This window comes from Massilia sp. W12 (assembly GCF_037300705.1).
Taxonomy (GTDB): domain Bacteria; phylum Pseudomonadota; class Gammaproteobacteria; order Burkholderiales; family Burkholderiaceae_D; genus JACPVY01.
The window spans coordinates 173,015-230,685 of the sequence record NZ_CP147776.1; the positions used below are offsets into that span (position 1 = coordinate 173,015).

Here is a 57,671-nt window from a genome sequence, read left to right on the forward strand (position 1 = left end):
TAAAAATCCGCAGATTCCAAACGCGCAGCAGACCACGGTGGCCAAAGATGCGCAGATTCTGGCCAAGGCAGAGCAAAGCGGCGTCGGCGGCCGCATCATCGCCTGGAGCGATGGCAGCACCAACTTCCAGGGGATGGCGGACGCTTCCGGGGTGGCCCAGGGCGGCCTGGTGGAAACATCCGGCAAACAGCATTTATTCATTGGCGCCGGCAAGGTGCGCGCCACTGGCGCCAAGGCTGGCGTATGGCTGCTCGATCCCTCGGATATCACAGTGCGCCATGGCAGCACAAATTCTTTGTCCGGCGGGGTGTTCGATCCATCCGCTCCCAGCACCATTGGCGATACCGAAATCAATGCGGTGCTTGATGGCGGCACCGATGTGGTGTTGCAAACATCCAGCGGTACGGGCGGGACAGGCATTATCAAAATTGAAGGCTCGGCCAGTGAAAATGGTGCGGTAAGCATCAAAAACAGCAGCAGCGGCAAACGTTCGCTGAGTTTGATCACCAGCGGCGATATCTCGCTTGATTATGGCGCCAGCATTCTGGGGACGGACGCCAATGCGCTGGATGTGAATTTCAACACCAGCGGCAAAATCACCCTGGCCGGTCAGATGAATTTGGCCAATGGCAAGCTCACTCTGAGCAATGACGCCAGCCTCAGCGGCTTGATAAAAAACAGCACGCTCTCAAGCAGCAAGCTGATCACCGGCAGCAATGGCACATTGCAGGATGTGACCTTGGATGGCAGTGCCGAATTGGGCGGTTCCCTGTTTGTCGCCGGCAATTTGAATTTTGCCGATCAGGCCGCGATCAAGCAAAGCGGCTATTTGTATTTCACCGATGGCGCGACGCAAACTTTAGACAGCAGCGGCAACGCCAGTTTGACCCTGAGTGGCGGTACGCTGGTCGGCGGCTATCAAGTCAGCGGTCAAACCATCAAGCTCGGCAGCGGTTTGCTGTTGCAGGGACATGGCTCGGTATCTGAATCAAATGGCGCGGCGCTTGAAAATCATGGCAGCATCATTGCCAATGACAGCGGACAGGCGCTGTTTATCAATCTGAGCAAGATAGATAATCAGGGCGGCTTGATGAAGGCCAATACCGGCGGCCTGATGACCTTGACCACCGCCAATTGGAGTAACAGCGGCACGCTGTTGGTGAATTCCGCATCAACCATGAATCTGAATTTGCAGACCAGCACCAGCACGCTGGGCGGCATTACAAATAATGGCGGCACGCTGAATTGGAGCGGCGTGTTGGATAACAGCGCAAACACCTTGGAATTGGGCACGGGCGGGGTATTTGGCGCAGGCGGCTTGAGCAATCTGGAAGGCACAATCAAAGGCGGCGAAATCAAATCCGGCGATGGCAGCAAGCTGCACAGCGGCAGCGGCGGCTATCTGGATGATGTGACCATCGTCGGCACGCTGCCGATCTCCGGCAGCATCAATGTGAAAAACGGGCTGACTCTGGCGGACGGCGCTTTGCTTAACGTCGGCGCGGCAACGCTGAGTATGTATGGCAGCGGCAGTTTTTCCATCAGCACACCCGGGCAGGGGGAAATCCGCTTGGGCGGCGGCAGTTTCGCGCTGGGCGCATCCGCCACCGGCCAGAGCGTGACGCTGGAAAACGGAATCAGCCTGACCGGCTATGGCACAAGCTATGACAATGCGCCTTCCACCCTGTTGAATAAAGGCTTGATCAGCGCCAATCACAGCGGCCAGAATCTGACCCTCTTTAATAAGAATCTGCACAATTATGGCGGTACGCTGCAAGCCGCTGGCGGGGCTTTGACCTTGCAGACCGGGACATACGCCAGCACTGGCGGCAAATTTGATGTCAGCAGCGGGCAAATGATTCTGCACACGCCGCTGACCACCTCGGATTTGAATGGCGCGTTCAGCCGCAGCGGCGGCAAAGTGGTGCTGGCCGGCACATTGGACAACAGCAGCGATACCTTGGATATCAGCAGCAGCGGGCCGTTTGGAACGGGCGGGCTGGATGAATTGAGCGGCACAATTCAGGGCGGTACGGTGAGCAGCGGCAGCGGCCATTCGCTGCAATCCAGCGGCGCTATGGATGGCGTCACCCTGGCCGGCGAATTGAGTATGAGCGGCACGCTGAGCATTAAAAACAGCTTGCAATTGGCGAATGGCGCGAAACTCAATCTGGGCGCCGGCAGTTTGTATTTTGTCAGCAGCGGGACGCAGCAATTGAGCAGCAGCGGCAACGCTGAAGTGGTGTTGGGCGGCGGCACGATTTTGGCGGGGTATGGCGTCACTGCCCAGCAATTGCAAATCGACCCTGGCGTCACCTTGTCCGGCCATGGCGTATTGGGGAATAGCGATAAGGCCGACATCCTGCATTCCGGCACAATCAACGCCAATGTCAGCGGCGAAACCTTGCTGATCAATCCGCACAGCTTCGCCAACAGCGGCACGTTGGAAGTAAATGACGGCACGCTGACCCTGCAAAGCACGAACTGGTCAAATTTCGGTACGCTGAAATTGGCATCCGGGCAATTGAATCTGAATTTGCACACCACTACCGCCGATCTGGGTTCGCTGACCCGCAGCGGCGGCACGGTGGTGCTGGGCGGTAAGCTGGATAATAGTGGTGCGACGCTGGACACCAGCGCCAGCGGCCCCTTCGGCGCGGGTGGTTTGAATCACATCAACGGCGATATCAGCGGCGGTACGATCAGCGGCGATGGCAAGAATACGGTGCAAATCAGCGGCGCCACTTTTGATGGCGTGACCCTGGCCGGCACATTGAATGTGAGCGGCAGTTTTGGCGTGAAAAACGACTTGCAGATGGATGATGGCGCACGGCTTGAGCTGGGTTCCGCCACCATCGGCTTTCTCAGCGGCGGCGCGCAGTTATTAGGCGGCTCCGGCAATGGCGAAATCGTGCTGGGCGGCGGTTCCCTGATAGCCGGTTATGGCGTGAGCGGGCAAACCTTGCAGATTGGCCCCAACACCAAAATCAGCGGCCATGGCTATATCACGCAAAGCAATGCTGCCACGGTGGAAAATTACGGTCACATCAGCGCGGACGTCAGCACGCATAATCTCGTGCTCAATCCGGACACCTTGATCAATAACGGCAAAATCAGTGCGGCAGGCGGCAATTTGCATTTGCAGGCTGGCAGCGTGAGCAATAGCGGCACGTTAGACGCCAGCGACGGCAAATTGCAACTGAGTTATAACACCACCACCGCAGCTTTGGGGACGATTGCGCACAGTGGCGGCGTGATCCACTTTGACGGCGAGTTGAATAACAGCGGCGCAGAGCTGGATATTGGCGGCGGCGGCAATTTTGGCGCGCTCGGACTGGATTCTTTCAGCGGCCTGATCAGCGGCGGTACGCTCAAATCCGGCGATGGCAAAGCCATGCCGAGTCAGGGCGGGCAATTGGATGGCGTCAATATTGCCGGCAAGTTCACCCTGGGCGGCAATTTGCTGGTGAAAAATCTGAGCTTGGAAAGCGGCAGCGTGCTGGAGCTTGGCAGCCATGCCTTACTCTTTAATGGCAGCGGCTTGCAAACCCTGGGCAGCAATGGCAGCGCAGAAGTCACGCTGGATGGCGGCTATTTGCAAGCCGGTCATGGCGTCAACGGGCAAACTTTGGCTATCAGCAGCGGGGTGCGCGTGTATGGTCATGGCGACGTCACGGAGAATTTCTCCGCCACCTTGCAAAATCAGGGGGTGATCGAAGCCAATGCGAGTGGCAAGCAACTCAGTATCAGCGTCACTAAGCTGGAAAACAGCGGTACACTCAAAGCCGATGGCGGCGCCTTGCTGATTAATCAAACCCAATGGACAAACAGCGGCACTCTGGAACTCAACAGCGGCGCCATGCATCTCGATATTGACACCACGACCGCCGGACTTGGTGCGATTACGCATACGGACGGCAAGTTGGTATATGTCGGCACACTGGATAATTCCGGCGCCACGCTGGATATCGGCGCGCATGGGCACTTTGGCGCCAAAGGCTTGACTCAGCTTGATGGCAAGATCAAAAACGGCAATGTGCAGAGCAGCGGCGGCATCGCGCTGAGCGGCTCGAATGGCCGTTTGGATGGGGTGCAGCTGACGGGCGATGTGAAATTGGACGGATATTTGCTCATCGATAATGGTTTGTCCCTGGCCGATGGCGTGAATCTGGAATTAAATGGCGCATCGCTGTATATCAATGGCGGCGGGACGCAAACCATCAGCAGCAGCGGCAATGCGCAAGTGCATTTGCAAGGCGGGATTGTCTATGCTGGCGGCGATCAAAGCGGCCAGACTTTGCAAATCGGCGCTGGCGTGACATTGCGCGGACAAGGATCGATTTTGCAAAGCCAGGCCGCCACCTTGCAAAACAAGGGCGAGATCCTGGCGGATGACAATATGCTGACGATCAGCGGGCTTGCGCTGGATAACCAGGGCACGCTGAAAGCCAATGGCGGCACATTGTTTTTGCAACCATCTGCATGGAGTAATGCGGGCCTGCTGCAAATCAGCAGCGGCGAAGCGCAATTGCATGTTGACGCCAAAACGGCTGACTTGGGCAATGTCAGCAATAGCGGCGGTGTGGTGAGTTTTTACGGCAAACTGGATAACAGCAGCGACACATTGAGCGTTGGCCTGAGCGGCAAAATCACGACGCTGTATGGCGAAGTCAAAGGCGGCGCCATTGAGGCGGCTGACAGCAGCGTGTTTGACCTGCAAGGCGCAACCCTGGATGGCGTCACCATCACCGGCGAGTTGCACAGCAGCGGCTCAGCCATTATCAAAAATAACCTCACCCTGGCCGATCAGGCGCATTGGAAGCTGGGCGACAGTTTTTTAAATTTCCATGGCAGCGGGACACAGCACATCGCCAGCGCCGGCAACGCCACCCTGAGCGGCGGCAAAGATTTGCAAAACAGCGGCACGAATGCGCATGTGGTGGCGGGTTATGGCAGCGCCGGCCAGACCCTGGCGATTGGCAAGGGCATTACTTTGCGCGGCGGCTGGTATCTGGAACACAGCAACAACGCCAGCATTCTGAACGCCGGCGTGTTGCACAATGAAGGCGCAAGCTCTTACCTGCAGGCCAGCGATGTGCAAAACAGCGGCACGATCAAGGTCAGCAACGGCGTCTTGTATTTGAATGGCATGAGCGCAAACGCCGGCGCCGTGGAAATCGGCGATGGCGCCACGCTGCATGCAGCGGCCGCGAATATCAGCAATACCGGGTTGATACGGGGCAGCGGCGAGCTGTATCTGGGCAGCGGCACATTGAGCAATGCCGGCCAGATTCAACCAGGTGACGCAAGCAATGCCGGCACGCTCAAAATCGATGGGCATTTCACCCAGAATGCCGGCGGCGCCCTGAAAATCCGGGTCATATCGGACGCCAATCAATACGACAAACTGAGCGTGGCCGGCGATCTGACGCTGGATGGGACTCTGGAGCTGGAGACGCTCGGCGGATATGTCCCGGCCAAAGGCGATGCATATCAATTCCTGAGCTATCAAAGCAAACTCAATGGCGATTTTGCCACGCTCGCGGCGCCCGATTTCAGCGGCGCCACACTGGATAAGGCCACAGCCGGCCAGATCTGGTTCAAGATGCCGCCCGCCAGCCTGATCAATATCTGGACTTTTGACGGCGACGGCAATTGGAGCGATAGCAGTAAATGGAGCTTGGGTCATGTCCCGGCCAGTGATGAAACCGTGCAATTGCCGGATTACAGCAGCCAGTACACCGTGACTCTGGATAATGGCGTGAATAACGTTAAGAGCCTGGTCCTGCTTGGCAATGACAAGCTGGCGATTAATGGCGGCAGCCTGACCCTGAATCAGAATTCATCAGCAAATCTGGGCGGCTGGCTGGGCCTGGGCGGCGGTTTATTGAGCAGTCTGGGCGATCTGGATTTAAGCTTTTTGAATCTGAGCAATGGCGCACTGGATATCGCCAGCGGCAAACTGCTGACGGTGGCGCACTACAGCCAGAGCGGCGGCACGCTGTCCGGCCCTGGCATGGTCAAAGTGACAGACAGCTGGCTGCGCAGCAGCGGCGTGCTGAATAGTCTGGGCGGCCTTTCCATCACGCAGCAAAGCGGCGCACTGACGCCGGGCAGCATCAGCGGCAATATGCCGCTGCACTTGCAAACCATGGCCGGCGATATTCAAATCAGCTCACCGATCAGTATTAATGGCGCGCGCGTCAAATTGCAAGCCGGCGGCGGTGCGATTACCGGCGCAGCGCAAATCAGCGCGCCGGAATTGGTGCTGCAAGCCGCTCATGGCATTGGCGACCCGGATAATCTGATGAATCTGGCAGTCGATAAATTGCAAGCTGCCGGCGGCGAGAACGGCGGCATTTTCATCAAAAACGCCGGCAATTTGAAGATAGTTGATATGGAAAGCCGGGGCTTGGCGATCCAGGCCGATGGCGCCAGCGGCCCGAATTGGGATAGTAAGAGTCTGGTGCTGGATGTCAGCGGATTTGATGTGCAGATTGACGGCAAGGTGATGGGTAAAGATCAGATGCTGCTGAAAGCCGCCAATCTGGATTTTGCCAATCATGCCAATGCGGTATTGCATACCAGCAATGGCGACATCAAAATTGCCGCCGGCAAGCTGAATCTGCCTGCCGCCGCCACCATCAGCCAGGGCGCTGGCGTGAACATGCAATTGCAGTTGGATCATCTCGATCTGCAAGGCACGATAGACAGCGGGACACAGTCTTGGCTGACCATCGCGCCGCTCTCGTCGAATCAAAGCATGCTGATTTCAAATACGCATGACAATGGCAAGTTGAGTTTGCTGCCGGCGGATTTCAGCCACATTCAGAGCAAACGCCTCGATTTGGGCGACATTGACCACGCCCTGCATGTTGACGCCAGCGTGAGTCTGCCGAATAGCAGTTTGTTTTTGTACGGCAGCCATTTAAGTTTGGGGCCGTCCGGCGCCTTACCGTATGCAGATGTGCGGATGGAAGGCGGCAAGATTGATTTATCCCAAGCGACAGCTGCCAGCATCGGGCAGAGCGGCGGCAAGGTTCTCATGACCGCCGATCAAATTGAGGCGAATGGCTTCAAAGCGATTGTCAGCGGCCAGAGCATTGTCGGCTTTAAGAGCTATAACAAAGCGACGCAAATCGTTTCCAGCATCAGCAATAACGGTGAATTGGAATTGCTGAACGCCGATTTGGCCGCCTTGCAAACCGATGTATTGGCGTTAGACGCCTATAACAAACCGTTGAATTTCAATGCGGCGCTGGATTTGCGCAGCAGTGCAGGCAAATTGACCTTGTATGGAAGCTGTTTTGGCAAAACGCATTGCGGTGAAATCACCCAGATGAGCAATGCGCCGATCATGGTGGACGAACTGTATTTGCAGGGCAATACCGGACTGAATTTGCCGGCGCCAAACCTGATTGGCAAAGTGTCCGGCACGGTCAGCCCGGGCGGCTCGAATTTCGATCCTGTTCCAGCCACGCATTTCATCCGCAACGCGCAAAATCTTGAGCTGTTGAACCTGAACATGCAGCAGCCGTTCGGGCTTGAGTTGAGCAATGGCGGCAAACTCAATCTCAGCGGCACATTGGCCATGAACCAGCAGCCGCTGTCGCTGGTGGCGGATGAGATGAGTTTCGCGGGACAAGTCACCAACGCCGCCATGATTCAACTGGCGCCCGACAGTGCGCGCCCGCTCACGCTGGGCAGCAGCGTCTGCGTGCAAGCGCCTTGTCTGGCCTTGGATCAGCTTGACCATCTGCACACTGAAAAACTGATGCTGGGTAAAACCGGCCATTTGCCCAGCGCGCTGGCCTTGAGTTCCAATACCGATACCGTCTTGCTGCCTTCCGAGTTGCAATATTTATGGCTGCGCAGCAGCGGAGCGGTGACGCAAAGCGCCAAATTGAATGTCACCTATCTGGCGCTGCAGGCGGATGGCGCGGTGAATCTGCCGCTGGATAATGCGGTGTCCCATGTGGCGGCGGCAGGCGCCGGCGATTTGAGCCTGAAATCGATTAGCGGATTGGCTCTTGGCAGCGCGCCGGCGCATGCGGATATGAGCGCCTTGAGCGGCATTGTGCGCAACGGCGATATTTATTTGCACAGCGGCGGCAGCCTGGATGTCAGCAGCCCATTGCAGGCGCTGGGCGGCCACCAGCTGCGCTTGCAAGCGGGCGGCGCGATCAGCAATGGTTCGGCCAATTTGCAAGCGGCGAGTCTGGATCTTGAGGCGAACGGTGGCATTCAATTATTAAGCAATGTCAATGCGGTCAAAGCTGTGAACAGCGGCAGCGGCGATATCGTCTTGAACAATACCGGCGTGCTGAGCGTGGGCGATGTCACGCAAAACAGCAGCGCTAACATTCAGATTGATAATATCGGCGCGCTGACGGTGAATGGCAAGGTGAGCAGCACGACCGGCAACATCAGCCTGGTGGCGCATTCGCCGCTGACGGTGAACGGCAGCGTGATTTCCAGCAACGGCGGTGCGCTGCTGCTGGAAGCCGGCAAGAGCAATAGCATCAGCGATGTGCTGCAAATCAACAGCGGGGCGTCGGTCAGTTCCAGCGGTGCGGTGAATTTGCTGGCGGGCGATGCGATTGTGGTGCAGTCTGGCGCCAGCCTCAGTCCGCAGGCGGTCTTGAATTCGTATCAAAACGGCGGCCCGCCCAGCGTCAACGATTGCATGGCCACGCCGCAGCGTATCGGTTGCAGCGCAATTCTGCCGGATATCAACACTTGCACCGCCAATCCGGCCACCCTGGGTTGCAGCGTTGTGTTGCCATCGCTTAACAGCTGTATTGTCAATCCGAATGCCGCCGGCTGCAGCGTGGTCTTGCCCAGCATGCAAACCTGCCAGACCAACCCCAGTGCGCCGGGCTGCAGCGTGGTGCTGCCGAATCTGGACACTTGCCAGGCCACGCCGAGCGCGCCGGGTTGCAATGTGGTGTTGCCAAATCTGGCCACTTGTATGGCCAATCCAGCCGCAGCGGGCTGCTCGGTGGTGTTGCCGAATCTGGCGACTTGCCAGGCGGCCCCCGCCACCCCTGGCTGCAGCGTGATTTTGCCTTCGCTGGCAAGCTGTATCGCCAATCCGGCCACCGCCGGTTGCAGCGCCGTATTGCCGACGATGGCGGCCTGCCTGAGCGCGCCGGCAACGCCGGGTTGCAGCGTGGTGCTGCCGAATATCGATACCTGTCAGGCCAATCCAAGCGCGCCCGGTTGCAATGTGGTGTTGCCGAATCTGGACAGCTGTATCGCCAATCCTGCCGCGCCTGGTTGTAATGTGGTGCTGCCGAATCTGGCCAGTTGCATGGCGAACCCGGCAACCCCGGGATGCTCAGTGATTCTGCCCAACTTGACCAGCTGCATCGCCAACCCTGCCACCGCCGGCTGCAGTGTGGTGCTGCCGAATCTGGCGGCCTGTATCGCCACGCCCAGCTTGCCGGGGTGCAGCGCGGTTCTGCCGGACATGCAAAATTGCATGGCCAATCCGGCAGCGCCGGGTTGCAATGTGGTGTTGCCGTCTTTGGCGGCATGTATAGCAAGTCCGAGCGCGCCGGGCTGCAGCGCTGTGCTGCCGGGTCTGGAAGCCTGTCTGGCCAATCCGGCCACGCCGGGATGCAGCGTGCAGCTGCCCAGCCTGGCCAGCTGCATCAGCAATCCGGCGACAATGGGCTGTTCTGCCGTATTGCCGACCTTGTCGGCTTGCATCAGCAATCCTGCCACGCCGGGTTGCAATGTGATTCTGCCCAGCCTGGCCAGTTGCGCCGCCAATCCGGCCACCCCTGGCTGCAGCGCAGTGTTGCCGGCGCTGACGGCGTGCATGAGCAATCCGGCGCTGCCGGGCTGCTCGGTGGTGCTGCCGAATTTGTCAGCATGCATCAGCAATCCGGCCACGCCGGGCTGCAGCAGCGTGTTGCCAAGCCTGGCGACGTGCATTGTTTCGCCCGGCGCCGCCGGTTGCAGCGCAGTCTTGCCGAGTTTGGCCGAATGCAGCGCCAATCCAAGCTTGCCTGGTTGCAGCGCAGTCGTGCCGCAAATTGATCAGTGTCTGAGCAATCCGGCTTCTTGTGTCAGCGGCGGCGGCACGGGTGGAACAAATAATTCCAGCAGCGCGGAAGAGTTGCGCGATGCCTTGAACAACACAGTGAATCTGACCAGCCAGCAAAGCAAGCCGGCCACCACGGTATTGGCCAGCAATCTGAGCAAGCCTGAAATCAGCAATCCAAGCAGCAATAACGGCAGCGCCGCCGCCAATAACAGCGGCAGCAACAACAGCGGCGCAGCAGGCGGCCGCACGCCGCCGGCCAATGACAGCGCCAGCAAGCCAGGCGATGGCAAGGCTGCAGAGAATAAGAGCGGTGAGCAGCCGGCTGATAACAAGCCCGCCGACGCCAAGAGCGGCGACAGCAAGAGCAGCGACAGCAAAGATGAAGGCAGCAAGAAAGAAGAAAGCAGCAAAGAAAACAAGAAGGAAGAAAACAAAGAAGTGAAAAAAGAAGAACCGGCGCGCAAGCTGTATTGCAATTGATGATGTTTTTTGCTTCAGGCCTGCCGGCAGCTCTGCGGCCGGCTTGAGTTGCGCGTGGGCAAAACAAAATGGCCAAGCGGCAAGCGCCATCGCGGGTGTTTCGCAGTCAGCTTGGCAACCTTGACGCGTGAGCGCCGGTTTCATTTTGTTCTTGGCCGGGGGGAGCGCCGTTTTGCAGTCCGCTGTCCGGCTTGATTGCCATTCAGCCTATCGCATACCCCATGCCGGGGATAGCATTGGACTGCCAGCGCAGTCTTCTCATGCGGGATGTGCAAACGTGCAAAGACGCCTTGCAAATCCTCCCATTCTTGCGAACAGCCGGGTGCGGCGCATCAAATTTCTCATATCCGCATAGCTGTTCACATATTGAAACGCTGCGCTATCCAGTCTAAAAAAACACGCGTTTTGGCGCTCATCAAACGCCGTCCGGGAAATACCGCCCACACATCCACCTTCGGCATAGACCATTCCGGTAGAATGCGTTGCAAGGGTTGGCCGCGCAATTGCGCCGCCATGAAATCTGAACCAAAGGCAATGCCAAGTCCTGCAATGGCTAAGCGCATTAAGATTTCCGGTGAGTTCGCCAGCACCTTGGGCTTGATTGCACTTTCCCAGACTTCGGCGCCCTTTTGTAAGCGCAGCAGCGGCGTTTCATCGCTGCGTATCGGTATGCAAAGCATGTCATATTGCGGCAGTTGGGAAGGATGCAGAATCGGGCCGTGGCGCGCAATCCATTCGGGCGCGGCGTACAAGCCGGGTTCCAAGGTCGCCAGACGCCGCGCCGCCAGGCTGGCTTCATCGCGCAACTCGCCCATGCGCAAGGCCAAATCAAAATTTTCCGCAATTAAATCCACCCGGCGCGGCGATAAATCCAGTTCCAATACGATGTGCGGATAGCGTTGCACAAAATCCGCCAACATCGGCGCCATCACCAGATTGGCGAAATCACCCGGCATCGAAATACGCAATTTGCCGGATGGCTCCGCCTGGCGGTGTTGCGCCAGCGCCGCCACCGCCTCGGTCTGCTCCAATACCACACGGGCATGCTCCAGCACCGCATGACCGGTTTCGGTCAAGGTCAGATGGCGCGTAGTGCGCTGCAGCAGCCGCTCACCGACCGCGCCTTCCAGCTGCGTAATGCGGCGCGACAAGGTGGATTTGGGCAGGCCGACCCGCTGCGCCGCCGCACTGAAGCTGCCGGCCTCCACCACACGGGCAAACAAGAGCAAATCATTGGCTTGCATTCTGGTCTCCAGATTGTTCCATTAATGAAACAATGATACTCATTTTGATGGCTTCTGCGAGAAATTTGGAACGATTATAGTGATGCATCGACGCACATTTCAAGGGAAAGCGATCATGAATATTCTGCAAATCAACTCCAGCGCGCGCAGCCAGGGTTCCGAATCCACCCGCTGGGCCAATGCGCTCAGCGCGCGCTTGCTGCAACAATATCCGCACGCCACGCTGGAGTTGCGTGATTTGGCGCAAGACCCGCACCCGATTCTGGATGAGGCCGCGTTGCAAGCCATTTTCACCCCGCCAGCGCAACGCAGCCCGGAGCAAGCCGCGCGCGTGGCCCTGGATGACGCCTTGATTGCGCAAGTGCAGCGCGCGGATGTGCTGGTGCTCGGCTCGCCCATGTACAACTTCGGCATTACGGTGCAATTGAAAAGCTGGTTCGATGCGATTGCGCGCGCCGGCGTCACCTTCCGCTATGGTGAAAACGGGCCGCAAGGCTTGTTGAGCGGGAAAAAAGTGTATGTGGCGCTGGCGCGCGGCGGCATGCACAAAGGCTTACCGCTGGATATCCAGACGTCGCATATCCAAACCTTTCTCGCCTTTTTGGGCATGAGCGATGTGCAATTCATTTATGCCGAAGGCTTGAATATGGGGCCGGATGCGGCCCAGCGCGCCCAGCAGCAAGCCGCAGAGGAGGTGGCGGCGGCGCTGGTTTGATTTTTTTGCACAGCCGGCCTTGCCGGCCCTTTGACATCATTTTATGGAGTTCTTTATGCGTAATAAAAAATATGTGCTGCTGATTGCATCGATTCTCTTGGCGCTCATCACCGGCGCCGGCGGTGTGATGAAATTAATGGGTGTCCCGGCAGCGCATGCCAGTTTTGGCGTGCTCGGCCTGCCGGCCTGGTTTGGCTATTTCATCGGTTTGTGTGAAACCTTGGGCGCAATCGCCTTGTTCATCCCCGCTTTATCTGCGCTGGCGGCGGGCGGCCTGAGCGTGATTATGTGCGGCGCGCTGTATTTCCACATCGTGCATACCCCTCTGGCGCAAGGCGTCCCGGCTTTGATCGCGCTGCTGCTGGCAGGCTATATCGCGCTCAGCACGCGCGGGCGGATATTGCAATTCAAGCAGGCCTGAAATACCGGTTTTTCCTGCACGCCAAAGCGCTGCGCTTTGGCGTGTGTTTGCTGTAGTCTGCCCCAATTCTCCCTCTGGCCGACTGGCCGTCGCCCCCCGGATGTCAGTTGACGCTTGCCGTGATTCAAAAATGGGACATGCCGATTTTGCCTGTGGCTTGATGGCGCAGCCTTGAAGGCTGCGCAGTTCTACGCCAGCATTTTCCCCGATTCGCAAGTGCATGCAATCCACCATGCGCCAGGCGATCCATCAGATCAGCTTGCACGCCAAGGACAAAGCCCGGTATGAGCAAATTGTGAGCCTGGCGCCGGATTTGTCAGCCACGTTGCGTATGAACGGCCAGATTTGCAGCAGAGAATGGCCTTTGCAAAACATGGAAAATGGCGTGCAAGCCACCGTGCTGGCCCCTGAGCGGGATGCATTCGCACCTGCCTTGCATGGCGTGTATGTGCGCAAATGTTTGCAACAGGTACAAGACGCCGGGATTGCAGTTAATTTTCATGCGGTGGGTGAAGACAGCTGCGGCGCGCCGCTGTGCGCCTGCGCAGATGCCAGCGCTTATTTGCTGCATACCACGTTTGTTTCGCTGGAAGCGCCGCTGCGCTGCCCGCCAGTCTGGCCTTAGACAGCGTCAAACCCTTGCTGCTGGACCGCCCCTGTTTGTTGTGGATAGGCACATGGGGCAGGGCAGTTATGGCCTCGGGCTGTCCATCGGCTATCACATCGTCAGCGGCGTATTGGGCGGCAGCATCACAGCGCACAGCGCGCCGGGCCAGAAGCTTGAGCGCTGGCGCCGCAATTCATCCGCCATGGAAAACTCGCTGTTGCAAATGAGGAACAGCGCAATTTTTCCAGAGGCATGCATTGCTGCAGAGCAAGGCCGGTTTTCTTTGGTTATGTTCGGTGCTGTTTTATGCCTGGGGGAAACTAAAAGGAAGTAATGTTTGCGCCAAATCAGGCATCTGTAAAACGGCTCTGTAAAATCCCGGCATTCGTCTGGCTTATGTGCGCCGCAATCCTGCAGGAAGAAGTATCTCCGCTGTCGTGGGGAGGCGCTGCGCATGGTCATGGGCGAATTTCGGCGACTCACATGACAACAACACTGGAGCACTTATGCATTTCCCTATCCCCCGTATCTTGCCGTTGGCGCTGGCCGCCATGTTTAATTTCCTGCCTCTCAGCGCGGCGCATGCGGCAATCAGCAATGATGATGCAATCATCGAAGTCTTGACCGCATGCCCAGGCACATTCCCGACCCAGGGCCAGGCCCAGCAATGCGCGACGCAAGCGCTGAATGGTTTGAAAGAGCAGGGCAAGATTGGGAATGCGCAAAAAGGCGAGTTGACGGCGATTTTTGCCCGTGGCACACAATGCGCCAATCATCTCTGTTCCTTCCCCGGTCTGTATAAAGTGGTCAGCGCCGGTGTGGATGCCGGTGTGAGCGACGATAAAATCACATTCGGCTTTGGCCCGATGTCCCCGGATGGCTGGTATGAAGATGTGATGAGCGCATCGGTGGTGGGGCCGGTGGTGGCGATGTCCCTGATTTATCTGGATGGCAATCTGCAATGTATGGCCGGGCAATTGGACACCGTGGTCGGTCAGGAAGCCTTTCCGGCTGGCATGAGCTGCTACTACGGCAATGGCGACAACACCTATGTGCTGGGCGTTTCCAAAGATGGCGGCGCCAGTCTGTTGAATAATGCGGATGGCGCTTTGCCGGCGCAAAGCTATGGCCGTTATAACTTCAAGCTGTATGGCAATTTGGGCGGCTCCGGCAGCTGGTACAAGCTGGCGGTGCAATTCGCCGATGGCACAGTGCTGTTCAGCGATCCTTTCCAAAAGCCTTAAGCATCTGCAGTTTCGCGCCCTCGCGCCCGCATTTCCGGGCGCAGATGGGGGCGAAGCCGTCCTGCAATTGTGGCAAAATGGGCGCCTGATTCACTCCCGGGGAGTAGCACATGGCTGCCTACACACTCAATCCGCAAGACCGGCAAAGGCTGCAGGATTTGCAGACAGAAATCGCGCGCCGCACCGAAAATTTTCTTGGTTATCCGGTCTCCAAAGATTTCGATTACAGCGCCTTGCTGCCATTTTTAAGCTATCCCCTGAATAATCTGGGCGACCCTTTCGCTGATTCGACCTGGAAAGTCGCCACGCGCGAATTTGAACGCGAAGTGGTGACTTTTTTTGCTGAGCTGCTGCGCGCACCCGCGAATAACTGGTGGGGCTATGTCACCAATGGCGGCACCGAGGGTAATTTGTACGGCCTGTATCTGGCGCGCGAATTGCTGCCCAAGGGCATGGTGTATTACTCGCAAGAGACGCATTACTCGGTGGCGAAAAACCTGCATTTTCTGGGCATGCGCTCCATCATGATCCGCAGCCAGAAATCGGGTGAAATCGATTACGACGATTTGCGCGAAACCATGCGCATCCACCGTGATTGCCCGCCGATTATCTTCGCCAATATCGGCACCACCATGACCGAAGGGCGCGACGATATCAGTGCAATCCGCGCCATCATCAGCGACCTCGCCTTGCAGCAATCGTATATCCACGCCGATTGCGCGCTGTCGGGCATGATTTGTCCCTTTATTGAACCGCGCCCGCCATTCGATTTTGCCGACGGCGCGGATTCGATGTCGATCAGCGGACACAAATTTTTAGGCTCGCCGATTCCCTGCGGCGTGGCGCTGGCGAAAAAAAGCAATGTTGACCGCATCGCGCGCGGCATTGCGTATATCGGTTCGCTCGACACCACCATCACCGGCTCGCGCAATGGCTTCACCCCGCTGGTGCTGTGGCAGCGCATTCGCGAACTGGGGCTGGATGGCATGCGCGCACGCGTCGAACATGCTCTCGCCACTGCCGTCTATGCCTGCGAACGCCTGCGCGCCCTGGGCGTGGACGCCTGGCGCAATCCCGGCTGTATCACGGTGGTCTTGCCAAGCGTGCCGGACGCGATTAAAGAAAAATATCAATTGGCCACCGCCAACGGCATCACCCACCTGATCTGTCTGCCGAATGTCAGCACAGCACAGATCGATGCCTTTATCACAGACTGGCAAAGCGCGCAGCAAGCCGCTGCGCAGCCTGCCGCTTGAATTGGAAAACACTATGTCCCATATCACAGTAATTGCCGAAGACCGGCTGGGTTTGATGGCGGAATTGGCGGAAATGCTGGCAGCGCGCCAGATTGATATCACCGATATCAGCGCCAAGCTGTACGGCGCGGATGCGGTGATTCATCTGCAAGTCGATCAATATGAAGCCGCCATCCACGCGCTGGAAGAAAGCCGCTTTCATGTGGTGACAGACGATGCGGTTTTGTTGCGCATCGAAGACCGTCCCGGCGGTCTGGCGACTGTCGCCAAGCGTCTGGCCGATCAACAAATCGCGATCCGCTCGATGGTGGTGGTGCAGCGCCAGGCCGGCTATTCCATCGTTGCTGTCGGGACCGATGATATCCCGGCGGTGCGCACCTTTTTGCATGATGTGGTGGTGCAGTAAGACATGCCGATAATGCACGATGGATTGCGCGGGACGCCATGCTGACGCTGCCGCAACTGCTGATCGCCCTCGGTTGCGGCTTGATCATCGGGATTGAGCGCGAGCGGCGCAAAGCCGCCGCCAATCCGCGCGCCTTTGCCGGCGTGCGCACCTTCGCGCTGACGGCGCTGGCCGGCGCGCTCGCTGGCGCCTGGAATCTGGCCTTGCCCGGCGCTTTGCTGGTGGGTGGATTGTGCCTGATTGCATATTGGCGGCAAGACAATGATGATCGCCACATCACGACCCATCTGGCTTTGTTCATGGCGTATTTGCTGGGCGCCGGCAGTCTCGCCAATCCGGCGGTGTCTGCTGGTGCGGCGGTGATGATTGCGATTACCCTGCACTGGAGCAATGCGCTGCACCGCTTTTTGCATGTGTCCCTGAAAACGGATGAATTGCGCGACGCTTTGTGGCTGGCGGCCGCTGCGCTGGTGGCGCTGCCCTTGTTGCCGGATGCGCCGCAAACCTGGTTGCTGGGGGCCAATCCGCGCCGCTTGTGGGGGCTGGTGGTGCTCTTAATGTGTTTGCAGGCGGCCGGATACGTGGCCTTGCGCATCAGCGGCCCGCGCCTGGGGCTGGCCTTGTCCGGCTTCGGTTCCGGCTTTGTCTCCAGCACCGCGACTACTGCCGCCATGGGTTTGCGCGCCAAACAGCAACCGGAATTGATGACGGCATGCGTCAGCGGGGCCTTGCTTTCGACTGTCGCCACCTTTGTTTTATTGCTGGTGGTGTGCGCCACGGTGGCCCCGGCGCAATTGGCGAATCTGGCGCCATCCTTTGTCGCCGCCTTGCTGTGCGCTTGCGGCGTAGCCGGTTTCAGCTTATTGCGTCACGCCAAAGGCGGCGAATTTGTACAGCCCAAGGGGCGCGCCTTCAGTTTGCGTGAGGCGCTCGCGTTCGCCTTGATTTTGAGTGTAGCCACTGCCAGCGTTTCTTTTGCGCATACCTATTTTGGCGCAGCGGCAGTTTTGCTTGGCGCTGCGCTGGCCGGCTTGGTTGATGTGCATGCGGCGGCGGCGTCACTGCTCACCTTATTAAGTCATACCGCCTTGCCGGATGGTCAGGTGCAGCTGGCGATTTTGCTGGCGGTCAGCAGCAATACCTGCAGCAAAATATTGGCCGCCAGCATGGCCGGCGGCGCTGCATTCGCCTGGCGCACCGGCGGCGGCCTGATCTTGATTTTGCTGGCGGCCTGGGCGCCGTATGTGTGGCGCTTGCTTGCATGAAGCTGTCATCAGCCTGGTTTGGCGGCTGCGCCGCCGCCGTCCGGCACATCCTGTACAATGAGCGCGCTATCCACTTTGTTTTGCGACGATGAATACTGCCGCCCGCCTCCTTGCCATTCTGACTATGCCGCTTTTGCTGGCTGCGCCGCCGGCGCAGGCGGAGCGCGCTGACGCCAAAAAAGAAACCCAGATCCAGTCTGTCAAAGCGGATTATGACTCGGTGCGTGAAACCGGCAGCTTCAGCGGGAATATTCAGCTTACGCGCGGCAGTTTGAAGATGAGTGGAGAAAAGCTGGATTTCGCCAAAAATGCCGCCGGTTACCAGGAATTCGTGTTGCTGGGCGCGCCGGGCGCACGCGCCAGCTTCCGCCAGAAAAGCGATCAGGGCGAAGATGAATGGATTGAAGGCGAGGGTGAGCGCATCGAGTATTCCGATCAAAAGGAAGAAATGAAAATCCACGGTCAAGCCGTGTTGCGCCGCATGGAAGGCAAGAGGGTGATTGAGCAGGTGCAGGGCGCCCTGGTGATTTATGACAGCCTGAAAGAAGTTTTCCGCGCGGTGAATGACAACAGCGGCGCCGCACAGGCCGGCGCGCCACGGGTGACGGTGGTGATTCAACCGCGCAGCGAGAAAAAAGCAGCCGACAAACCGGCAGAAAAAGCAGCTGACAAAGCGGCGGCCAAACCTTGAGGCAATTCAGCGCTGCGCCGCATAGCTCTCCAGCCAGCGCTTGAATTTATCGCCGGCAAAAGCCGCCGCTGCGGCTTGATCAAAACGGGCAACCGCCGCAGCATCTGCGCGCTGTGCGTAGCCGAAGGCGAATTTCTCTGCCGGCAGCGGCAAATCCAGCAGGCGCAAAGGCATGCCATCTTTGCGTCCCCACCAAATGGCGGAATAGGGGTTTTGAAAAAACACCGCGTCCAGCCGCCCCAGCTGCAATTTTTTTAAATTCACGCTTTGCCATGTCGGCGAAAATGAAAAATCCCAATCCACTGCAATGTCTTTGAATTCCGGCGGCAATTGGCTGCCGCCGACCCAGCCTATGCGCTTGCCGCTCAATTCCTGCAAGGATGTCACCTTGCGCCAGGGCGAGGCGGGCGTCACCGCCAAAAACGAGCGCGGCGCAAGCCATGCCCAGCTGGCGCGCTGCATGCCGGAATGCGTGCTGTTGCCGGAAATCAATAAAACATCCAGGCTGCCTTCTTTGAGCGCCTGCTTGGCGCGTGGAAATGACATGACCGGCAGAAATATCAATTTCACGCCGGCCTTGGGAGCGACTTCATTTTGCAAAAATTCAGGCAAGGCGCCATATAAAGCCTGATCGCCTTCGCCCATCATCATGGGCGCCACCAGAAAGCCGCCCACGCGCAACACTGCTTCGGCGCAAACGGGGCCGCAAGCGACCGCGAATAAGAGGCAAAGCGCGCTTTTCATGTGGTTCTCCCGGATGCCGGATATTGCATTATCGGCAGTGGCCGGGTGTAAGACAAGGCGGCCCGGCGGGATGAGTTTATGCCGCCGCCAATTTTTGCCGCCAACGCGCAACCGCCTGCAACACTTGCGCCGGGGCGGTGCCGCCTACCAGATTGCGCGCCGCCACTGAGCCTTCCAGGCTGAGCACGTCAAACACATCCGCGCCGATCAGGCTGCTGTAGGTTTGCAGTTTTTCCAGCGGCAAATCGGCCAGATCGCAGCCGGCCTGTTCACAGTCGCGCACCGCATGCGCCACGATTTCATGCGCATCGCGGAAGGGCATGCCCTTCTTCACCAGATAATCCGCCAGATCAGTGGCGGTGGCGAAACCTTGCAGCGCGGCGGCGCGCATGGCTTGCGGCTTGAGCGTGATGCCGCTGCACATATCGGCGAAAATACGCAGGGTGTCGGTGAGCGTATCGACGGTGTCAAACAGCGGTTCTTTATCTTCCTGATTGTCTTTGTTGTAGGCCAGCGGCTGGCCTTTCATCAACGTCAGCAGGGCCACCAGATGGCCATTCACACGGCCGGTTTTACCGCGCGCGAGTTCCGGCACATCGGGGTTTTTCTTTTGCGGCATGATCGAGGAGCCGGTGCAAAAGCGGTCAGCCAGATCGATAAAGCCAACGCGCGGACTCATCCAAATCACCAGTTCTTCGGAAAAGCGCGAGATATGGGTCATGCTCAGCGCGGCGGCGGAACAGAATTCGATGGCGAAATCGCGGTCTGACACGGCGTCGAGCGAGTTGTGGCAGACATCCTCAAAACCGAGCAGGCGCGCCACTTCGTAGCGGTCAAGCGCGAAAGTGGCGCCGGCCAGCGCGGCGGCGCCCAGCGGCAGGCGGTTGACGCGGCGGCGGCAATCCGCCAGGCGCTCGGCGTCGCGCCCGAACATTTCCACATACGCCAGCATATGGTGGCCAAAGGTCACCGGCTGCGCCACTTGCATATGGGTGAAGCCGGGCAGAATGGTGGCGTGTTCGCGCTCGGCCAGATCGACCAGGGCGCTTTGCAGGGTGCGAATCAATTGCAGGATATCGTCGATGGCGCTGCGCAGATACAAACGGATATCGGTCGCCACCTGGTCATTGCGGCTGCGTCCGGTATGCAGGCGCTTGCCGGCGTCGCCGACCAATTCGATCAAGCGTTTTTCAATATTCAAATGCACATCTTCCAGCGCCAATTGCCACTCGAAGCCGCCACCCTCAATCTCCTGACGGATTTGCGCCATGCCGCGTTCAATATCCGCCAGATCGGCCGCGCTGATGATGCCCTGCTTGGCCAGCATCGCCGCATGCGCCAGCGAACCCTGGATGTCGAACAGCGCCATGCGTTTGTCAAAAAACACCGAAGCGGTGTAGCGCTGCACTAATGCGGAAACGGGTTCGGAAAAACGCGCCGACCAGGCTTTGTCTTTGCTGGAAAGTTGTGATGTCATGGCTTTACCTTGAACGCTATCTTGAATTGCATCATTGACGGGTGATTTTCGCACTGCAGCAAATGATTATAGCGGTTTTGATAAGAGGCCAAATACAGCGCTGTTTGTGGCCGCGCTTTGCGCGGCGCAAGGAGGCGTGTCTGGCTGGCGCATTCAGCCTGCGGGTGTCGCTGACTGTTGCGGAGGGCCGGCTTTAGCCCTGAACCGTTGCCAAAGCATGAGCAGGCTGCACAGCAAATAGGCCGGCAGGAATATGTACAGCATGATGCCGCCGTAACGGATTTCTGGAAAGAGACGGAGTAATTCCAGCAGTAAGGTCAGGTTGATGAGGCACAAAACGGCATGCGCCGCATTGATGGAGGCGCTATACCGTTCTTGCAGGGATTTGCGCATAAATGCGCTCAAAGGCCAGCAAAAAAGCGCGAATAACTGCAGCCCATGCCAATTTTTGTTTTGCAGCGCATGCGCTGGCACAAATTCCACCGTTTTCCTGACCGGATTGGGCGCTGCTTGAGATGCCTGCGGTTGCGCGCCGATGGCGTCAGATTTCAAGCTGCATTGCGCCAGCGGCAGGAAGAAACAGAGCAAAATGCCAAGGGAAAGCAGGCGTTTGAGTTTGAGCAGCATCATATGCACTTTCATCAAGCAGGGCTGTCGTGCGACAGCAAGGTGAAATAGATGGTATGCCGTCACACAAGGCGCCGGCCATATCCAAACCCCACAGTCTTTTGCAGATTATGCATTATGTTTGAATATGATTTCATGTCAATCGCACTATTTTTACAAGTGATTTGCGCAGCGGCGGCCTGGCATGCAGTGCTTCTGGCCGCTTATTTTTTGGCGTGAAAGCGCACAATCCGTATTTGCATCGCACAGCTGATCGGCTGCAAAGCCTGCAACATCAGTTCCAATGCCCCCTGTTCGCCAAAACCGCCTGTGCCAGCGCCAATTACAGGAAACGCGATGGATTGATAAGACTGCTGCTGCGCCAGTGCGATGGCGGAAGCGACGCTGTCTTGAATCGAGGCCCGGCTGGCGCGCCACCACATATTGATGCCGGCCACATGGATGATGGCTTTATGTGGCAGGCGCCCGGCGCCGGTCTGCACTGCGCCGCCGAGCGGAATCGGGCCCATGCGGCCCAATTCAAAAAACGGCTGCAAGCCTGCGCGCCTTTTGATGGCGCCGGATACGCCTTGCGGCAAGAGCAGCCACCAGGGGATGATATTCCTGTTCCAGGCGTTGACGATCACATCCACCTCTTGATCGAGGAGATCGCCATGGATAATCTGTGCGGTCGCCATGACTCTGTTCTTTTCTTGAAAAAATAGTATTTTGCTCAGGATCGCCCTGATTTGCATTGTTTCGCCCGGCAATGTGATCAACGTGGTTTGAGCGCCGACCAGCGGCGCCGGTTCACCTTTGAATGTGGGATAAAATGGAATATCCCCATCGCCCTGAATCATCCCGTGAAAAGCCCTGCCCGACAAGCCGAATTGCTGGCCCCCGATTGCTGCAATATCGGCGTCTTGATGCGCACCTTGCTGGCCGTGAATCTGCTGGTGTTTTGTGCGGAACTGCTGCGTCAGGGGCAGTGGCGGCAAGCCTTGTTTTCTTTTCTGGAGCTGGCCATGCTGCTTGAGTGGGCTACGCTCTTGCTCTTGTTTGCCTTGTGCGCTTTGCGCCGCTTGCTGCAGCGCTTGCCGGCCTTGCCGCCAGCCTGGGCGCAACGCGGTCTCTGCCTCGCCCTGCCTGCGCTCTTGGCCGGCGGCATGATCGCCCCCTTGCAGGGCGGCGATTGGTTTGCCAGCACCTATCCACAACTCAAATGGTGGAGCGCGGCAATCGGCGGCGCGGTGTTTGGCCTGGCTGTGCAGCATTATTATGAATTGCGCAACCGCGCCTTTTCCCCGGTTCTGGTCGAGGCGCGTTTGCAAGCGCTGCAGGCGCGCATCCGTCCGCATTTTTTGTTTAACAGCTTGAATGCGGTGCTGTCGATGATACGCAGCGAGCCGTTGCGCGCTGAAACCACCTTGGAGGATTTGGCCGATTTATTCCGGGTCTTGATGCGCGATGCGCGGGATTTGACGACATTGGGCGAAGAAATCAAGCTTTGCCGTCAATATCTGTCGATTGAAAAAATCCGTCTCGGCGAGCGCTTGCAAGTGCGCTGGGACATGACCAACACCACAGACGGTTTATTGCGGCGTGCGCAAATGCCGGCGCTGCTCTTGCAACCTTTGCTGGAAAATGCGGTGCATTATGGAATTGAGCCATATCCCAAGCCGGGCTTGATTACGGTGCGCATCACGCGTTCAATCGACAGAATTGAAATCGTCATCATCAACCCGTGCGACCCGCACAAAGAAGTCGAATCCGGCAATCAAATGGCGCTCGGCAATATTCGCGAACGGCTGGCCTTGTTGTACGATGTGGAGGCGCAGTTGACGCATGGCGTAGTGGACGGCAGTTATGAAGTGCGCTTGCGCTTCCCCTATGTGCGGGTGGCGCAGCCAAGCGCGGCGGCTTCAAATAAGAAGACAGGATCATGATCAAGATTTTTATTGTGGACGATGAAGCGCCGGCGCGCGTGCGCTTATCCACCTTGTTGTCGGATATTGCGGCAGAGTGCCCGCATGAGTTGGTCGGGCAGGCCGATGGCGCAGAACAGGCGCTGCAATTGATTCCGGAAAGTGGTGCGCAACTGGTCTTGCTGGATGTGCAAATGCCAGGCATGACCGGGCTGGAGTTGGCGGCGCATTTACAGAAATGCGACCATCCGCCGGCGGTGGTGTTTGTCACCGCGTTTGATGAATACGCCTTGCAGGCGTTTGAAGTGCATGCGCTGGATTACCTGGTCAAGCCGGTGCGCGCGCAGCGTCTGGCGCAGGCGCTCAAGCGCGCCGCCGCGATGCTGGCCACGCCGGCATTCGCTGCCCGGCAACAGGAAAAACTGCAGCAAACTTCGCAGCAACTGCGTCAGGCGCGCCAGCATTTTTCGGTGCAGGAAAGAGGCCGTGTGCTGCTGGTGCCGGTGGAGGAGGTGCTGTTTTTGCGCGCAGAGCAAAAATACGTCTGTTTGCGCACCAAGAGCCGCGAATATCTGATTGAAGAATCGCTGGTCTCGATTGAAGAGGAAATGAAAGAGCGCTTTGTGCGTGTGCACCGGAATGCCTTGGTGGCGCGCAATGCGATTGCCGGCGTGGAGAAAGGCGTGGCGGAGGCGGGCGAAGGCGCGGGGCAGGAAGCCTGGCTGGTGCTGGTGCGCGACACCGCGTTTAAATTGCCGATTTCGCGCCGCCAGTGGCCGATTATCAAGTCGCTGGTGAAATAATCAGTTTTCTTCGCCATCCAGCCGCAGCACGTCTTGCGCCTGTTCGCCCGGCAGAGCTTCGACCCCTTTGAGTTTGCGCTGCATCTGGCGGCTGCGCGTTTCCGCGCTCTCAATCTGGCGCGCCGCGCGTTCCAGCGATTCACGGGTTTTGGCCAGCGCATCGCCGAATTTGCCGAATTCGGTTTTCACCGCGCCCAGTACTTGCCACACTTCATGCGAACGTTTTTCCAGGGCGATGCTGCGAAAACCGATTTGCAGACTGTTCAGCAGCGCAGCCAGGGTGGACGGCCCGGCCACCATCACGCGCGCATTGCGCTGCAATTCATCCGCTAAGCCCGGCCTTTGCATGGCTTCAGCGTATAAGCCTTCGGTGGGTAAAAACAGAATCGCAAAATCGGTGGTCCAGGGCGCCGCCAGATATTTTTCGGCAATGGTTTTGGCTTCCAGCCGCAATTGTTTTTCCAATTCGCGCCCGGCCTGGGCATGCGCTTCCAAGTCGGCGCGTTCTGCGGCTAACTGCATTCTTTCATAAGCTTCTTTGGGGAATTTGGCGTCAATCGGCAGCCATACCGCTTGTCCTTCCTGACTCGGCAGGCGCAAGGCGAATTCGACCCGCGCATTGCTGCCAGGCACGGTTTCGACATTGGTGGCGTATTGTTCCGGCGTGAGGATTTGTTCAAGCAGCATGGCGAGTTGCACCTCGCCCCACACGCCACGGGTTTTCACATTCACCAGCACCCGTTTCAAATCGCCCACACCGCTGGCGAGTTGCTGCATTTCGCCCAAGCCTTGATGCACTTTTTCCAGACGTTCGGAGACGATGCGGAAAGATTCGCCCAGGCGCTGCTCCAGTGTGGCATGCAGTTTTTCATCCACTGTTTTGCGCATTTCTTCCAGTCTTTGCGCATTTTCCTGCTGCATTTCGGCCAGTTTTTCGTTCAATGTGCCGCGCACTTCGAGTAAGCGCTGCTGATTATTTTCACCGATTTGCTGCAGCCAGGCTTGCAATTGCTGCTGCTGCGCGCGCGCCATTTGCAACAGGCTGGCGCCCAGTTCATTGCGCGCCTCGCGCGCCTGCTGCTCTTGGCGCGTGGCCGCTGCTTGCGACTGTTGTTGCAATTGCGCGGCCAATTGCTGCAATTGTTCGGCAAAACGGTGTAATTGCGCGCCCTGGCTTTGCCCCAGCGTGTTGAATTGTTGCAGGGTGTTTTGCTGCAATTGGCCGAACATGCCATGCAATTCCTGGCGGGTCTGGCTGGCTTGGGCTGCGATTTCCTGCGGATCAGGGGCGGCTGCGCCGCTTCCTTTGCGCCACTGCAGAATTTGCAACAGCACAATCAGGGCCAACAGCAGCAAGATGGCGATTTCCAGCAACATGATGATCAGCCTTGGGTGTTACGCATCCAGTCTGCGGTTTGGTAAAAAGCCTGCATCAGGCGCAATTGCAAATCTTGCGCCACGCCCTGTTCCTGCATGGCCCAGGCCATACAGCGCAGCCATTGGTCGCGCTCGCTGCTGGCGATGCTGTAGGGCAGATGGCGCGCGCGCAGGCGCGGATGGCCGAAGCGCGCGACAAACAGATCCGGCCCGCCCAGCCAGCCGGATAAAAACCAGAATAATTTATCGCGTGAGCCGCTCATATCCTGCGGATGCAGGGCGCGGATGCCGGCGAACTCCTCTTCCAACTCCATCAAATCATAAAAACGGTCAACCAGGGCGCGCACTGCTTCTTCGCCTCCGAGTAATTGATATGGAGTGATTTTCTGTGAATTGCTGTTGCAAGGGATTTGGCTGCTTTGATCCATCGTGACAAGGGCAGCAAGTAACTGCCGTATGTAGAAAAGGATCAGATAATACTATGGCTACCACAGACGCGCGGGGAGGATATGCTGAAAATAGGGAAAAGATGCGACTGGGAGGCGCACGGTGGTGAAATTTCGATGTGCCATGAAACGATAATCCTTGCAAGGCTTGTTACGTGACCGCAGTGCAGAATCGGTGATTACGGTGTGGCTTGCAGAATTTTTAACCAGATGCCAGCAGTTCATGGAAGTATTGCAAGACTTCCCGCCCATTTTTCTCTGGGGGGTAAACCGGGTAAAACGCTTTCAGGATGACTCCGTTACGAACCGCCAGTGCACAGCGTTTTTGCAAAACCTGCTCTGCAACAGTGAACGTCGGTAAGCGAAGTGCATGGGTGAAAGCTAACTTTTCATCACTCAAAACAGGGAATGGGAGGTGCAGGCGTTGCGCCATCTCGCTTTGATATTCGGTGCTCTGCACGCTCATTCCGAACACGGCAATTTTGAGGGCTGTATATTCGTCGAACAAATCCCTGAAGCTGCAAGTTTGCGGCGTGCAACCCCTTGCGCCAGGGATGCTGTCCCAGTCTGAAACGATGGGCGGTTTACCCGGAACTCCGGTGCGTGGATAGATAAATAAAGCTAGCAAGCCTGGCTGCGCAGAGATGTCAAGCAGCACACCGGAGGTGGACATCAGTCTAATCTGCGGCAGCCGCATACCGGGCAAATGATCCGCCAGATGATCATCTGGCGGATGTGGTAAATCGTCTGGAATGGTGTGTATGTCGCGCGTCATTTTTAATTGTCTGTGACTGTGTCTTATAGGCCGTAGCGGGGAAAAGCATATGGCTCGATGGGCAGGCAAATGGTTTGCCAATTAGTGTATTGGGCGATACTCCATTCGCCACCGATCATCCCGATGCCGCTTTCTTTCATCCCTCCAAAAGGGCTGCGGATGTCGCGAATTACGGTTGAATTGACCCCTACCGTCCCCGCTTTGATCTGACGTGCGTAGTGAATCGCTTTCGATAAGTCCCGGCTCCACACCATGCCGGCTAAGCCCATCGATGTATCATTTGCAATTTCAATCGCATGTTCTGCATTATTGGCTTTAATTACGCATACCACCGGGCCAAAGATTTCCTCCTGCGCCATAGCGTATTTATTATCAACCCCGGTGAATACCGTGGGACGTAGATAAAACCCTTTGTCGAATTCCGGGGGGCGTACGCCACCGCAGGCCAGTTGTACCCCATCCTGTTTCGCGCGTTCAATGTATCCCATCACATGCTGCAGATGCTGCCGGCTGACCAGTGGCCCCATTTCGGTTTCCAGATTTTGAGGGGCGCCGACTTTCATATTATTTGTTCTATGCACCAAAGATTCAACGAATTGATCGTACGCCGCTGCTTCGATAATGATGCGAGAACCTGCGATGCATACTTGACCATTGCTTGAGAAGCAACTGAGCATGGCTCCATCGACTGCTTTTTCCAAGTCGGCGTCGGCCAAAATCACGGTCGGAGACTTGCCGCCCAATTCCAGCAGTGTTCTTCTGACTGTGTTGGCGGAGTAACGCAAAACTTCTTTGCCGATATCGGTGCCGCCGACAAAACACACGCCATCGATTAATTTGCTTTTAATCAGAGCGCTGCCGCAAGGCTGTCCCGGTCCCTGGACAATGTTGACTACTCCAGGCGGCAAACCGACCTGGGTGAATATCTCGCCCAGTATGGCGGTGGTGACAGGTGCTACTTCAGAAGGTTTGATCACACATGTGTTGCCACTGATCAGGGCGGCGGCAAGATTTATGGTGGAAACCGTCATTGGCGCATTCCATGGTGTCACGATGCCGATCACGCCGAGCGGCGTGGGAATGGAAACATTCCAATACGAGTTGCCAACCGGGACGCATTTGCCGAAAATCCGCTTACCTTCCTCGGCAAAAAAACGGAAGTGCTCAATCGCTCTTGGCAGGGCTCCATATAAGCAAAGCGTATGCACCAAGCCCGTGTCCTGGCTTTCCAGGCTTGCCAGTTCCGCAAGGCGGGCTTGCATTGCGTCGGCGATGGCATGTAAATACGCGCCGCGCTCTTGCACCGTCATTCTTTTCCAAGGTCCATGATCAAACGCTTCGCGGGCCGCCAGGATTGCGATTGCAACATCTTCTTCGGTCGCTGCCTGCACCACGGCAAGCGGCTCTTCGGTTGCCGGGTTGATGGAGTGGAAATATTGTTGTGAATTGCCAGCGTACGTCTTGCCGTTTATATAGTGCGAAATTTCAAGCATGTCTTGTACCGTAATGATCTAAACGAGCGGGCATAACTGCTGAAAACGGGCGTTTCCAGCCAATCGGCCAAATGCCTGATTCGCTGCCTCGACCGCCTCGTCCAGCACTGTATCGCTATGTTCACAACTCAACCAGCCATGCGTGCGGTGCATATCAATGCCAGCCGCCAAAAACTCGCGGCGCAACAGATTATATGCTGGCGTATTGCCCTTGATCAGTGGAATCACTTCCGCCGAGGGTTTTACCGCAGTCCCGGCGGCAACCGCGCCCAGCACGATGTGGATGATTGAGGCCTGATGGAATAAACGCAAATCCAGGTTGTGCTTCTGTGCAGTATGGTTGAGCGCAGTCACAAATTGGGCAGTTCGCAAGTTGACGGCGTTCTGCATAGATCCATCCTGCAGAATTTGCAATGTTGCCAAGCCGGCTGCAGCGGCCAGCGGATTGCCATTGAATGTGCCGCTATGGGCGACTTTACGTTGGCTGTCGATATCAAAGCATTGCATGATGTCAGAGCGACCGACAAGGGCTGCACCTGGCAATCCGCCACATAATACCTTGGACAGCGTGGTGATATCCGGCATTACTTTTGAAATTTCCTGCACGCCCCCGGGAGCGTAACGGAAACCGCTCATCACCTCATCAAAAATGAGCAGCGTACCACTGGCGTTGCAAGCTTGGCGGATCGCTTTTAAATATTCCGGGTCGTAAGGAAGCAAGCCGCTGCTGCCGCCACCCGGCTCCAGTATCAATGCAGCGACCAGATGATCCTGCAACAACTCAGTCACGGAATCAATTGACCCGGCGCGTGCCAGACGGATGTGGGAGGCAGCGTGCGGATGTGAGCCGATTGGCCAGTTTGAAGCGAATGCGGAGAGCGATTCATCGTGCCAGCCATGGAAGTGACCGTCAACGCGGACAATGTATTGGCGACCTGTGCACGCGCGCGCCAGACGCAGCGCCAATAGGGTGGCTTCGGTGCCGGAAGCGCAAAAGCGGACTTGCTCTGCGCTCGGAATCATTTGCACCACTTGTTCCGCCCAACGCACCAGCAATGCATGGTTGCCGGACAGATGCGTCCCACGGGAAGCCTGTGCGATTAATGCTTGGCTGACTTCGGCTCGATTATGTCCTAACATCATTGCGCCATGCCCCATCCACAAGTCGAGATAGCGCTTTCCGTTCACATCCCATTTATATGGGCCATTTGCATGGGAAAACACGATGGGATCAAAATCACAGATCCAGCTGTCATGTGTCACGGTTCCGGCGAGCGAGGCGCGCGCTCGCGCCTCCCAGTCTGCGTGTAATTCTTTCGGCATGAAGCAAGCCCGCACTTATCAGTTGATATACTCGGATACGCAGATTGCGCGGCGCGGCAACTGTTTATCCTCGCGGTCGTAATAGGCTTCAATGCCTTCAAAGAACAAAATAAAATATTTTGCCAAACTACGAATGACGTTGACCACGCTTTCCGCTTCGCGACGCGAAATATAACCACTATCGCGATAGAACTCTTCGAACAGGGTCTTTCTGTGATCCAGCGCTACGTCGATCATTGCATGCTTATGCATACCTGCTAACATGGCTTTTGCAAAGGGGTACAGTTCGACCAGTTTTTCATGCGAGGCAATCAAATCATTTGCATTTTTAAAGCGCACATCAGCTTGCATCAGCGTGAATACGGCTGAATAGCACATAGTCCCATCCATTGCCACTTCATTCAAGAAATTAATCAGTGCACGGGTTGTAGCCAAAGGAGGCGCAGTTAACAGCGCGTCTCTGTCAAAACCAGAATTGATCAGGCCGTGCAGAAACAATTCAGCATGATTCGCTTCTTCGGAATATTGCGAAGATAATTTTTCCCGTACTTTTATGCTGTCGCGGCAATTCGCCACACCCATGGCCATATATTCATTGGCGGCATCAACATAATGCGTCATTTCGATACCCCAGCCAAAAATGACAGATTGGCTGAGTTGCCCGGCCATCATCTTTTTCCAGAACGGCTGCACCCCAAGATGTTTCCGCCAGAAGGCGGATTCAGCCAGAATTGCGTCTACGAAAGCTGAGCTGTCGCTCCAATCTTTGATCGCCGCAGTCGTATCCAATACAATGCCTTCTGCGATCAGATATTTAACGACAGCCAATAATTTTTTGCTATCTACGCCAGTCATATCTGCAATCGCCTGTACACTGCGGATTGCAGTAAACAGATGAGCAGTTTTAAAAAGAACCGCAGCGGAATCACCTGTGAAATTATAAGTGTTTTCCGGGGCTGAGATGGTCAAGGCTTCACTGTTGCCAGTGATGTTTAAATTTGATAACAAAAGCGGGTGGATTTGTTCTTCAAATTGAATTGGGCTGTTCTCTGCCATATATCACACGATCAGTTGAATTGACGGAATGAATGCGGCCGTAAGGCCTCTTCCAATGTTTTTGCGCCATAATGTTTCTGCATATCATCGGACCAAGCCGATAAGTGCTCAACGAGCGTACGCGCAGATTGCAGCGCTTGATTCGCGCGCTCCATTTCCAAAACAGGCAATTCAGCGCAAATTTTTTCCAGCCAGTCATTGTGACCGTAATCTTCATCCAAATGCGCATGATCTACCAGCGGTTTGATGATGCCGATTTTATCAGTGTCAAAGTGTTTGCTCAGCAAGTCAAAAAATTGCATGGAGGAAACGCGATTTTCACCGGTCGATTCCAGGAACGCAGAGCATGCTGCGTAGGAAATCGGATCACGACGCGCGCACTCGCGCATGTGATTCATGATCGCCATTGTGCTGGGAAGTGGGTTATGCTGTCTAACTTGTTGCTCAGTCATTCCCGCTAACTTCAGCGCTTTCATGAAGAAGTGATGATGATTGTATTCTTCAGTGAAGTGTTTTGAAAAGTGTTGACGCATTTTTTTATGCTTGCACGCCGCACTGACTGCGGAGAGGCGGATTGTGGCGCCTTCGATAAAATAGAAATTTTCCAGCAACCAGCCCATAAATTCAGTCCGGCTGGCTGAGCCATCAGTCAGCCGCACCCAGAAATCGTGGTGGAAAACATTTTTTTTCCAAATTGGAAAGATGTTCCGGCAAGCTGCGGCGAAGTCGCTTGGGGAAATTGTGAGCTGACATGGTTTATCCAGAACTTTAATTAAATCAAGCCTCTGTAGATCTCTAATAATTGCTTTTGTGGCTTCAGGAGCCATCGCATGATCATGTATTAATTTTTCAAGCTCCTCATTTCCATTCATGGCTAGCAAGAATTTTTCAAGAGAGGCGTGAGAAAATCCGCTGACAGCCACTTCCAAGCCATTAAGTGCAATGTGGGTCTTTGATGTCTCGGGATGGTGAATCAACGCTGCACCGGATCTGAGGATGGGATACTGCATTTCTTTTCCTTTTTCCTGATTAACAACTTTAACAGATTGTTGAAAAATGGGTGTTAAATAGTAGGCTTAGTCATCTATGTCGCCACATCAAGACGGGTAAGTCATCAGAAGCTTAGCGCGATGTAAAGAATTGCGATTTTCGAACCTTGTTTGGGTTTCTCGTCATCACATTTTCAAAATGGAGCCGTCATTCACGGCTCCATTTTTTTGGTGCTTGATGAATAATATTTAATTATTTCATCATTGCGCCCAGAGCTGCGGTGTTTGCAGCCGGGGACTTAACAACTTCAACTGCTTGAGCTGCGCCGCCGCTCACTGCTGCGATTTCTTCAGCGGACAGTTCTTTTTCGTTTGCAACATTGGTATTGATAGCGTTCATTGAAATTTCCTTAGAAATGAAAAGTGGGTAGGATAGCTTGTATCCAGAGATAGCCAAGGATATGGCTGCTAAGGATCATACATTATTATTGAATAATGTCAAGGGGCTGTAAGTGAAGGAGTGGGGTAATCGAATGAAGTCGACTGGAGATTCTCTGTTAAGCCCGTTTTTGGCGCATCTCGTTATAAATGTTTTATCTTTTAAATCAAAGACTTGTATCCAGTCGTTGCTTTTGCTGAGTTGAAAATGCATGCTTGATGAAGCCAGGAAAAAGCTTTGCGGGATAGATGGATGCTAATAAAACAATAATTTTACCATTTTCTTCAGCACTGATTCACTATCACATCCGCGCACGACGGATCAAGCCAGGATTTCTGTATAGCGAGGCGGCTCTGGTGGTGTAACTGGGCGTTGAAAAAGGGAAAATAATCTGACTTCTGATGCTCTTGTGAAACGATGTTCTTGGAAAAATAGCGCGAGAAATTGCCTGTAGGAATCTTTTGTGGCGTTCTTCATGTTTTGAATAAAATGTTTGCATGTGTCGAGAGAGTGTTTGCAATGCTGAAAAAGGTGACTATTCAACCGCATTCAGGCCAAAAAACGTAGGCTGGGTTGTGTTTAGCGATAACCCGGCGTCCGACAGCGGTGGATCAACAAAAAAATGGCGCGTGGGATAAGCAAGATTGGCCACAGACGTTCAAACACCTTGAAAAAAGTTCCCAGAATAGATACGTCGGGGGGGGGCAGTCACAAAAAAGTGCAAATCCCCATAGGGAAGCACTGATTAATTTAACTTATAAGTAAATCCACGTTCTAAGTCATTGATTTTATTGGGATATAACAACCTGCTGTTGTATTAAATCAGCATTTCCATAGGTTCGCTTATCGGGGTTACAGTCAATTTTTCATCATGATGCCACCTTGCCGATGATCGCTTCTGCAAGGCTGCTTTTAAAAATTCATTTATTTTTTGCAAGAGACTCTTCTAGCTTGAAAAATGACAATCGAAGTGAATATTTTCTTTTGAGCTAAATTTGAAATTAATTTTCAGTTAAATTCAGCATAAAAATGCGAGAAAGGGGTACAAAATTTTTCCAACTGGTCGGTAATTTGCGCTCGAAAACCCGGGCGGAAAGACCTGTATTTTTGCTTGCCGCCGGCGTACCCCTTGCCGGATGTTTTGCAGGTCAGCGACTGATGCGGATGCTTCCCATTATAGTACTTCAAGCGTTGTATTCTGTCAGCCCTTTGAGTACTGTGCAGCTGAATGGAGTTGAATCTATTCAGGGGGGGGCAATACGGCGTTTTTTCGGTGGCGTTTGATCATGATGCAAGGATGGCGGCAGCTCGTTCAGTCAGGGGGGGGCGGCTTGCCGCCGCCGGTAGCCAAGGATTATCTATCTGGTTTTGTATTGGTCCATTGCCAGTATGCGATCCGCGCTTTGAATCGTTTCTGTACGGTGCGCAATCGAAATACGGGTGATTGATAATTGCTTTAGCGCCGCGTTGACCTGTTGTTCTCGCGCCGGGTCCAAATGGCTGGTTGCTTCGTCCAAGAACAGGACGCGCGGTCGACGATATAACGCTCGCGCCAGTAGTACGCGTTGTTTTTGGCCGCCGGATAAGACTGTCCCCATATCGCCAACCAAGGTGTTGTATCCCATCGGCATGGCGCTGATGTCTTCGTGGATTGAAGCCATGCGCGCACATTCCTGGGCCCAGTCCAGATCAGGCTGGGGGTCAAAGAAACAGATATTCTCCGCCAATGAGCCGGCAAACAGACTGTCATCCTGCATCACGCAGGCTACCTGCTGGCGAAAAGCGGATAAACCATATTTGTGCAGTGGTTTGCCGTCGATCAGGATTTCGCCTTCAGTTGCTGGAAGTACTCCAAGTAAGAGATTGAAAAATGTGCTTTTACCGCAACCGGATGGGCCAGTGATCGCCAGCGACTCGCCTGGGCGGATGCTGGCGTTGAGTCCGTCCAACACCCATGGTTCTTGCTCGCTGTAGCGATAGCGCAAGTTTTTGACTTCAATCATTGGCGAGGTGGTGGGCGCACCGCCGCCTTCTGCTGTTTTCGCGTGGGGCAGGGAGTGTTGGTCTTCATCCTCTGCTTTGCTGAGCACAATGTCAGCTAAACGCTCACCTTGCAGTTGCAACATGTGTAATTCAAACAGTTTATCGATCAGGGACACTGTACGACCATTGAATTGAACTTTGTAAGCATGAAACGCCATGAATGCGCCGACCGAAAAATTCCCGGCGAGCACCAGCTTTGCTCCAAGCCAGATAATTGCGATGCCAGCCAGTCCAAACAGGGCGCTGTTAGCCACGCGGAACATTAACATGTATTTTTGCCCGCGCAAGTCGGCGTTGATTTGATTGGTCAGCAAACCTTGCCAAGCATTGTTGCGCTCGTGCTGGCGTTGGAACAGTTTGATTGCTTTAATACCACGCAATGTTTCCAGGAAATGGCTATTTTGGCGCGCTGAGTGTACGATATGCTCTTCGTTGGCACTGCGCAAAGCGTGATATGAGCTCCAGCGCAACAAGGCATATAGCGCCATATAGCCAAGTGCTACTGCCGACAGTAGCGGGCTGTAAAGCATCATCATGGCGACAATTACCAGCACCATCACACCATCCAGCAATGCTTCAATGAATGAGCTGGTCAGCGTGCGCTGCATCACGTCTACTGCACCGGTTCGGGACACGAGGTCGCCAATATGCCGCTTTTCAAAAAAATGTACCGGCAGGCGCAATAAGTGCGACAGAACATTTGCGCGCCATTGTAAATTCAGCTGGGCGCCGATGAATAATAAGACCCAGCTGCGCGCCGCCCCGATCAGATGCTGCACCAGTGTCAAGAAGGCAAAGCCCAAGGCCATGATCGCCAACAAATCGTAATCAGCGGACACCACCACATGGTCAATCACCCATTGCAAGAACAAGGGGTTGACCAAGACAAATATTTCCAGCGCCAAGGCCAGCATGATGACTTGGATCAGCGCAGATCCCATGCCATGCACCTGTCCTACTAAATCGCGCAGACGCACACGCTGCTTTTCCTCTCCATTTCTGAATTCCGGCGCAGGCCAGAGTTCAAGCGCGACACCGGTGAAAGAGTGTGAGAATTGTTCGATTTTCAATTCGCGTCGTCCAATGGCGGGGTCGATGATACGGACTTTATCACCGGACAAGCCTTCGAGAATGACAAAATGATTGAATTCCCAATGCAGGATGCAGGGCAGGCGCAGATTGCGTAAGTCTGCTAAATCAAGTTTTAAAGCGCGGGTATGCAATCCCAGGCGTTGCGCGCTTTGCATCAAACCTTGTAAATGCATGCCTTTCTGTGAAACTTGAAAGCGGTTGCGCATGCTGGCTAAATCGGAATGAAAACCGTGCCAGTCAGCAATCATGCACAGGCACGCCAAGCCACACTCACTTGATTCGCTTTGCAAGACCGGGCGCAATTTGCGGCGCAGGCCAAGTGTAAGTTGTTCTAAAATTGTCATGGTATCGCCCGTCATTAAAGTTTGCCGCTGACGCTCAGCAGGGGATCCAGCACCCATTCGTAAAGACGGCGACGTTCCTGCAATATATCGGCTTCCAATTGCATCCCGCTCTGCAATGCTTCATCCCGCCCATAGGCTCGTACTGTTTGCGACTCAAGTTTTACTACCACCTTGTGCAAGCTGTCGTTGCCGGCGTTGATTGCGCCCTGCACTTCGTGAGGTGGCAAAGCCACCCGTGAAACTGAGCTCACCCGGCCCTTGGCGTGACCGAATTTCTGATATGGGAAGGCTTGATAGCGCAATAAAACCGGTGAGCCGACGCGTATAAAACCGATTGCGCGGTTGGAGACATACAATTCGGCTTGTAGGCGCGCGTTATTTGGCACAATGTGCATCAGGGGGCGCGCCGGATCTGCGCTTTGGCCACGCTCCAGAGCAACCGCACTTACCACGCCTGCTTGCGGAGCGCGCAGGATCAGTCCTCGCCGTGCTTCGCTGACTGAATATTCCTCGGCTGCAGCGGCTTGCGCGCGCTTGAGCTGGGCCAGTTGCTTTTCATGCAGTAAAGGCGATTCCGCCAAGTTTGCTTGTGCTTCTTTGATTTGATTCTCAAGCTTTAACTTTTCTCTGAGTTGTCCTTGTAACAAATTGCTCTGTTCCAAGCTCTCCGCTTCGCGCGTCTGTAATTGTTCCAGGGCGATGAATTGCTGCGATGCGAGTTGGCGGGCGCGCAACATTGCATCTTGCGCTAATTTAACTCTAGATTGTTGGTTGTCAATCTGCATTTGCAGGCTGCGGACTTCGCTTTGCAGACCGGCGATTTTCTGCTGCAAAGCCAGGATTTGCTCGCGCTGCAGGCGGGAAGTTTGTTGAATCTCGATTTCAAGTGAATGACGGCGCGCGGCAATTTGGGCGCTCTGTTCAGCCAGACTGTTGCCGATCAGCGGGAGATGCTGTTCATTACTTAACTCAATCAGTGGCGCCCCCTGCGCCACCTGCTCGCCGGGACGCGCCATTACGTTCAGCGCAACTCCGCTTTGCGGCGCATATACTCTGATCAGCCCTGCATCCGGCAGTAACTGACCGCTGACAGTACTGCGCCGGGTATAACTGCCAAAGAAGAGCAGTGCTAATAAACACGCGCCAATTAACAAGCCGCCTGCAGCCAGGATGCGGGTGGGCACGGGCATAATTAATATCACTGTGCCATAAGCTCTGCTGCTTTGCGACTGCAAAGCTTGTTTGCGGAATAATGGAGGTGTCATGTTAAAACGCGGAGATTTTCTATTGCGAGGGAAATAAATTATACGCTGGCTTTACTGCGGATTGCTGATAAGGCGTGCCCGGGAATGAAGCGGGTTTGGATAGAAGGGACGGGTTTTTAATGTGGGGCGGCTTGCGCCCCACGCACCAGGCGCCGCTATATGGATTGAAGGCGTGGGGGTGAGTGTCGATCTTGCGTCAGCTGGTGTAATCCGCGTTCGTCTTCACATAGTCATAACTCAAATCGCAGCCCCAGGCAGTCCAGGCGGCGTCGCCTTCACCGAGTTCGACTTCGATATCCAGCTTTTTGCGCGCTTTCATGCGGGCCGAGAGTCCGGCCAGATCCAGCGGCACGGCTGCGCCGCCGGAAAACAGCACCGCGCCGTCCATCTTGATCACCACGCCCTTGGGGTCAATCGGGTAATCGCGCGTCTGGCCCGGCTTGCCTAAAGCCATCACCACCCGGCCCCAGTTCGGGTCTGCGCCAAAGACGGCGGTTTTCACCAGCGGCGAATTGATGATGAATTTCGCCACCTGGCGCGCCTGCTGCTCATCACCGGCTTTGCTGACGCGCGCTTCGATCAGCTTGTTCGCCCCTTCTGCGCCAAACACCACTTCACGCGAGAGCTTGCTCATCATCGCCGCCAGCGCGGCTTCAAAATCGGCGTACAGCGCGTCGGAGTAGGGCACGGCGCCGGTTGAGAACAGAATCAGTGAATCGCTGGTGCTGGTGTCGCTATCCACGCTGATGCTGTTAAACGTGCGGTCGGAGATGCGTTGCAGGCTGGCTTGCAGTTTGTCTGCCGGCAGATCCAGGTTGGTGAAGAAATACACCAGCATGGTGGCCATATTCGGCTCGATCATGCCGGCGCCCTTGGCCATGCCGGCGATGCGCACCTCGCCGAAGGCGGCGGAACAGGTTTTCGGGCCTTTATCTGTGGTCAGAATCGCTTTTGCCACGTTGTCTTGCAAGCCGGGCTGCAGTGCGGCGGCGGCTTGCTGCAAGCCGGCTTCCACGGTCGGCATCGGCAGCGAGACGCCAATCACGCCGGTGCAGGAAATCATCACGTCCTGCTTGGCGATGCCCAGCAATTCCGCCGCCTGGCTGCAAATACGCTCGGCGTCGGCGCGGTCGGTCGGGGTGAATACATTGGCGTTCTTGGAAATCACCACCAGCGCCTGGCCCCGGCCATCCGCCAGGTGTTCGCGGTCCAGCAGCACGGAAGAAGAGGCGCTGCGGTTTTTTGTGAAAATCCCGGCGGCAGGGCCGGGCGCATCCAGCGCCACCAGCGTCATATCATAGACGCCCGGATATTTGATGCCGGCCATCACGGCGGCGCTGCGCAAGCCGGATGGTTGCTGCGATAAATCCGGCGCCAGTTCAATTTCGCGCTGTTCGGTCACAGAGTGAAAGGCGTAGCGGGTTTGCGCCGGATCGCCGTCTGCCGGCTCACTGATCCGGATCTGCGCAAAGGCATCAGAACTCATGGATGGTTTCCTTTCGGGTGGCTGAAAAATCGCGCTATTGTGCGGCATTTTTGCCGCTTCCGCAGCGATTTTCAGCAGGTGCGGGCGAAAAAAAAGCCCGGATCAACCGGGCTTTGAATCTATTTCCAAGGAGGGAATAGAGGAGACAGGTAGAATGATGCCAGTCGGAAACACCTAAGTCCACTTTATATTTCCAATGTCGGATATGCGTTTTGTGAATATGTGCAGAATGGCGGGGCGGAAATCCGAAAATGCGACTTGTCGAAAAGCAAACAGAATCAGCAGTCATGTCACTTACTGCGCTATGAGAGATGCAGAAAAGAGGCTTGGCCTGCGTGTAATTTCCGGCTGGAAATTTTCAAGCCGGCCTTGTCATGAATGAAATGGCGGCGCGGAAAAAATCTTAAGTTTTGCAAATCGGCAGTTCAATCCAAAAGCTGGCCCCGCCATCGTTGCAGTTGTCAAAGCCAATCTGGCCACCCATCCTTTCGATCAGGGTTTTGCTGATGTGCAAGCCCAGCCCGGCGCCGCTGCTTTGCCGGGTATTGGTGCTGTCAGCCTGGGCGAAGGGGGAAAAAATCTGTTCCTGGAAGCTGGCCGGCACGCCGGGGCCGTGGTCGCGCACCTTGATGCGCCAGTGTGTTGGGCGCATTGCTTGCAGGCTGATTTCAACGCTTTGTCCAGCAGGCGAGAATTTGGCGGCGTTTGACAGCAGATTGGTCAACACTTGATTCAACCTTTGTTCATCCGCCAGCACATAGCAGGGGGTGTTGGATGGCGTGAGCTGATAGGCGACGCCGAGTTTGCTGGCGTAGGGCGTGTTTGCTTCCACAGCATTGGCAAGCAGTTTGGCCAGATCCATTTTCTCCAATTGCAGGGTGATCTTGCCCAGCATTAATCTTTCCATGTCCAGAATGTCATTCACCAGATGGCTCAGGCGTTCGCTGTTGCGCAAGGCGATTTGCACCAGCTTTTGCGCCGCTTCCGGCATGGTTCCGCCGGCCCCGCCGTCCAGCAGGCCAAGCGCGCCCCGGATCGAGGTGATGGGGGTGCGCAATTCATGGCTAACCACAGAAATGAATTCCGCCTTCATATGTTCAATGCGCGCCTGCTGTTCGCGCCAGGCGCGCTGCCTGCGCCGGGTCAGTAAATAACTCAACACCGCCATCGCCAATAAAATTGCGCAGGATAGATAAGACAGCCTGACCTTGGTCCACCAGGCTTGCCACAAATCGTTTTGCGGGGTGAGTACGAACAAGGTGATCGGGAAATGCGTCAGGCGGCGGTAAATATTGAAGACGCTGGGCCCTTGCAGACTGGATTCGCCATCCAAGACGCCGCTGGTCGGGAAATTATTTTTTTGCAAATAACGGATCAGGGTGCCGGTGCGCGGTTTGCCATAGATTTCGTATTCGGTTTTGTCTTTGGGGGTGGGAAAACGGCTGATTAAAAAACCGTCATCCCGCATCAGACCCAAGGCGGAGCGGGCGGTGATGGGAGCGTCGCGCCAGAATTGCTGCAGGAAACTGACGGGCAGATTGGCGCTGAGGATGTAATCAACTTTTCCATCCGGGCCCGGCACGCGCAAACGTGCCGGTATCAGCCAGACTTTGGAGGTGGCGCCGAAAATCGGCCTGCCGATCTGGAAAGCCGGGCCGCTTTCCATGTTTTGCTGATATTCGCGAAAACTGTCTTCACTGGCGAGGCTGCGCTGTACGCTGCCGGGCGGGTTTTTGCCGGTGAAGAGGATGGCGCCGTCCGGCTTGAAGACTGTCATATTCACCAGCTCAGGCCGGTACTTCAGATATTGCTGCAAATCATGATGCGCCCGTTGTTGATCCAGCGGGCCGGCGCTGCGCCACTGGTCAGCCAGTTGCTGCATATCGGCCAATAATTGCATGAAATAGGTGTCAACCGATTTTTCACCCATTTCGGCGATGGTGCGCAATTCGGTGATGCGGCCGCTTTTTTCTTCGTTCCAGGAAAACCAGGAAAGCAGCAGGGTGTAGGCGAGCACAAGAGCGCTGAACAATATCAGCAGCAGGTTTAAGCTCTCCATCGGCGCTTTTTTGTCATGCGCAGCGTGCATTCTGGGCCTTGTGTGATGTGGGGCGGGATGCCGGGGTTGCGGGCTGCACTGATTTTATTTGAAAGTAACGGTGGCGGCAAAGCAGTGTTGTAAAAGTGGCGGCGCAGGGGGAGGGGTTGCGCCGCCTGACGCTTTATTGGTCTTCATCAACCTGCCATTTTTCACGGTGGTGGATGTCAACCAGGAAAGCCGCCACCATGGTCAGCGCGGCGATGCCGATGATGATGTATAAAAACCAGACCGAAAAGAATTCCGTGGCCAGCAGGCTCAGGGCCAGCAGCACAACCGCGGCCACCAGGTGGCGCAAGCTTTGTTCCGAAATGGCGAAGTGCTTATTGCCAAATTCGCGTTGATTTTCAAGACCAGTCATGATCGCTCTCCTTTTGATTGACCGTCAGCCGCGACGGGGTGGGGTGCTGCTTCAATCCAAGCATAGGCGCTGACTTGCGCGCTGCGGCTGAAACCGTGCTGAAACCTGTGGTCCGGCGTTTCAGTTTGCCGCCTTGCCTGAAATTTCCTGAAAGCATCTGAAAGCCTGCTGTTTTGCTGCATGTGTGATGGAACTGATGCTGGTGGGCCGGCTCAAAACGCGTTATTGTCTGAAAACCGGCCCCGCCGGCCATACGTGTTATGCCTCGAATGCTTCCCGCCTGGCGCTGGCGGTGAAAGGAAAGGATTGCCATGACCGTGACTGCCCCCGCCACCGAGCCTGCGACATTGCCTGCGCGCCTGTACTTTGCTGATGTGGAAGTGCAGACTGCCGAGCGGCATGTCTTGATCAATGGCAAACCCGCCTTGATCGGCCCGCGCGCCTTTGATGTTTTACTGTGTTTATTAACCCGCGCCCCGCACCTGGTGAGCAAAGAAGACTTGCTGGCCAGCGTCTGGCCGCGCCTGGTGGTGGAGGAAAACAATTTGCAGGTGCAGGTTTCGGCTTTGCGCAAATTGTTTGGCGCGCAGGCGATTGCGACTGCGCCAGGGCTGGGCTATCGCTTTACCTTGCCCTTGCGCCAGCACGGCGCGCTGAGTGTGGCGCCGCAGCAGGCGCTGGCGGGCAATTTGCCGCACGCCGCTGCGCCCTTGATTGGCCGCGCCAATGAGCTGGCTGAATTGTGCGCGCTGCTCGACTCAGCGCGCCTGGTGACGGTGACCGGGGCTGGCGGGGTTGGCAAGACCCGGCTTGCGCTGGAGGCGGCGCAACGGCGCAGCGGGCAATTTCCCGCCGGGGTGTGGCTGGTTGAGCTGGCCACCTTGAATCAAGATGATCAGGTGGCGGCGGTTGTGGCGGCCACGCTCGGCATTGAAGTCAAGGGCGGCGGCACGCCAACAGATGCTCTGATTTTGAATTTACGTCAGCAGCCGGCCTTGCTGCTGCTGGATAATTGCGAGCATCTGGTGGATGGCGTGGCGCGCTTGGCCGGCAGCCTGCTGGCGGGAACCGGGCAACTCTGCCTGCTCGCCACCTCGCAGGAAGTGCTGGGGGTGGAGGGAGAGCAAACCTTCCGTCTGCCATCGCTGTCATTGCCGGCGCGCAATGCCAACGCCAGCGCGGCGCTGGAATCTGATGCGGTGCAATTATTTGTTGCGCGCGCCCATGCGGCGGACGCCCATTTTCAAATCAATGACCGGAATGCCGCACTGGTGGCGGCGATTTGCTGCCGGCTTGACGGTATCGCGCTGGCGCTGGAGATGGCGGCGGCGCGCGTGCCCTGTTTGGGGCTGGAGAGTCTGGCGCAATTATTGGATGAGCGTTTTCAAGTGCTCACCGGCGGTCGCCGCACCGCCTTGCCGCGTCAGCGCACCTTGCACGCCACCTTGGATTGGAGTCATGGCTTGCTGACGCCGGAAGAGGCGGTGGTGTTTCGCCGCATCGGCATTTTGATCGGCAGTTTTGATCTGGCGGCGGCGGTTGCGGTGGCGCAAGATCCACAATTGTCGCCGTATGCGGTGATCGACGGGGTGGCCAGTCTGGTCAGTAAATCTTTGCTGGCGGCGGATCAGGCCGGCGGCCATGTGCGCTACCGCCTGCTGGAAAGCGCGCGCGCCTATGCCTTGGAAAAACTGGCGGCGGCAGATGAGGTGGCGGCATGCGCGGCCCGCTGCGCGACGCATTTCCGGCACAGTTTCGCCGCCTGCTTTGCCGATTGGGGCCAATTGACGGATGTTGAGTTTGAAGAAAAATACATCCCGGATATTGATAATTTACGCCAGTCCATCGATTGGGCTTTCGGCCCCGGGCAAGACATCGAGACCGGTCTGGCCTTGGTCGGATCTTCCGGCCAGTTGTGGGCTTCACGCTGGTTGTTTTATGAGGCCGAACAGCGCGTCAAGCATGCCTTGACCTATCTGGATGCGCAAACTGCGCCGCTGATTGCCGGCGATTTGTGGCTGACTGCCTGCACCCTGTTTTATTTCCACCGTAATGAGCAAGCCGTGCCGGCGGCGCAGACTGCGGTGGCGGCGCTGCGCCAGTCTGGCGATGTGATGCGCCTGGGCTATGCCTTGATTATGCTGGGCAGCTGCCATGCCGTCAGCGGCTCCCCGCAAGCCACGATTTTTTTACAGGAGGCGCAAGCGCTGCTGGCCGGCGGCTGCCCTTTGCGGCTGGAGTCGATGTTGCATAAATCCTTTGGCGCCTGCTACGCCATCCTGGGCCGGCCGGAGGATGCGATTCCCGCGTTCAGCCGGGCCTTGGCCTTATCCGAGCAGGTGGGGGCGCAATTTCAGGCCTTGACCATCCAGGAAGATCTGGCCGATGTGTATTGGATGCAAGGCAATCTCGATCAGGCTTTGCATGCCGCGCGCGACACCTTGCAGCGCTGCCGCCAATCACGCTTCGCCTATAAAGTCAGCTGGGGCTGGGTGCTGGGTAATTTATTCGGCATTCTGGTCGAGCGCGGCGATTTGGCCGAGGCCTTGCAAATCGGCCAGGAAGCCTTGCCCTATCTGCGCGAATTTTCCACCATGTGGGTGGTGATGGATCACTATGCCTTGCGGCAAGCGAAACGCGGCATGTGGCAGGCGGCGGCGCATATTTCCGGCTGGTCGGATCAGGCCTTTGCGCGCCACGTCACGCTGCGCCAGCCGAATGAGCGGCGGGCTTATCACAGCACCTTGAGCCTGCTGCAGCAAGCTCTGGCGGCGGCGCAGTTGCAAGCCTGGCGCGAGCAAGGCGCGCAAATGAGTGAAGAGGATTTATGCCAATGGGCGCTGGCGTGAGTTGGCCCGATTTTGCGCACAAGCCGGCGGTTTGCGCTTAAACGCGTTAAAATCCGCCCAAGTCCATGCTGACGCCCCCGGCACGCCGGCGCCGCCTGCATGTTTCACATCCACTTTCTGGCAGGAAAACGATGTCGAACGCACCACAGATGTTGAATGAAGAAGCGCTGGATAAACTGGTCAAATCGATTGGCATTCCACCGCGTCCCAGTCTTTTGGCCGATGTGCAGCATGAAATGGGTGGTGAAGACCCGGACCCGCGCCGCATCGCGCAATTGGTAGCCAAGGATGTGGCGATGTCCGCCGCCTTGTTGAAATCCGCCAATTCGGTCTTTTTCGGACTCAAGCGCAAGGCGGAAACAGTGGAACAGGCAGCGGCTTTTCTGGGCCTGACCCAGGTCAGCTCTTTGCTGATGGGTTTGATTACCCGTCAAGCCATCAAGGCCGAGGGGCCGGCGCTGTCCGGCTTTTGGGATGCCGCCACCCAGCGCTCCTTGGCGATGTCAAAAATGGCGAAAGCCATGCGCGCCTGTCCGCCGGATCTGGCGCACACCTTTGGCCTGTTTTGCGATATCGGGATTCCCATGCTGATGTCGCGCTTTCCCGATTATCACGAAACCCTGAGTCTGGCGCGCGGTGAATTCGAGCAATTATTCACGGATATCGAAGACCAGCGTCACGGCACCAATCACACGATTATCGGCGCGATTCTGGCGCGCAGCTGGGGCTTGTCGCAGGAAGTGATGCAGGCCATCCGCAGTCATCATGATTATGCGGTGATGCTGGAAAGCGGCACGCCGCACAATGTGGCGGTATTGATTGCATTGGGCGTGCTGGCGGAAAAAGCGATTCAGGCTTATCAGGGCAATTTGCAGTCGCCGGAATGGGAAAAAGGCGGCGATCAGGCCTGTGATATTCTTGGCATCGCACAACACGAGGCGGAAGATTGGTGCGATGAACTGGCGTTGATGTTCAATGCTGAGCACTGATTTGCGCTGGCTGTTAGTGTAAATTTTGTCTGAAGAGTTTTGCAAATCTTGATGGTTTCCGCCTGGAAATAATTCATCTTGGAAATTTTATGCGGGAAATACTTTGCTTCTTTGCTGCTAAAACACTGTTTTGATGCCGCATTTCCCGCATTGTGCAAAAAAAGTGCAACAAAAGCTTGCCGCCAAAGTCAGGCGCTTGTGCTCTGATATAATGCGCGGTTCCATCAGGGCGCTTCAAACCGCAAGCGCGTTGCCAGGATCCTGCCGCCAAACCCGCATGGGAACCCTGCTGGGAAGTCTTGCAAAGTCGCCCGTTCCCGTGATGAAAGGTTTTAAATAATAATGACGATCATCCCTGTAATTCTGTCCGGTGGCGTGGGCGCTCGCCTGTGGCCAGTGTCGCGCGAACTGCATCCCAAGCCATTTATGCGCCTCTCGGACGGCCAAAGCCTGCTGCAAAAAGCCTTTGTGCGCGCAGCTGCTCTGCCGGATGTGGCGGAAATTCTCACCGTCACCAACCGCGATTTGTATTTCAAAACCGAAGACGATTACCGTGAAGTCAATCCGGCCCAATTGCCGGCATCTTTCATTCTCGAACCGTTTGGCCGCAACACCGCAGCCGCCATCGCCAGCGCAGCGCGCACGGTGGCCGATTTGCATGGCCCGCAAGCCTTGATGCTGGTTTTACCGGCAGATCATTTAATTTCCAATCAGCAGGCTTTTGACAGCGCAGTGGCGCAGGCTGTTGTATTGGCGCAACAGGGTAAATTAGTCACCTTCGGCATCACCCCGAATGCCCCGGAAACCGGCTTTGGCTATATCGAAGCCGAAGGCAGCCAGGTCAAGCGTTTTGTGGAAAAGCCTTCGCTGGACAAAGCGCGCGAATATCTGGCTTCGGGCCGTTATTTGTGGAATGCCGGCATGTTTTGCTTCAGCGCCGGGGCCATGCTCGAACAAATGCAACAGCACGAAGCGGCAGTGCTGCAGGCGGTGGACGCCTGTTTGCAAAAATCTTCGCGCGCGCAGCGTGGCGATAAATCGGTGCAAATCGAACTCGACGCCGCCTCTTTCAAAAACACCCCCGATATTTCAATCGACTACGCCGTGATGGAGCGTTCCAGTGCGGTGGCGGTGGTGGCTTGCGATATCGGCTGGAGCGATATCGGTTCCTGGAGCGCGATCAGCGACTTGGTGGAAGTCGATGAACAAGGCAATGGCGTGTTGGGCGAAGCGTATTTGCATGACTCATCGAACTGCTATATCCAGAGCAATGAGCGGGTGGTGTCTGCCGTCGGCGTGCGCAATCTGATTATCATCGACACCTCCGACGCCTTGCTGGTGGTGGATCGCTCACGGGTGCAGGATGTCAAGCAAATCGTCGCCCAGCTCAAGGCGAATTCGCATGACGCCTATAAATTGCACCGTGAAGTGCATCGCCCCTGGGGCACTTACACCGTGCTGGAAGAAGGCAGCCGCTTCAAGATCAAACGGATCGAAGTCAAACCCGGCGCTTCGCTCTCTTTGCAAATGCATCACCACCGCAGCGAGCACTGGATTGTGGTGTCAGGCATGGCCAAAGTGGTCAATGGCGAACGCGAATTCCTGGTTGGCACCAACGAATCCACCTTTATTCCGGCCGGCCACAAGCACCGCTTGTCCAATCCCGGCGTGACGGATCTGGTGATGATCGAGGTGCAAAGCGGGGAATATCTGGGCGAAGACGATATCGTCCGTTTTGAAGATCACTATGGCCGCGCTTGAGCGCGGCGCAGGAATAATTGACAAGCTGGTGCAGCCATGAATCAACAAAAAACAGCCGTCATCACAGGTATTACCGGCCAGGATGGGGCCTATCTCGCAGAACTGTTGTTGGAAAAAAACTATCGTGTGGTCGGCACATATCGCCGCACCAGTTCGGTGAATTTCTGGCGCATTGAAGAACTTGGCATCGCCAATCACCCCAATCTGCAATTGGTGGAATACGATCTGACCGACCTGTCGGCCAGCATCCGCCTGATGCAGCAACATCAGCCGCAGGAAGTGTATAACCTGGCGGCGCAAAGCTTTGTCGGCGTTTCGTTTGAGCAGCCGGTCACGACTGCCGAAATCACCGGCATCGGCCCGCTGAATCTGCTCGAAGCGATCCGCATCGTCAACCCGAAAATCCGCTTCTACCAGGCTTCAACCTCGGAAATGTTCGGCAAAGTGCAGTCGATTCCGCAAATCGAAACCACCCCGTTCTATCCGCGCAGCCCGTATGGCGTCGCCAAGCTGTATGCGCACTGGATCACGGTGAATTACCGCGAATCGTATGACATCTTCGGCGCCAGCGGGATTTTGTTCAACCACGAATCGCCGCTGCGCGGACGTGAATTCGTGACACGCAAAATCACCGACACCGTGGCCAAAATCGCCCTCGGCAAGGCGCAAGTGCTGGAACTGGGCAATCTCGACGCCAAACGCGACTGGGGATACGCCAAGGAATACGTGGAAGGTATGTGGCGCATGCTGCAGGCGGCGCAGCCGGACACCTTTGTGCTGGCCACCAACCGCACCGAAACGGTGCGCGATTTTGTCAGCATGGCCTTCAAAGCCGCCAATCTTGACATTGAATGGCAAGGCGGTGGAGAGCAGGAAACCGGGCACTGCAGCAAGAGTGGCCGGGTGCTGGTGCGCATCAATCCCAAATACTATCGGCCAGCTGAAGTCGATCTCCTGATCGGCGATCCGCAAAAAGCCAAGGATGTGCTGGATTGGCAACCCAAGACCAGTCTGGAGCAACTGTGTCAGATGATGGTGCAGGCCGACCTGCGCCGCAATCAGGCCGGTTTTTCTTTCTAAAACCAAATACAGGCGCCACGCGCCTTTGCAGCCATGAATACAGCCAGCAGCGGGAAACGGGTATTAATTACCGGCATCAGCGGCTTTACTGGCCGCTATTTGGAAGCATGTTTGCAAGCCGCCGGGCATGAAGTCTGGGGCTTGAGCGCACACCCGGGGCAAGCGGCGCGCCATTTGCAAGCCGATTTGGGCGACCCGGACAGCCTGGCCGCCGCGCTTGAGCAGGCGCAGCCGGATTGGGTGGCGCATCTGGCCGCGATTGCCTTTGTCGGTCACGGCAAACCGGATGCGCTGTACCAAACCAATTTGATCGGCAGCCGCAATTTATTGGCGGCGCTGGCGGCGCAAAGTAAAACCCCGCAAGCCGTATTGCTGGCCTCCAGCGCGAATATCTACGGCAATGCGGATACCGGATTGATTACCGAAGAACAGCCGCCGGCCCCGGCCAATGATTACGCCGTCAGCAAACTGGCGATGGAATACATGGCGCGCTTGTGGCAAGACAAACTGCCGCTGTGCATTGTGCGGCCATTCAATTACACCGGGCGCGGCCAGTCTGAGCAATTTTTGATTCCCAAAATCGTGCAACATTTCCGTCGTCGCGCCAGCCGCATTGAGCTGGGCAATCTGGCGGTGGCGCGCGATTTTTCCGATGTGCGCGATTTGGTGCGCATTTATCACAGCTTATTGCAACATCCGCACAGCGCCGGCCAGACATTTAACGTCTGCTCAGGCCACGCCACCAGCTTGCAACAGGTATTGGACTTGTGCCGCGAATTCAGCGGTCACAGTCTGGAAGTTGCAGTCAACCCTGCTTTTGTGCGCAGTAATGAGGTGTACCGCTTAGCTGGCGATAACCGCAAATTGCGTCATTTCCTGGATGATGCGCCCAGTCCCCGATTGAGCGAAACCCTGGAATGGATGTTGCAGGAGCCGGCATGAAAGTCGTGCTGTCGATTGAAGCAATTCACCCTCCCTTGGCCGGGATCGGGCGCTATGCCTGGGAGTTGGCGACGCGCCTGCCGCAATTCGCTGATGTCGAACAAGTGCGCTATATGTCGGATGGATTTTGGTGCGGCTTGCCGCCGCTGGAAAGTTTGCGCGGCGGCGCGCCTGCCGCCGGCAGCGCGGGCGGCTTGAAAGCCGGTTTGCGCCGCATCGCCGCACGACTGCCGGCAGCCTCCGCGCTGTATCAGCGGGTGCGCCCGATGCTGGCGGCGCGCCGCTTGAACCAGGTGCGCGAAGGCGTGTTCCACGGCCCGAATTTCTTTGTGCCGCAATCCCGCATCCCCTCCGTGGTGACGATTCACGATTTATCGGTGTATCGGCATGCCGACTGGCATCCGCGCCTGCGCGTGGAGCGCATGAAACGCGACGTGCCGCAAGCGCTGCAGCGCGCCGCCGCCGTGATTACCGATTCCGAAGCGGTGCGGCAGGAAGTCTTGCAGCAATTCAATTTGCCGCCGCAGAAAGTGCATACCGTATGGGTCGGCGTGGACGAAGCCTACCAGCCGCGCAGCGCGCAGCAAACCGCCGCCGTGTTGCAGCAATATGGCTTGCGCCATGACGGTTACAGCCTGTTTGTCTCGACCATCGAGCCGCGTAAAAATCTGGAAAATCTGCTGGCCGCCTATCGCGCCCTGCCGCCGGCGGAGCGGCAGCAATGGCCGCTGGTGGTGGCTGGCGGCCCCGGCTGGTTGAGCGACAACATCCACCAGCAACTGCAGCAAGCGCACAGCGAAGGCTGGTTGCATTATCTGGGTTTCGCCGATCAAAGCCATTTGCCGGCTTTGTACGCCGGCAGCCGTTTATTTGTCTATCCTTCCTGGTACGAAGGATTCGGGATTCCGCTTGCGGAAGCGATGGCCAGCGGCGTGCCGGTGTTGACCTCGAACTGTTCTTCCATGCCGGAAGTGGCGGCCGGCGCCGCCTTGCTGGTGACACCGGCGGATGTGCGCGATATCACAGAAAATTTGCGGCGCGGCCTGCAAGATGAGCACTGGCGCGCAGCGGCCCGAGAACGCGGCCTGGCGCGCGCCAGGGAATTGAGCTGGGACGCCTGCGTGCGCAATACTGTCAATGTTTATAAGGCGGCATACCGATGAAGGTTTTGCATTTTTATCGCACCTACTATCCGGACAGCTTTGGCGGCATCGAACAAGTGATACGCCAGATGTGTGTCGGCTCAGGCCGCCTTGGCATCGATCACACCGTCTTGACGCTGACCCGCGCCAAACAGGATTTCAGCCTGGAATATGAAGGCCACAAAATCGAGCGCGTGCCGCTTGATTTTGAAATCGCCTCGACCGGCTTTTCCGCGCGCTCGATCATGCGCCTGAGCCAATTGGCGCGTGAAGCGGATCTGGTGCACTACCATTTTCCCTGGCCCTTCATGGATCTGGCGCACTTTTTGGCGCGCGTGAATAAACCCAGCATTCTGACCTACCACTCAGATATCGTGCGCCAGAAAAATTTAATGCGCCTGTATCAGCCTTTGATGCGGCGTTTTCTGGGCAATGTCGATCGCATCATCGCCACCTCGCCCAACTATATGGCCTCCAGCCCGGTGCTGGCGCAATACCGCGACAAGGCCGAAGTCATCACCTACGGCCTGGACAAGAGCATTTACCCGGAGCCAAGTGCGGAACTGATGCAGAAATGGCGCGCCGAATGCGGCGAGCGCTTTTTCCTGTTTGTCGGCGTCCTGCGCTATTACAAGGGCTTGCACATCCTGCTCGAAGCCGCCGCCGGCGCGCCGTTCCCGGTGGTGATCGTCGGCGCCGGGCCGATTGAAGCAGAATTAAAAGAACACGCGGCGCGCTTGAAGTTGAACAATGTGCGCTTTGTCGGCGCCGTGCCGGAAGAAGACAAAGTGGCCCTGCTTAAACTTTGCTACGCTCTGGCGTTTCCCTCGCACCTGCGTTCAGAAGCCTTCGGCATTTCTTTGTTGGAAGGGGCGATGTACGGCAAGCCCATGGTGTCGAGTGAAATCGGCACCGGCACCAGCTATATCAACAACCACCAGGAAACCGGCCTGGTGGCCCCGCCGAGCGACCCGCAAGCCCTGCGCGCCGCCATGCAAACGCTGTGGGACAACCCGCAAATGGCGCAAGAAATGGGCCGCCGCGCAGAACAGCGCTACTGGCAATTATTCACCGCCGACAAAATGGCCGAGCGCTATGTCGCGCTGTACCGCCAAGTCCTGGCCGACCACGCCGGGCGTGGCGCGGCGGCGGGCAAACCGGGGCTGGCGCAACGCAGCTGAGTGTTTGGTTCGAGCGCCTTTGAATTGTCTGCACCCGCTTGACGCGGAAAGAGGTTGACATTATTATTTTTTTCGATGTCGGGTGTCCTTTGTTTTGGGACTGAGGACGATTGATGTGGCGCTGAAATGAAAAGTCAAGATATTCTTATATTACTCAAACTTGCCAGTATCTCTCTGCAAGAAAAAAAGATAGTCAGCTATCAAGCGGGGGCTTGGGAAGATTGGGAGATTGAGGAAGTTGAGTTGATTACACAAGGCGAATTGCGCTTTGCTTACAAGAGCGCGTTGCATGAGGCTGATTCAGATGCAGGGCAAACTTATTATGAGTCTCTGCGCAGTATTCGTTCATTGGCTGAAAGTACCGGTGTCAGCAAGTCAGAAGTCAGTGTGGCCTTGCACCGGAGTTATTTCTCAGGTTTGGCGATCCAGGATCGCCTCAGTGGAACGCCGCGTGTAAATATCAGTGGCTTGACTGAGTTTATTATTCATGGGCTGCGTTATGTGTTCCCGGTGAAGCCTGCCGAGATAGGGCGCGGGATTGCCACCACATGGGCCGCGCCGGTCTTGCGGGAGGTGCTTGTCAGCGGTGGCGATACGCCGCTGATTTGGCCGGACCCGCGAGGGCAGACCAAGGGGCAAGTTCTGGCGCCGCTGTTTAAAACGGCGCCAAATGCAGTGAAGGCTGATCCATATTTATATTCTATGCTGGCGTTGGTCGATTCCATCAGAGTTGGTATGGCCAGAGAACGTAAGCTTGCTGCAGATAAATTGGTAGAAATCATGAAGGGGGCTGGATGAGCGCCTTGGCGGATAATGTTTGGATGTTGCGAACGGTTGCTGCTGCGCTTGGTGAAGATTTATTGAAGGACTTGGCTTTTGTGGGCGGCGCAACCACAAGCTTGTTTTTAGATGACGATCTGGCAAAAGAGCATGTCCGACATACTAAAGATGTGGATGTGATCGTCAACATTATTGGCCGTGCAGGCTGGTATCAGTTGCAAGAAAAATTGAGAAAATGCGGTTTTTCGGAATGCATAGATGCGGATGCGCCAGTTTGTGCAATGAAGTTGAAGACGGAAAAACTCAGGGTGGATTTTATGCCTGATGATGAAGGTATATTAGGTTTTTCCAATCGCTGGTATCGGCCAGCCTTGCGTGACGCTGCGTGGCGCTGTTTGCCGGGTGAGCCGGAGCAGAAAATACGTTTAATTTCACCACAATATTTTGTTGCAACCAAGCTTGAGGCATGGCTGGGGCGTGGCAATAATGATCCCCTTGGCAGCACGGATGTTGAAGATTTGCTTATATTGTTTGATGGGCGCAGCACAATATTTGATGAGCTGAATTCAGCCGGGCTGGAAATGCAGGGCTTTCTTGCAATGGAGTTGCATAAATTACTTAATAACCCGGGTTTTGATCTTGTGGTGAGGGGATGTACTCAAGATAGCGGGCGTGCTGAATTGATGTTTGAGAATATTGAGCGGTTTGTACAATTTCATCAGGAATGTCAACAAGGAGCAGCGCCCAAGGCGGAAGTAGAGCGATAAACCCGGGGGATTTGCAGACGCATGAAACGCGCCTGCAAATTCAAAATAATCAGGCGCCCATCGCCTGCAACATCGGCCGCGCCAGCGCACAGGCCGAGGCCAGCGTGGTTTCCGGTTCGTTTTGCGCCACGCCGGGCGCTTTCACCATCGGCGCAATTTCCACAATATCCGCCCCGCTCAGGGTGAATTGCGCGCACAGCGCTTGAATAATCTGCAGCGATTCTTCAACCGTCATGCCGCCATCTTCCGGCGTGCCGGTGGCCCCGGCCAAAGATTGATCCAGGCAGTCGATATCGTAAGAAATATAGATTTCCTCAACGCCCAGTTTGTGCAGATGCGCACAGATTTGCGCCGCCTGCTGCGCCGCGCCCAATTGGCGCGTCTCTTCACTCCAATATTGCACATGGCCGAAGGTGCTCTCCCAGTGCCCGCGCTCGCGTCCGCTGGCGCGGATGCCGATTTGCACCAGATGCTGCGGCGACGCCAGCCAGGGGAAAATCTGGCTGGTCCAGGTGCCAAAGCACAAATCAATCCCCAGCCGGGTTTGCAATAAATCGGTATGCGCATCGAAATGAATCAGCGCCGCGCGTCCGCCCGCCTGACGCGCTGCCAGCCAGGTGCGCACCATCGGATAGCTCACCGAATGATCGCCGCCTATCATAAACAGCTTGAGATGCGGCAAAGCCTGTTGCACATCGTGCGCCACCCGTTCCGCAATCGACAGCGGCGCCACCGGCAAATCTGCAGCGGCCTCGGCGGACAGGGTTGGATACAAGGCGGCGCGGCACGCCGCCAGCGTTTCCGTATTCAAATATTTATCGTGCAAGAGATGTGGAATCACACGCACATCGCCCAGATCCAGCGCTTGCGGCATATCCTGCGCCTGCAACATGGCCGAGCGTAAAAACAGCGGTCCCCAATTCGCCCCGCGTTGAATCCCGCCGCCGCAGTCAGACGCAATGCCCAGCACCGCGCAAGAAGCTTGCGCCAGATTGGCTTGCAAACCATCCAGCCAGGCTTGTCGCACCTGACCATTGGCCAGGGCAGCCGCGCCGAACAGTTTTTCCTGCAAAGCATTGCGCCGCTCGCGCCCGGTATGCACGGTGTACACGCCTTCACCCGGCGGGCACAGACATTGCGACAGGGTTTGCAGCAAGGGGGAGAGGGTGGTATTCATGAGCGCGGCCAGATGAGAGAAAATGAAATTTTAACGCGATGCCGCGTTTGCTGTCTGCATAGCAAAAAGCCGGGCGCGCAGCCCGGCTTTTTTGTGGATAGCGAACAGATCAGCTGATCGCTTGTGCCGATTTGCGGCGGCGCGCCAGCATGCCAAGCACGCCCAGGCCGGCCAGCATCATGGCATATGTTTCAGCTTCCGGCACAGGAGTGGAAATCATGAAGGAAACGCCGCCATTATTATCATTGTGCCAGTTATCAGCGATGAAGAAGCGCAGCGTGGTCGGCGCTGTCACATTGATAAATTGCGGGCCCAATTCCTGTGCTTTGGCAAAAGACAGTTCAGCGGAAGACCAGCGGCCATAATCGCCAACGGTTTTAACCTGATTAATATCGGTATTGCCGACTTCGTCATAGCGGAAAAAATTCATCCAGCCATTGCTGCAAGCGCCGCCTTGCGCATTGCAGTTCTGCACATTGCCCCAGGCATTCCAGGCGGTATGCGATGCGCCGCTGGTGGACGGGCTCAGAAAATCGATTTTATATTGGCCGATTTGGGTGGCTTGAAACAGCACCGGATTACGCAGGTGGGCTTCACGGTCAAACGGGCCGCCATTGTACCAGGCGTCCAGATTGACGATTTGCGATTCAGCGTGGGCAGCGCCAAAAGCGCTCAGACAGAGTGCAGCAGCCAGTAATTTCTTGACGATCATATTTACTCCATGAAAACAGTGGGGGGTAATCCGGCTGATAAAAGCCGGAATCATTTTCAGCTTGATAAAACATGTTTGCGCAACATTTGCCGGACAGACGCGGAATATAGCGTTCTGCAGCAGTAAATAAATAATGTATTTACTGAAGAAATATTTATTCAGGCAATATGCAACCATCGGCTTGTAATAAGCCGGGAAATACAGCTTTGCGAAAGAAAATTCAGGTTGTATTTTTAAAACGCACGACATCCATAAAAATGCCGCAGCATCTGTGCGGGAGATTTATAGAGTAATACAGGGATGCAAACTGCAAGGGGCAAACCTGATTGTCTGGCTTTTTGTTGAGACGTGCTTTATTGCACTCGGGAAATTATAAGGAATTGATTGCCGTAAAGCAAGCAGGTTTTTCAAAAAAACGTCAAAGCGCTTGCATCAAGCGGGCGGCGCCGCTTGATGTGCAGATCTGCGCATATCAGCTTTGCTGCGCCAGGGTTTCGACCCGGCACGGCGCGAGCGGTTCGCGGCATTGCGCCTCAATCGTCCCGGCGCCGGGCCAATTCAGCGCTTGCAGCGCGCTGCCGCACACCAGTCCCTGGCAAGCGCCCATGCCGCAACGGCGCTGCATTTTGGCGCTTTTCCACTCGTGATGCGGGCGTAAAGCCGCCAGCGGCACGGCTTCGCAACGGCAAATCAGGGTGTCATCCTGCGCTAATTGCAAAACCTCCGGACGCAGCGCAAACGCCTGCGCCAAGCGGGCGGCAAATCCCTGCCAGCGCAGGCGCTCTTTCTGCAAGGCAGGAGCGCCCGCGCCTGCCAGATCGCCAGCGGCAGCCAGGCCGGCAATCCGGCCTTCAATGCGCGCCTTATCCATACCGCCCACGCCACAGGCTTCACCCACACACCAGATCCCGGCTTGGCTGGTGTTTTGCAAAGCATTCACCCACACCGCTCCCTCATGCAAAGCGCAATCCAGCGTGTGCGCCAGCCGCGTATTCGGCAATAAGCCAAAGCCGCAGGCCAGATAATCGCAAGCGATTTGATAGCGGGCCTGGCCGGCCTGAATGGTGATGGATTGCAAACGCCCTTGCGCATCGCCATGCGCCGCCAGCACATAAGAGGCGCTGCGCCAATTTTCGCGCAGCGCTGGCCAGCCTAAACGCAGCGCTTGCGCCAATTTGCCTGGCGTGGCCAGCAGCCCCGCCGCAAAGCCGGCCAGCTGGCGCCAGCCGCATTGTTCTGCGATGAAGACAATGTGCGCGCCGCGTGCGCGCAAGGTAGCCGCCACCGCCAGCAGCAGCGGGCCGCTGCCGGCCAGCGCGATCCGCTTGCCCGCCACCGGCCAGCCGCCTTTGGCCAGCGCCTGCAAACCGCCCAGACCGCTGACGCCTTGCAAAGTCCAGCCCGGAAAAGGCAGCAGTTGTTCGCACGCGCCGCTGGCTAAAATCAATTTTTCACACTGCAATTCGAGCGCCTGGCCCGCGCCCAGGCGCGCCTGTGGATCTGCCGGCGCATGCGCTGCGCTTTGCAATAAGAGGCTGTGGCGATCCGCCGCGCGCTGGCTGGCGGCTTGCGCCCGCACCACCTTGCAGGCCGGATACCAATCCAGATTCGGCAATTGCTGCAAAGCTTGCCAACTCTGGCGCGCCGCCGCATCGCCTTGCGCATCCTGCAGCGCGCCGCGCCACACCTGGCCGCCGGGGGCGGGATTGTCATCCACCAGCGCCACCGTGCCGCCGTGCGGCAACAAGGCGCGCGCCGCGTGCAAAGCCGCCGCCTGCCCGCCCGGCCCGGCACCAATCACCACCACTTGATAATGCCTTTGCGCCAGCGCCGCAGGAAGCGGAGCAGCGCCTGCCCAGGGCTGCGCTGTCGCGGGCGCCGTGTCATGTCCCGCCTGCCGGATTTGCATGCCGGGCGCACATAAAGTCTGGCAAGCCAATTGCTGTCCCGCGCCATTGATCTCCACCCGGCATTCCTGACAGATTCCCATGCCGCAGACAGGCGTGCAGCGGCGCCCATCCGGCGCAATGCGCGTCACGCCATCGGCATGGATGGCCAGCGCCGCCGCCACCGTTTGCCCAGGCATGACTTGATGCGGACGTTGATTGATAAAAATCTCAAATGGCCCGTTCATGGCGGCCTCCTGCACAGGGGAGAAATAAAAACAGCCGGCGGCTGTGACGTCATCTGCTTCAAGCCGCCAGCGCTGGCGCCAGCGCATCAAAGCGCGCCGGCGCATAGTCTTGCGGATTCAGCTCGCATGGCAGCTGCATGATCTGCGCCGCCAGCAAATGCGCGCTGGCCGGGGCGGTGGTCACGCCCAGACCCTCATGTCCGCAAGCCAGCCACAAACCGGGGTGGCGCGGATGCGGCCCCAGCAAAGGCAGCCCATCCGGGCTGGCGCAACGCACCCCGCTCCAACAGCGGATAATATTCAGCTGCGCCAATTGCGGCAAAAAGCTGCACGCCAGGCGCAACATCTGTCCCAGCAAAGCATGATTCAAACTGCGCTCTTGCCGGTCATATTGACGCGAAGAGCCGATCATCATTTGCCCGCTTGGGCGCGGCTGCACATTGAAGGCGACAGAATCGCCGCTGCTGGCGTGCGCATTTTTGATATACGCCAATTCCACCAACTGATGCCGCACCCAGCCCGGATAGCGGTCAGTAATCGCCAGCATGCCTTGCTTGGCGCGCAAGGGCAGTTCCGGGGCCAATTGCAATACCCCCATGCCATTCGCTAACACTACCTGGGCCGCATGAATCTGACTGCCATCGGCGCATGCCACCCCGATCGCGCGCGCCGGTTGCGCCGCATCCCATAACAGCTTGACCGCCTGTCCCTGGCGCAGACGCAAACGCGGGCCGCTGTGCGCCAACAGCCAGCTGACGCTTTTCGGCGCATACACAATGCCGTCATCGCACACCCGCAAACCGCCCGCCAGACCATGGCGCAATTGCGGCTCGGCCTCACGCAAGGCGGCCTCATCCAACAACTCGCACGCCACGCCATGCGCTTGCAACAGCTGCGCCTTGGCGCGCGCGGCCTGCATTTCTTCCGCATCAGCGGCAATCCACAGCGTGCCGCAGCGGCTGTACTCATGCGCTTGCGGGTCTTGCGCTGTCCACTCGCGCCACAGCGCGCAAGACCAGGCGCTCAAGGCCAACTCCGCCGGGTTGTCATCCATCACCACCAAATGCCCCATACCGGCGGCGGTGGCGCCTTGATTACCGCAACTGCCGGCCTCCAGCAGCAGCACATCCGCACCCAGCGTGGACAAACGCTGCGCCAGCGCGGCCCCAATAATGCCGCCGCCCAGCACCAGCACATCCGCCGTGGCGCGCTGCGCGCTCATGGCCGCAAACCCCAGCACAGCGGGTCGTTTTCATCCAACAGCAATTCCCCGCGCAAATTGATGTGCGCGCTGCCCCGGATCGTGGGACGGATCTTGCCATCTTCAAGCGCGACATACGAGGCGTTGAACACGCTGCCGGTAATGCTTTGCTGGCGCCACCAGTCGCCCGCCGCCAGCTTGCCATCCGCCGCCAGACAAGCCAGCTTGGCGCTGGTGCCGGTGCCGCAGGGCGAGCGGTCATACGCCTTGCCGGGACACAGCACAAAATTGCGGCTGTCCGCCGCGCTCAAGCCCAGATCCGGCGCGCCGAATAACTCGATATGATCGATTTCCGCGCCATCCGCACCGCACACGCCTTGCGCCTTGAGCGCCTGCCGCACGCGCCAACTGTAATCGGTGAGCGCCTCCAC

Annotated in this window: 46 protein-coding genes and 1 pseudogene (2 of these 47 running past the window's edge); 23 read left to right on the forward strand and 24 right to left on the reverse strand. The window is 56.6% G+C overall.

Annotation, left to right across the window (positions count from 1 at the left end; genetic code table 11):
- Positions 1-10,534, forward strand: the 3' portion of a protein-coding gene (locus V8J88_RS00730) for a filamentous hemagglutinin N-terminal domain-containing protein (RefSeq protein ID WP_338847229.1). It extends 1,004 nt beyond the left edge of the window; 10,534 of the gene's 11,538 nt are visible here — the last part of the coding sequence; the start codon falls outside the window, past its left edge; it ends in the stop codon at positions 10,532-10,534.
- Between the two features lie 359 nt (positions 10,535-10,893).
- On the opposite strand, the gene V8J88_RS00735 is transcribed toward V8J88_RS00730, so the two are convergent.
- Positions 10,894-11,778 carry a LysR family transcriptional regulator gene (locus V8J88_RS00735; RefSeq protein ID WP_338847230.1) on the reverse strand — a complete coding sequence of 295 codons (885 nt, stop codon included), beginning with the start codon at positions 11,776-11,778 and terminating at the stop codon, positions 10,894-10,896.
- A 115-nt stretch (positions 11,779-11,893) separates the two neighbouring features.
- Between V8J88_RS00735 and V8J88_RS00740 the strand changes: the two genes are divergently transcribed.
- The 10 genes and pseudogenes from V8J88_RS00740 to lptA all read left to right on the forward strand — a co-directional run bounded on the left by V8J88_RS00740 (position 11,894) and on the right by lptA (position 18,383).
- Positions 11,894-12,493 carry an NAD(P)H-dependent oxidoreductase gene (locus V8J88_RS00740; protein WP_338847231.1) on the forward strand — a complete coding sequence of 200 codons (600 nt, stop codon included), beginning with the start codon at positions 11,894-11,896 and terminating at the stop codon, positions 12,491-12,493.
- A gap of 55 nt (positions 12,494-12,548) precedes the next feature.
- Complete coding sequence (locus tag V8J88_RS00745; protein ID WP_338847232.1) at positions 12,549-12,914, forward strand: DoxX family protein; 366 nt, start codon at positions 12,549-12,551, stop codon at positions 12,912-12,914.
- 150 nt (positions 12,915-13,064) lie between these two features.
- Positions 13,065-13,166 (forward strand): annotated as a pseudogene (locus tag V8J88_RS00750) (VOC family protein); the annotation flags it as partial.
- The gene (locus tag V8J88_RS00755) at positions 13,147-13,539 is read left to right on the forward strand and encodes a DUF2310 family Zn-ribbon-containing protein (protein ID WP_338849975.1); all 393 of its coding nucleotides are present in this window, start codon (positions 13,147-13,149) and stop codon (positions 13,537-13,539) included. The pseudogene V8J88_RS00750 and the gene V8J88_RS00755, both read left to right, overlap by 20 nt.
- A gap of 52 nt (positions 13,540-13,591) precedes the next feature.
- Positions 13,592-13,855, forward strand: coding sequence for a hypothetical protein (locus V8J88_RS00760; RefSeq protein ID WP_338847233.1), 264 nt, complete (start codon positions 13,592-13,594; stop codon positions 13,853-13,855).
- Between the two features lie 172 nt (positions 13,856-14,027).
- Positions 14,028-14,765, forward strand: a complete 738-nt coding sequence (locus V8J88_RS00765; RefSeq protein WP_338847234.1) for a hypothetical protein — start codon at positions 14,028-14,030, stop codon at positions 14,763-14,765.
- A 110-nt stretch (positions 14,766-14,875) separates the two neighbouring features.
- Positions 14,876-16,021: a histidine decarboxylase gene (locus V8J88_RS00770; RefSeq protein ID WP_338847235.1), complete on the forward strand. Its 1,146-nt coding sequence runs from the start codon at positions 14,876-14,878 to the stop codon at positions 16,019-16,021.
- A gap of 13 nt (positions 16,022-16,034) precedes the next feature.
- Positions 16,035-16,427, forward strand: coding sequence for a hypothetical protein (locus V8J88_RS00775; RefSeq protein ID WP_338847236.1), 393 nt, complete (start codon positions 16,035-16,037; stop codon positions 16,425-16,427).
- 38 nt (positions 16,428-16,465) lie between these two features.
- Complete coding sequence (locus tag V8J88_RS00780; RefSeq protein WP_338847237.1) at positions 16,466-17,692, forward strand: MgtC/SapB family protein; 1,227 nt, start codon at positions 16,466-16,468, stop codon at positions 17,690-17,692.
- 88 nt (positions 17,693-17,780) lie between these two features.
- Positions 17,781-18,383: a lipopolysaccharide transport periplasmic protein LptA gene (gene lptA, locus V8J88_RS00785; RefSeq protein WP_338847238.1), complete on the forward strand. Its 603-nt coding sequence runs from the start codon at positions 17,781-17,783 to the stop codon at positions 18,381-18,383.
- A 6-nt stretch (positions 18,384-18,389) separates the two neighbouring features.
- Here the strand turns inward: lptA and V8J88_RS00790 are convergent, their stop codons facing one another.
- From V8J88_RS00790 to V8J88_RS00800, 3 genes are all read right to left on the reverse strand, one after another.
- The gene (locus V8J88_RS00790; RefSeq protein ID WP_338847239.1) at positions 18,390-19,127 is read right to left on the reverse strand and encodes a transporter substrate-binding domain-containing protein; all 738 of its coding nucleotides are present in this window, start codon (positions 19,125-19,127) and stop codon (positions 18,390-18,392) included.
- Between the two features lie 76 nt (positions 19,128-19,203).
- Entirely contained in the window at positions 19,204-20,604 is a 1,401-nt protein-coding gene (gene argH / locus V8J88_RS00795) for an argininosuccinate lyase (RefSeq protein WP_338847240.1), read from the reverse strand.
- Between the two features lie 153 nt (positions 20,605-20,757).
- Positions 20,758-20,997, reverse strand: a complete 240-nt coding sequence (locus tag V8J88_RS00800) for a hypothetical protein (RefSeq protein ID WP_338847241.1) — start codon at positions 20,995-20,997, stop codon at positions 20,758-20,760.
- Between the two features lie 69 nt (positions 20,998-21,066).
- Here V8J88_RS00800 and V8J88_RS00805 point away from each other — a divergent pair, with 69 nt between their 5' ends.
- A complete protein-coding gene (locus V8J88_RS00805; RefSeq protein WP_338847242.1) occupies positions 21,067-21,282 on the forward strand; it encodes a hypothetical protein in 216 nt (71 codons plus the stop codon).
- A 152-nt stretch (positions 21,283-21,434) separates the two neighbouring features.
- Here V8J88_RS00805 and V8J88_RS00810 read toward each other — a convergent pair whose 3' ends face one another.
- Positions 21,435-21,908, reverse strand: a complete 474-nt coding sequence (locus V8J88_RS00810) for a macro domain-containing protein (RefSeq protein ID WP_338847243.1) — start codon at positions 21,906-21,908, stop codon at positions 21,435-21,437.
- Positions 21,909-22,073: 165 nt separating this feature from the next.
- Here V8J88_RS00810 and V8J88_RS00815 point away from each other — a divergent pair, with 165 nt between their 5' ends.
- Both V8J88_RS00815 and V8J88_RS00820 read left to right on the forward strand, forming a co-directional pair.
- A complete protein-coding gene (locus tag V8J88_RS00815; RefSeq protein WP_338847244.1) occupies positions 22,074-23,156 on the forward strand; it encodes a histidine kinase in 1,083 nt (360 codons plus the stop codon).
- Complete coding sequence (locus V8J88_RS00820) at positions 23,153-23,938, forward strand: LytTR family DNA-binding domain-containing protein (RefSeq protein WP_338847245.1); 786 nt, start codon at positions 23,153-23,155, stop codon at positions 23,936-23,938. Before V8J88_RS00815 ends, V8J88_RS00820 begins: the two co-directional genes overlap by 4 nt.
- On the opposite strand, the gene rmuC is transcribed toward V8J88_RS00820, so the two are convergent.
- From rmuC to V8J88_RS00890, 14 genes are all read right to left on the reverse strand, one after another.
- On the reverse strand, positions 23,939-25,315 hold the full coding sequence (gene rmuC, locus V8J88_RS00825) for a DNA recombination protein RmuC (protein ID WP_338847246.1): 1,377 nt from the start codon (positions 25,313-25,315) through the stop codon (positions 23,939-23,941).
- Positions 25,316-25,320: 5 nt separating this feature from the next.
- Positions 25,321-25,743 carry a group II truncated hemoglobin gene (locus tag V8J88_RS00830; RefSeq protein WP_338847247.1) on the reverse strand — a complete coding sequence of 141 codons (423 nt, stop codon included), beginning with the start codon at positions 25,741-25,743 and terminating at the stop codon, positions 25,321-25,323.
- A 220-nt stretch (positions 25,744-25,963) separates the two neighbouring features.
- Positions 25,964-26,536 carry a peroxiredoxin gene (locus V8J88_RS00835; protein ID WP_338847248.1) on the reverse strand — a complete coding sequence of 191 codons (573 nt, stop codon included), beginning with the start codon at positions 26,534-26,536 and terminating at the stop codon, positions 25,964-25,966.
- Positions 26,537-26,559: 23 nt separating this feature from the next.
- Positions 26,560-28,029: an aldehyde dehydrogenase family protein gene (locus V8J88_RS00840; protein ID WP_338847249.1), complete on the reverse strand. Its 1,470-nt coding sequence runs from the start codon at positions 28,027-28,029 to the stop codon at positions 26,560-26,562.
- Between the two features lie 18 nt (positions 28,030-28,047).
- Entirely contained in the window at positions 28,048-29,352 is a 1,305-nt protein-coding gene (locus V8J88_RS00845) for an aminotransferase class III-fold pyridoxal phosphate-dependent enzyme (protein WP_338847250.1), read from the reverse strand.
- 18 nt (positions 29,353-29,370) lie between these two features.
- Positions 29,371-30,408: a hypothetical protein gene (locus V8J88_RS00850; protein ID WP_338847251.1), complete on the reverse strand. Its 1,038-nt coding sequence runs from the start codon at positions 30,406-30,408 to the stop codon at positions 29,371-29,373.
- 11 nt (positions 30,409-30,419) lie between these two features.
- Entirely contained in the window at positions 30,420-31,418 is a 999-nt protein-coding gene (locus V8J88_RS00855) for an iron-containing redox enzyme family protein (protein WP_338847252.1), read from the reverse strand.
- Positions 31,419-31,650: 232 nt separating this feature from the next.
- Entirely contained in the window at positions 31,651-31,797 is a 147-nt protein-coding gene (locus tag V8J88_RS00860; RefSeq protein WP_338847253.1) for a hypothetical protein, read from the reverse strand.
- Between the two features lie 1,397 nt (positions 31,798-33,194).
- Positions 33,195-35,330, reverse strand: coding sequence for a peptidase domain-containing ABC transporter (locus V8J88_RS00865; RefSeq protein ID WP_338847254.1), 2,136 nt, complete (start codon positions 35,328-35,330; stop codon positions 33,195-33,197).
- Positions 35,330-36,505 (reverse strand): HlyD family efflux transporter periplasmic adaptor subunit, encoded by a 1,176-nt coding sequence (locus V8J88_RS00870; RefSeq protein ID WP_338847255.1) that lies wholly within the window; start codon positions 36,503-36,505, stop codon positions 35,330-35,332. Before V8J88_RS00870 ends, V8J88_RS00865 begins: the two co-directional genes overlap by 1 nt.
- 271 nt (positions 36,506-36,776) lie before the next feature.
- The gene (argJ, locus tag V8J88_RS00875) at positions 36,777-38,066 is read right to left on the reverse strand and encodes a bifunctional glutamate N-acetyltransferase/amino-acid acetyltransferase ArgJ (protein ID WP_338847256.1); all 1,290 of its coding nucleotides are present in this window, start codon (positions 38,064-38,066) and stop codon (positions 36,777-36,779) included.
- Positions 38,067-38,469: 403 nt separating this feature from the next.
- Complete coding sequence (locus V8J88_RS00880; protein ID WP_338847257.1) at positions 38,470-40,155, reverse strand: ATP-binding protein; 1,686 nt, start codon at positions 40,153-40,155, stop codon at positions 38,470-38,472.
- Positions 40,156-40,288: 133 nt separating this feature from the next.
- The gene (locus V8J88_RS00885; protein WP_338847258.1) at positions 40,289-40,525 is read right to left on the reverse strand and encodes a hypothetical protein; all 237 of its coding nucleotides are present in this window, start codon (positions 40,523-40,525) and stop codon (positions 40,289-40,291) included.
- Positions 40,512-40,838: a hypothetical protein gene (locus V8J88_RS00890; protein WP_338847259.1), complete on the reverse strand. Its 327-nt coding sequence runs from the start codon at positions 40,836-40,838 to the stop codon at positions 40,512-40,514. Before V8J88_RS00890 ends, V8J88_RS00885 begins: the two co-directional genes overlap by 14 nt.
- Here V8J88_RS00890 and V8J88_RS00895 point away from each other — a divergent pair.
- The 9 genes from V8J88_RS00895 (at position 40,837) to V8J88_RS00935 (ending at position 52,016) form a co-directional block, all read left to right on the forward strand.
- The gene (locus tag V8J88_RS00895) at positions 40,837-43,374 is read left to right on the forward strand and encodes a tetratricopeptide repeat protein (protein WP_338847260.1); all 2,538 of its coding nucleotides are present in this window, start codon (positions 40,837-40,839) and stop codon (positions 43,372-43,374) included. The genes V8J88_RS00890 and V8J88_RS00895 overlap by 2 nt on opposite strands.
- 131 nt (positions 43,375-43,505) lie before the next feature.
- The gene (locus tag V8J88_RS00900; RefSeq protein ID WP_338847261.1) at positions 43,506-44,363 is read left to right on the forward strand and encodes an HDOD domain-containing protein; all 858 of its coding nucleotides are present in this window, start codon (positions 43,506-43,508) and stop codon (positions 44,361-44,363) included.
- Positions 44,364-44,705: 342 nt separating this feature from the next.
- Positions 44,706-46,124: a mannose-1-phosphate guanylyltransferase/mannose-6-phosphate isomerase gene (locus tag V8J88_RS00905; protein WP_338847262.1), complete on the forward strand. Its 1,419-nt coding sequence runs from the start codon at positions 44,706-44,708 to the stop codon at positions 46,122-46,124.
- A gap of 36 nt (positions 46,125-46,160) precedes the next feature.
- Positions 46,161-47,204, forward strand: a complete 1,044-nt coding sequence (gmd, locus tag V8J88_RS00910; RefSeq protein ID WP_338847264.1) for a GDP-mannose 4,6-dehydratase — start codon at positions 46,161-46,163, stop codon at positions 47,202-47,204.
- A gap of 33 nt (positions 47,205-47,237) precedes the next feature.
- Positions 47,238-48,146: a GDP-mannose 4,6-dehydratase gene (locus V8J88_RS00915; RefSeq protein WP_338847265.1), complete on the forward strand. Its 909-nt coding sequence runs from the start codon at positions 47,238-47,240 to the stop codon at positions 48,144-48,146.
- Positions 48,143-49,309: a glycosyltransferase family 1 protein gene (locus V8J88_RS00920; protein WP_338847266.1), complete on the forward strand. Its 1,167-nt coding sequence runs from the start codon at positions 48,143-48,145 to the stop codon at positions 49,307-49,309. Before V8J88_RS00915 ends, V8J88_RS00920 begins: the two co-directional genes overlap by 4 nt.
- Positions 49,306-50,469 (forward strand): glycosyltransferase family 4 protein, encoded by a 1,164-nt coding sequence (locus tag V8J88_RS00925; RefSeq protein WP_338847267.1) that lies wholly within the window; start codon positions 49,306-49,308, stop codon positions 50,467-50,469. Before V8J88_RS00920 ends, V8J88_RS00925 begins: the two co-directional genes overlap by 4 nt.
- A 126-nt stretch (positions 50,470-50,595) precedes the next feature.
- A complete protein-coding gene (locus tag V8J88_RS00930; RefSeq protein ID WP_338847268.1) occupies positions 50,596-51,267 on the forward strand; it encodes a hypothetical protein in 672 nt (223 codons plus the stop codon).
- Positions 51,264-52,016: a hypothetical protein gene (locus V8J88_RS00935; RefSeq protein ID WP_338847269.1), complete on the forward strand. Its 753-nt coding sequence runs from the start codon at positions 51,264-51,266 to the stop codon at positions 52,014-52,016. Before V8J88_RS00930 ends, V8J88_RS00935 begins: the two co-directional genes overlap by 4 nt.
- A 49-nt stretch (positions 52,017-52,065) precedes the next feature.
- Here the strand turns inward: V8J88_RS00935 and V8J88_RS00940 are convergent, their stop codons facing one another.
- From V8J88_RS00940 to V8J88_RS00960, 5 genes are all read right to left on the reverse strand, one after another.
- Positions 52,066-53,193, reverse strand: coding sequence for an arginase family protein (locus V8J88_RS00940; RefSeq protein WP_338847270.1), 1,128 nt, complete (start codon positions 53,191-53,193; stop codon positions 52,066-52,068).
- Positions 53,194-53,302: 109 nt separating this feature from the next.
- A complete protein-coding gene (locus tag V8J88_RS00945) occupies positions 53,303-53,905 on the reverse strand; it encodes a PEP-CTERM sorting domain-containing protein (protein ID WP_338847271.1) in 603 nt (200 codons plus the stop codon).
- A gap of 472 nt (positions 53,906-54,377) precedes the next feature.
- Entirely contained in the window at positions 54,378-56,039 is a 1,662-nt protein-coding gene (locus V8J88_RS00950) for an FAD-dependent oxidoreductase (RefSeq protein WP_338847272.1), read from the reverse strand.
- 58 nt (positions 56,040-56,097) lie between these two features.
- Positions 56,098-57,261: an FAD-dependent oxidoreductase gene (locus V8J88_RS00955; RefSeq protein WP_338847273.1), complete on the reverse strand. Its 1,164-nt coding sequence runs from the start codon at positions 57,259-57,261 to the stop codon at positions 56,098-56,100.
- On the reverse strand, positions 57,258-57,671 hold the end of the coding sequence (locus V8J88_RS00960) for a 4-hydroxyproline epimerase (protein ID WP_338847274.1). 534 nt of this gene lie beyond the right edge of the window; 414 of the gene's 948 nt are visible here — the last part of the coding sequence; its start codon lies beyond the right edge, outside the window — the gene reads right to left on this strand; it ends in the stop codon at positions 57,258-57,260. Before V8J88_RS00960 ends, V8J88_RS00955 begins: the two co-directional genes overlap by 4 nt.

Excerpts from the sequence above, each read along its gene's own strand:
- V8J88_RS00735 (WP_338847230.1), bottom strand. The coding sequence starts at position 11,778 with ATGCAAGCCAATGATTTGCTCTTGTTTGCCCGTGTGGTGGAGGCCGGC.
- V8J88_RS00740 (WP_338847231.1), top strand. The coding sequence starts at position 11,894 with ATGAATATTCTGCAAATCAACTCCAGCGCGCGCAGCCAGGGTTCCGAA.
- V8J88_RS00745 (WP_338847232.1), top strand. The coding sequence starts at position 12,549 with ATGCGTAATAAAAAATATGTGCTGCTGATTGCATCGATTCTCTTGGCG.
- V8J88_RS00755 (WP_338849975.1), top strand. The coding sequence starts at position 13,147 with ATGCGCCAGGCGATCCATCAGATCAGCTTGCACGCCAAGGACAAAGCC.
- V8J88_RS00760 (WP_338847233.1), top strand. The coding sequence starts at position 13,592 with ATGGGGCAGGGCAGTTATGGCCTCGGGCTGTCCATCGGCTATCACATC.
- V8J88_RS00765 (WP_338847234.1), top strand. The coding sequence starts at position 14,028 with ATGCATTTCCCTATCCCCCGTATCTTGCCGTTGGCGCTGGCCGCCATG.
- V8J88_RS00770 (WP_338847235.1), top strand. The coding sequence starts at position 14,876 with ATGGCTGCCTACACACTCAATCCGCAAGACCGGCAAAGGCTGCAGGAT.
- V8J88_RS00775 (WP_338847236.1), top strand. The coding sequence starts at position 16,035 with ATGTCCCATATCACAGTAATTGCCGAAGACCGGCTGGGTTTGATGGCG.
- V8J88_RS00780 (WP_338847237.1), top strand. The coding sequence starts at position 16,466 with ATGCTGACGCTGCCGCAACTGCTGATCGCCCTCGGTTGCGGCTTGATC.
- lptA (WP_338847238.1), top strand. The coding sequence starts at position 17,781 with ATGAATACTGCCGCCCGCCTCCTTGCCATTCTGACTATGCCGCTTTTG.
- V8J88_RS00790 (WP_338847239.1), bottom strand. The coding sequence starts at position 19,127 with ATGAAAAGCGCGCTTTGCCTCTTATTCGCGGTCGCTTGCGGCCCCGTT.
- argH (WP_338847240.1), bottom strand. The coding sequence starts at position 20,604 with ATGACATCACAACTTTCCAGCAAAGACAAAGCCTGGTCGGCGCGTTTT.
- V8J88_RS00800 (WP_338847241.1), bottom strand. The coding sequence starts at position 20,997 with ATGCGCAAATCCCTGCAAGAACGGTATAGCGCCTCCATCAATGCGGCG.
- V8J88_RS00805 (WP_338847242.1), top strand. The coding sequence starts at position 21,067 with ATGCGCTGGCACAAATTCCACCGTTTTCCTGACCGGATTGGGCGCTGC.
- V8J88_RS00810 (WP_338847243.1), bottom strand. The coding sequence starts at position 21,908 with ATGGCGACCGCACAGATTATCCATGGCGATCTCCTCGATCAAGAGGTG.
- V8J88_RS00820 (WP_338847245.1), top strand. The coding sequence starts at position 23,153 with ATGATCAAGATTTTTATTGTGGACGATGAAGCGCCGGCGCGCGTGCGC.
- rmuC (WP_338847246.1), bottom strand. The coding sequence starts at position 25,315 with ATGTTGCTGGAAATCGCCATCTTGCTGCTGTTGGCCCTGATTGTGCTG.
- V8J88_RS00830 (WP_338847247.1), bottom strand. The coding sequence starts at position 25,743 with ATGGATCAAAGCAGCCAAATCCCTTGCAACAGCAATTCACAGAAAATC.
- V8J88_RS00835 (WP_338847248.1), bottom strand. The coding sequence starts at position 26,536 with ATGACGCGCGACATACACACCATTCCAGACGATTTACCACATCCGCCA.
- V8J88_RS00840 (WP_338847249.1), bottom strand. The coding sequence starts at position 28,029 with ATGCTTGAAATTTCGCACTATATAAACGGCAAGACGTACGCTGGCAAT.
- V8J88_RS00845 (WP_338847250.1), bottom strand. The coding sequence starts at position 29,352 with ATGCCGAAAGAATTACACGCAGACTGGGAGGCGCGAGCGCGCGCCTCG.
- V8J88_RS00850 (WP_338847251.1), bottom strand. The coding sequence starts at position 30,408 with ATGGCAGAGAACAGCCCAATTCAATTTGAAGAACAAATCCACCCGCTT.
- V8J88_RS00855 (WP_338847252.1), bottom strand. The coding sequence starts at position 31,418 with ATGCAGTATCCCATCCTCAGATCCGGTGCAGCGTTGATTCACCATCCC.
- V8J88_RS00860 (WP_338847253.1), bottom strand. The coding sequence starts at position 31,797 with ATGAACGCTATCAATACCAATGTTGCAAACGAAAAAGAACTGTCCGCT.
- V8J88_RS00865 (WP_338847254.1), bottom strand. The coding sequence starts at position 35,330 with ATGACGGGCGATACCATGACAATTTTAGAACAACTTACACTTGGCCTG.
- V8J88_RS00870 (WP_338847255.1), bottom strand. The coding sequence starts at position 36,505 with ATGCCCGTGCCCACCCGCATCCTGGCTGCAGGCGGCTTGTTAATTGGC.
- argJ (WP_338847256.1), bottom strand. The coding sequence starts at position 38,066 with ATGAGTTCTGATGCCTTTGCGCAGATCCGGATCAGTGAGCCGGCAGAC.
- V8J88_RS00880 (WP_338847257.1), bottom strand. The coding sequence starts at position 40,155 with ATGCACGCTGCGCATGACAAAAAAGCGCCGATGGAGAGCTTAAACCTG.
- V8J88_RS00885 (WP_338847258.1), bottom strand. The coding sequence starts at position 40,525 with ATGACTGGTCTTGAAAATCAACGCGAATTTGGCAATAAGCACTTCGCC.
- V8J88_RS00895 (WP_338847260.1), top strand. The coding sequence starts at position 40,837 with ATGACCGTGACTGCCCCCGCCACCGAGCCTGCGACATTGCCTGCGCGC.
- V8J88_RS00890 (WP_338847259.1), bottom strand. The coding sequence starts at position 40,838 with ATGGCAATCCTTTCCTTTCACCGCCAGCGCCAGGCGGGAAGCATTCGA.
- V8J88_RS00900 (WP_338847261.1), top strand. The coding sequence starts at position 43,506 with ATGTCGAACGCACCACAGATGTTGAATGAAGAAGCGCTGGATAAACTG.
- V8J88_RS00905 (WP_338847262.1), top strand. The coding sequence starts at position 44,706 with ATGACGATCATCCCTGTAATTCTGTCCGGTGGCGTGGGCGCTCGCCTG.
- gmd (WP_338847264.1), top strand. The coding sequence starts at position 46,161 with ATGAATCAACAAAAAACAGCCGTCATCACAGGTATTACCGGCCAGGAT.
- V8J88_RS00915 (WP_338847265.1), top strand. The coding sequence starts at position 47,238 with ATGAATACAGCCAGCAGCGGGAAACGGGTATTAATTACCGGCATCAGC.
- V8J88_RS00920 (WP_338847266.1), top strand. The coding sequence starts at position 48,143 with ATGAAAGTCGTGCTGTCGATTGAAGCAATTCACCCTCCCTTGGCCGGG.
- V8J88_RS00925 (WP_338847267.1), top strand. The coding sequence starts at position 49,306 with ATGAAGGTTTTGCATTTTTATCGCACCTACTATCCGGACAGCTTTGGC.
- V8J88_RS00930 (WP_338847268.1), top strand. The coding sequence starts at position 50,596 with ATGAAAAGTCAAGATATTCTTATATTACTCAAACTTGCCAGTATCTCT.
- V8J88_RS00935 (WP_338847269.1), top strand. The coding sequence starts at position 51,264 with ATGAGCGCCTTGGCGGATAATGTTTGGATGTTGCGAACGGTTGCTGCT.
- V8J88_RS00940 (WP_338847270.1), bottom strand. The coding sequence starts at position 53,193 with ATGAATACCACCCTCTCCCCCTTGCTGCAAACCCTGTCGCAATGTCTG.
- V8J88_RS00945 (WP_338847271.1), bottom strand. The coding sequence starts at position 53,905 with ATGATCGTCAAGAAATTACTGGCTGCTGCACTCTGTCTGAGCGCTTTT.
- V8J88_RS00950 (WP_338847272.1), bottom strand. The coding sequence starts at position 56,039 with ATGAACGGGCCATTTGAGATTTTTATCAATCAACGTCCGCATCAAGTC.
- V8J88_RS00955 (WP_338847273.1), bottom strand. The coding sequence starts at position 57,261 with ATGAGCGCGCAGCGCGCCACGGCGGATGTGCTGGTGCTGGGCGGCGGC.